General features: G+C 71.9%; 31 protein-coding genes and 2 pseudogenes (2 of these 33 cut by a window edge). 23 read left to right on the top strand and 10 right to left on the bottom strand.

Annotated elements, in window-relative coordinates; genetic code table 11:
• From ACIPK3_RS14055 to ACIPK3_RS14025, 7 genes and pseudogenes are all read left to right on the top strand, one after another.
• Window positions 1–2,124, top strand: partial view of an SDR family NAD(P)-dependent oxidoreductase gene (locus ACIPK3_RS14055; RefSeq protein ID WP_402569358.1) — the end only. 9,606 nt of this gene lie to the left of the window's left edge; the window shows 2,124 of its 11,730 coding nt (coding positions 9,607–11,730); the start codon falls outside the window, past its left edge; it ends in the stop codon at window positions 2,122–2,124.
• Between the two features lie 122 nt (window positions 2,125–2,246).
• The gene (locus ACIPK3_RS14050; protein WP_402569357.1) at window positions 2,247–7,721 is read left to right on the top strand and encodes an SDR family NAD(P)-dependent oxidoreductase; all 5,475 of its coding nucleotides are present in this window, start codon (window positions 2,247–2,249) and stop codon (window positions 7,719–7,721) included.
• Window positions 7,722–7,802: 81 nt separating this feature from the next.
• Window positions 7,803–10,778 (top strand): annotated as a pseudogene (locus ACIPK3_RS14045) (type I polyketide synthase); the annotation flags it as partial.
• Between the two features lie 155 nt (window positions 10,779–10,933).
• Window positions 10,934–11,791, top strand: a complete 858-nt coding sequence (locus ACIPK3_RS14040; RefSeq protein WP_402569356.1) for a hypothetical protein — start codon at window positions 10,934–10,936, stop codon at window positions 11,789–11,791.
• 1 nt (window position 11,792) lies between these two features.
• On the top strand, window positions 11,793–13,082 hold the full coding sequence (locus ACIPK3_RS14035; protein ID WP_402569355.1) for an ABC transporter ATP-binding protein: 1,290 nt from the start codon (window positions 11,793–11,795) through the stop codon (window positions 13,080–13,082).
• On the top strand, window positions 13,079–13,816 hold the full coding sequence (locus tag ACIPK3_RS14030; protein ID WP_402569354.1) for an ABC transporter permease: 738 nt from the start codon (window positions 13,079–13,081) through the stop codon (window positions 13,814–13,816). The genes ACIPK3_RS14035 and ACIPK3_RS14030 overlap by 4 nt, the downstream gene beginning before the upstream one ends.
• Window positions 13,817–13,985: 169 nt before the next feature.
• A complete protein-coding gene (locus tag ACIPK3_RS14025; protein WP_402569353.1) occupies window positions 13,986–14,885 on the top strand; it encodes a proline iminopeptidase-family hydrolase in 900 nt (299 codons plus the stop codon).
• Between the two features lie 96 nt (window positions 14,886–14,981).
• Here ACIPK3_RS14025 and ACIPK3_RS14020 read toward each other — a convergent pair whose 3' ends face one another.
• The 6 genes from ACIPK3_RS14020 to ACIPK3_RS13995 are packed head-to-tail and all read right to left on the bottom strand — an operon-like array spanning window position 14,982 to window position 33,027.
• The gene (locus ACIPK3_RS14020) at window positions 14,982–17,123 is read right to left on the bottom strand and encodes a condensation domain-containing protein (RefSeq protein WP_402569351.1); all 2,142 of its coding nucleotides are present in this window, start codon (window positions 17,121–17,123) and stop codon (window positions 14,982–14,984) included.
• Between the two features lie 40 nt (window positions 17,124–17,163).
• Window positions 17,164–27,732 (bottom strand): SDR family NAD(P)-dependent oxidoreductase, encoded by a 10,569-nt coding sequence (locus ACIPK3_RS14015; protein WP_402569349.1) that lies wholly within the window; start codon window positions 27,730–27,732, stop codon window positions 17,164–17,166.
• Between the two features lie 22 nt (window positions 27,733–27,754).
• A complete protein-coding gene (locus ACIPK3_RS14010) occupies window positions 27,755–29,002 on the bottom strand; it encodes a type III PLP-dependent enzyme (RefSeq protein ID WP_402569347.1) in 1,248 nt (415 codons plus the stop codon).
• Complete coding sequence (locus tag ACIPK3_RS14005; RefSeq protein WP_402569345.1) at window positions 28,999–30,510, bottom strand: AMP-binding protein; 1,512 nt, start codon at window positions 30,508–30,510, stop codon at window positions 28,999–29,001. The genes ACIPK3_RS14010 and ACIPK3_RS14005 overlap by 4 nt, the downstream gene beginning before the upstream one ends.
• Window positions 30,511–30,521: 11 nt before the next feature.
• Window positions 30,522–32,126, bottom strand: a complete 1,605-nt coding sequence (locus ACIPK3_RS14000) for an AMP-binding protein (RefSeq protein WP_402569343.1) — start codon at window positions 32,124–32,126, stop codon at window positions 30,522–30,524.
• 1 nt (window position 32,127) lies between these two features.
• Complete coding sequence (locus ACIPK3_RS13995; RefSeq protein WP_402569341.1) at window positions 32,128–33,027, bottom strand: ACP S-malonyltransferase; 900 nt, start codon at window positions 33,025–33,027, stop codon at window positions 32,128–32,130.
• A 233-nt stretch (window positions 33,028–33,260) separates the two neighbouring features.
• On the opposite strand from ACIPK3_RS13995, the gene ACIPK3_RS13990 reads away from it, so the two are divergent.
• Both ACIPK3_RS13990 and ACIPK3_RS13985 read left to right on the top strand, forming a co-directional pair.
• Window positions 33,261–34,868 carry an acyl-CoA carboxylase subunit beta gene (locus ACIPK3_RS13990; protein ID WP_402569339.1) on the top strand — a complete coding sequence of 536 codons (1,608 nt, stop codon included), beginning with the start codon at window positions 33,261–33,263 and terminating at the stop codon, window positions 34,866–34,868.
• Window positions 34,865–35,023: pseudogene (locus ACIPK3_RS13985) on the top strand (acyl-CoA carboxylase subunit epsilon); the annotation flags it as partial. The gene ACIPK3_RS13990 and the pseudogene ACIPK3_RS13985, both read left to right, overlap by 4 nt.
• Window positions 35,024–35,124: 101 nt before the next feature.
• Here ACIPK3_RS13985 and ACIPK3_RS13980 read toward each other — a convergent pair.
• Window positions 35,125–35,694 (bottom strand): hypothetical protein, encoded by a 570-nt coding sequence (locus tag ACIPK3_RS13980; protein ID WP_402569450.1) that lies wholly within the window; start codon window positions 35,692–35,694, stop codon window positions 35,125–35,127.
• 151 nt (window positions 35,695–35,845) lie between these two features.
• Between ACIPK3_RS13980 and metK the strand changes: the two genes are divergently transcribed.
• From metK to ahcY, 5 genes are read left to right on the top strand one after another with little or no spacing between them, the layout of a single operon-like run.
• Window positions 35,846–37,045 carry a methionine adenosyltransferase gene (gene metK / locus ACIPK3_RS13975; protein WP_402569337.1) on the top strand — a complete coding sequence of 400 codons (1,200 nt, stop codon included), beginning with the start codon at window positions 35,846–35,848 and terminating at the stop codon, window positions 37,043–37,045.
• Between the two features lie 13 nt (window positions 37,046–37,058).
• Window positions 37,059–38,042, top strand: a complete 984-nt coding sequence (locus ACIPK3_RS13970) for a carbohydrate kinase family protein (RefSeq protein ID WP_402569446.1) — start codon at window positions 37,059–37,061, stop codon at window positions 38,040–38,042.
• Complete coding sequence (gene metH / locus ACIPK3_RS13965; RefSeq protein WP_402569335.1) at window positions 38,039–41,563, top strand: methionine synthase; 3,525 nt, start codon at window positions 38,039–38,041, stop codon at window positions 41,561–41,563. The genes ACIPK3_RS13970 and metH overlap by 4 nt, the downstream gene beginning before the upstream one ends.
• The gene (gene metF, locus ACIPK3_RS13960; RefSeq protein WP_402569334.1) at window positions 41,560–42,501 is read left to right on the top strand and encodes a methylenetetrahydrofolate reductase [NAD(P)H]; all 942 of its coding nucleotides are present in this window, start codon (window positions 41,560–41,562) and stop codon (window positions 42,499–42,501) included. The genes metH and metF overlap by 4 nt, the downstream gene beginning before the upstream one ends.
• Complete coding sequence (ahcY, locus tag ACIPK3_RS13955) at window positions 42,482–43,885, top strand: adenosylhomocysteinase (protein WP_402569333.1); 1,404 nt, start codon at window positions 42,482–42,484, stop codon at window positions 43,883–43,885. Before metF ends, ahcY begins: the two co-directional genes overlap by 20 nt.
• A gap of 140 nt (window positions 43,886–44,025) precedes the next feature.
• Here the strand turns inward: ahcY and meaB are convergent, their stop codons facing one another.
• Genes meaB through ACIPK3_RS13940 form a run of 3 tightly spaced genes read right to left on the bottom strand, consistent with a single transcriptional unit; the run spans window position 44,026 to window position 48,995 of the window.
• Window positions 44,026–45,006, bottom strand: a complete 981-nt coding sequence (gene meaB, locus ACIPK3_RS13950) for a methylmalonyl Co-A mutase-associated GTPase MeaB (RefSeq protein ID WP_402569332.1) — start codon at window positions 45,004–45,006, stop codon at window positions 44,026–44,028.
• A 6-nt stretch (window positions 45,007–45,012) separates the two neighbouring features.
• Window positions 45,013–47,187, bottom strand: coding sequence for a methylmalonyl-CoA mutase (gene scpA / locus ACIPK3_RS13945; protein WP_402569330.1), 2,175 nt, complete (start codon window positions 47,185–47,187; stop codon window positions 45,013–45,015).
• Window positions 47,187–48,995: a methylmalonyl-CoA mutase family protein gene (locus ACIPK3_RS13940; protein ID WP_402569329.1), complete on the bottom strand. Its 1,809-nt coding sequence runs from the start codon at window positions 48,993–48,995 to the stop codon at window positions 47,187–47,189. The genes scpA and ACIPK3_RS13940 overlap by 1 nt, the downstream gene beginning before the upstream one ends.
• Window positions 48,996–49,217: 222 nt before the next feature.
• Here ACIPK3_RS13940 and ACIPK3_RS13935 point away from each other — a divergent pair, with 222 nt between their 5' ends.
• The 9 genes from ACIPK3_RS13935 to ACIPK3_RS13895 all read left to right on the top strand — a co-directional run.
• Complete coding sequence (locus ACIPK3_RS13935; protein WP_402569327.1) at window positions 49,218–49,607, top strand: cell division protein SepF; 390 nt, start codon at window positions 49,218–49,220, stop codon at window positions 49,605–49,607.
• Window positions 49,608–49,687: 80 nt separating this feature from the next.
• Window positions 49,688–50,869 carry an AAA family ATPase gene (locus ACIPK3_RS13930; protein ID WP_402569325.1) on the top strand — a complete coding sequence of 394 codons (1,182 nt, stop codon included), beginning with the start codon at window positions 49,688–49,690 and terminating at the stop codon, window positions 50,867–50,869.
• Window positions 50,866–51,201 carry a nucleotide pyrophosphohydrolase gene (locus tag ACIPK3_RS13925; protein WP_402569324.1) on the top strand — a complete coding sequence of 112 codons (336 nt, stop codon included), beginning with the start codon at window positions 50,866–50,868 and terminating at the stop codon, window positions 51,199–51,201. Before ACIPK3_RS13930 ends, ACIPK3_RS13925 begins: the two co-directional genes overlap by 4 nt.
• Window positions 51,202–51,388: 187 nt before the next feature.
• The gene (locus ACIPK3_RS13920; protein ID WP_402569322.1) at window positions 51,389–51,859 is read left to right on the top strand and encodes a DUF6099 family protein; all 471 of its coding nucleotides are present in this window, start codon (window positions 51,389–51,391) and stop codon (window positions 51,857–51,859) included.
• Window positions 51,860–51,941: 82 nt separating this feature from the next.
• Window positions 51,942–52,865 carry an LLM class F420-dependent oxidoreductase gene (locus ACIPK3_RS13915; RefSeq protein WP_402569320.1) on the top strand — a complete coding sequence of 308 codons (924 nt, stop codon included), beginning with the start codon at window positions 51,942–51,944 and terminating at the stop codon, window positions 52,863–52,865.
• Window positions 52,866–53,054: 189 nt separating this feature from the next.
• A complete protein-coding gene (locus ACIPK3_RS13910) occupies window positions 53,055–54,017 on the top strand; it encodes a hypothetical protein (protein ID WP_402569318.1) in 963 nt (320 codons plus the stop codon).
• 2 nt (window positions 54,018–54,019) lie between these two features.
• Complete coding sequence (locus tag ACIPK3_RS13905; protein WP_402569316.1) at window positions 54,020–54,949, top strand: DUF4232 domain-containing protein; 930 nt, start codon at window positions 54,020–54,022, stop codon at window positions 54,947–54,949.
• Between the two features lie 109 nt (window positions 54,950–55,058).
• Complete coding sequence (locus tag ACIPK3_RS13900) at window positions 55,059–56,567, top strand: 3' terminal RNA ribose 2'-O-methyltransferase Hen1 (protein WP_402569314.1); 1,509 nt, start codon at window positions 55,059–55,061, stop codon at window positions 56,565–56,567.
• On the top strand, window positions 56,564–57,671 hold the 5' end (the start) of the coding sequence (locus ACIPK3_RS13895) for a polynucleotide kinase-phosphatase (protein ID WP_402569312.1). Its footprint extends 1,439 nt past the window's final position; 1,108 of the gene's 2,547 nt are visible here — the first part of the coding sequence; the start codon lies at window positions 56,564–56,566; the stop codon falls past the right edge of the window. Before ACIPK3_RS13900 ends, ACIPK3_RS13895 begins: the two co-directional genes overlap by 4 nt.

Below are 57,671 nucleotides of genomic sequence, written 5' to 3'. Positions count from 1 at the left end.
CCGTGGCTGCCGTTCAACTGGCGCGGCGTCACACTGCACAGCGCCGGAGCCTCCGCACTGCGCGTACGGATCGTGGCCGCGGGGGAGGGCGCGGTGTCCGTCACCGTCACCGACACCGCGGGCGCCCCCGTCGCCACCGTCGACACGCTCCAGCTGCGGCAGTTGCCGGCCGACGCGCTGGCCCGCCTCTCCCGCGCGAGCGGAAACCCCTTCCGCGACACCCTCTTCCGCGTCGAGTGGACGGCGCTCCCCGCCCCCGAGAACGCGGCCGAGACCACGCCCGAAGTCACGGACGGCTGGGCGGTGTTCGGTGACGACCCGCTCTTCCCCGGCCTGCCGGAGATCTTCAGCACCGAGGAACTCGACGGCGGCGTCACCACCGTCCTGGCCCCCGTGCACTGGCAGTCCACCATCGACGACGCCGTGATGCAGACCCTCGGCGACCTCCAGGTGTGGCTGTCCGACCCGCGCACCGACACCGCGCGCCTGGTCGTCGTCACCCGGGGCGCCGTCTCCACGGCGCCCGGCGAGGACATCGCCGACCTCGCCCAGTCCGCCGTGCACGGCCTGGTGCGCACCGCGCAGACCGAGAGCCCCGACCGGATCGTGCTCGCCGACATCGGCACCGGGGTCCCGTCCCGGGCGCTGCTCGCGGCCGCCCTCGCCACCGGCGAACCCGAGTTCGCGCTCCGCGACGGCGAGATCCGCGTCCCGCGCCTGGCCCGCACCGAACCCGCCGACCAGGCCGAACCGCACACCTGGGCGGCCGACGGCACGGTCCTGATCACCGGCGGCACCGGTGGACTCGGCGCCCTCGTCGCCCGCCACCTGGTCACCGAACACGGAGTACGCGCCCTGGTCCTCACGAGCAGGCGCGGCCCCGACGCACCGGGCGCCGCCGAACTCGTCGCCGAACTGTCGGAGGCGGGCGCCGAAGTCGTCGCCGAGGCCTGCGACATCGCCGACCGCGACGCGCTCGCCGCGCTCCTCGACCGGCACGCCCCGCGCGCCGTCCTGCACGCCGCCGGAGTCCTGGACGACGCCACCCTCGGCCGCCTCACCCCGGAGAAGCTCGAAGCCGTCCTCGCCCCCAAGGCGGTGGCGGCACAGCACCTGCACGAGCTGACCGCGAGCCGCGACCTGGACGCCTTCGTACTGTTCTCCTCGTCGGCCGGCGTCCTCGGCAATGCCGGACAGGCCAACTACGCCGCCGCCAACGCCTACCTGGACGGCCTCGCCGCCCACCGGCGCGCGGACGGCCTGCCCGCCACCGCCCTCTCCTGGGGCCTGTGGGCCGAACCCAGCGGCATGACCGGTCACCTCGACACCGCCGACCTCGGCCGCCTCGCCCGCTCCGGCGTCCGCCCGCTCGACCCCGCGCAGGGCCTCGCGCTCCTGGACGCCGCGCTCGGCGAGTACGGCCACGACCACCCCCACCTCGTACCGATCGGCCTCAACACGGCCTCGCTGCGCGGCGCGACCGACGGCGCCCCGGTGCCGCACCTGTACCGCGGACTCGTCCGCACCCAGTCCAGGCCCACCGCCCAGGGCACCACAACGGCGGCCACGGCCGGAACGGAGGGCGCCGGCGGACCCGGCGAGGCACTGCGCGCCCGCCTCGCCGGGCTGCCCGCCGACGGCCGGGAGACGGCACTGCTCGACCTCGTCCAGTCCTACGCGGCCGCCGTGCTCGGCTTCGCCGGACCCTCGGCGGTCGGTGCCACCCGCTCCTTCAAGGAACTCGGCTTCGACTCGCTGACCGCGGTCGAGTTCCGCAACCGGCTCACCGCCGCCACCGGTATCCGGCTCTCCGCGACGGCCGTCTTCGATCACCCGACACCGCTCGCCCTGGCCCGCCTGCTGCACGCCGAACTGGCCCCCGGGCAGGCCGACCCCGCCGAGCAGGTCCTGGCCGAACTCGACCGCCTGGAAAACCACTTGCCGGACGCGTCGCTCGACGACGAGGCCCATGCGACGGTCACCGCCCGCCTCGAGGACCTGCTCGCCCGCTTCAAGAGCCTGCGGACCGCGCACTCCGACGGCACGGACGACATCGGCGTACGACTCCAGGACGCGTCGTCCGACGAGGTCCTGGCCTTCATCACAGACGAACTCGGCATCTGACGACCGGCGAACGACCGCGAACCACCGGTGATCGACCGGTGATCGACCGACGGGAGTCCTCTGGGGACTCCCGCCGCTGTCGCCGTCGTACGAGGGGAACAGAGGGGAAGTAGGGGAAGACAATGGCTGACGAGAAACAGCTGGTCGACACACTCAAGCGGGTCGCGGCCGACCTGCACGACACCCGTCGGCGGCTGCGCGAGGCCGAGGAGAGGGAACACGAGCCGATCGCGATCGTCGGCATGGCCTGCCGTTTCCCCGGCGGCGTCGGCTCGCCCGAGGACCTGTGGACCATGCTCGACGCGGGCCGCGACGGCATGGCGCCCTTCCCCCGCGACCGCGGCTGGAACCTGGACCAGCTCACCGCGAGCGACGGCCACGACGACAACGGCCGCCGCGCCGGATTCCTCCAGGACGCAGCCGGGTTCGACGCCGCGTTCTTCGGCATCAGCCCCCGCGAGGCGCTCGCCATGGACCCGCAGCAACGGGTGCTCCTGGAAACCGCGTGGGAAGCGCTGGAGCGGGCCGGCATCGACCCGCACACCCTGGCCGGCACCCGCACCGCCGTCTACGCCGGTGTCAGCAGCAACGACTACCTGCGCGGCCTGACCCGCATGCCCGACTCCATCGCGGGCCACATGATGACCGGCGTCGCCGCGAGCGTCCTCTCCGGACGTGTCTCCTACGTGCTCGGCCTCGAAGGCCCCTCCCTCACCATCGACACGGCCTGCTCCTCGTCACTGGTCTCGGTGCACCTGGCGGCCCAGGCACTGCGCGGCCGCGAGTGCGGCCTCGCGCTCGCGGGCGGTGTCACCGTCATGGGATCCGCCGGCACCTTCCTGGAGTTCAGCCGTGCCGACGGCCTCTCCGGCGACGGCCGCTGCAAGGCCTTCGCCGACGCGGCCGACGGCACCGGACTCTCCGAGGGCGTGGGTGTGCTGGTGCTGGAACGGCTGTCCGACGCGCGCCGCAACGGCCACCGGGTGCTCGCGGTGGTGCGCGGCTCGGCCGTCAACCAGGACGGTGCGAGCAACGGCCTCACCGCCCCCAACGGCCCTTCCCAGCAACGGGTCATCAAACAGGCCCTCGCAGCCGCCCGCCTGACGGCCCAACAGGTCGACGTCGTGGAGGCACACGGCACCGGTACCCGTCTCGGCGACCCGATCGAGGCACAGGCGCTCCTCGCCACCTACGGCCAGAACCGCGACGAACCACTGTGGCTGGGGTCCATCAAGTCGAACCTCGGCCACACCCAGGGTGCCGCCGGCATGGCAGGCGTCATCAAGATGGTCCTCGCCCTCCACCACGAACGGCTCCCCAGCACCCTCGGCGTGGACCGGCCCACCTCACACGTGGACTGGACCGCGGGCGCGGTGCGACTGCTGACCGAGCCCCGGCCGTGGGCGGCGGGCGAGCGGGTCCGCCGGGCCGGTGTCTCCTCGTTCGGCATCAGCGGCACCAACGCCCACGTCATCCTGGAGGAGGCCCCCGCCGAGGAAACGGCGGAGACCCCGCCACCGGTCACGCCCCCGGCCGCGCTCGCGGCCGTACCGTGGATGGTCTCCGGGACCGGCGAGGACGCCGTACGCGACCAGGCCCGCCGACTCCTCGACCACACCCGCGCCAGGCCGGAGCTGGATCCCGCGGACATCGGCTTCTCGCTGGTCACTCGGCGGTCGTCGTTCGCATACCGGGCCGGTGTGGTGGCAGAGGACAGGGACGGCCTGCTGGCCGGACTGGAGGCCCTCGCGGAAGGCGCCCCACTGCCGTCGGGCGGTCGTGGCCCGCTGGCGTTCCTGTTCACGGGGCAGGGGAGTCAGCGGGCGGGGATGGGCCGGGAGCTGTACGAGGCGTTCCCTGTTTTCGCGGCTGCGCTGGACGCCGTGTGTGCGGTGCTTGACCGGCACCTCGAACGGCCTCTGAGGGAGGTCATGTTCGGTGGGGTGGGGCTGGATGACACCGGGTTCACGCAGCCCGCGTTGTTCGCGCTGGAAGTCGCCCTGTTCAGGCTTCTCGAAGCCTGGGGCGTGCGGCCCGACGCACTGGCCGGGCACTCCATCGGTGAGCTCGCCGCCGCGCACGTCGCCGGGCTGTGGTCCCTGGAGGACGCGGCCACCCTCGTTGCCGCACGTGGCCGACTGATGCAGCAACTCCCGGCGGGTGGTGCGATGGCCGCCGTGCAGGCGACGGAGGACGAGGTGCTGCCGGTGCTGCCGGACGGTACGGGCATCGCCGCCGTGAACGGGGCGGTGTCGGTGGTGGTTTCCGGTCCGGAGGCGGGTGTGGAGGAGGTGGTACGGCACTTCGCCGAGGCCGGTAGGAAGACGAAGCGGCTCGCGGTCAGTCACGCCTTCCACTCTCCGCTGATGGAGCCGATGCTCGCCGAGTTCGAGCAGATCGCTACACAGCTCACCTACAGCGAGACGAACATCCCGATCGTCTCGACGCTCACCGGCGAAGCGGTCTCCTACGAAGACATCTCCACCCCCTCCTACTGGGTCAGGCACGTCCGTGAGGCGGTCCGGTTCGCCGACGCCGTCGCCACGCTCGACGAGCAGGGCATCGGCACGTTCCTGGAGCTCGGCCCCGACGCCGTGCTGACCGCGATGGCCGCGGACCCCCGCGCGATCCCCACCCTGCGCCGCGACCGCACCGAACCCCAGGCCCTGACCGAGGCACTCACCCGCCTGCCCTCCGTCGACTGGACGGCCTACTTCGGGCCCGGCCGCACCCCCGTCGACCTCCCCACCTACGCATTCCAGCACCGTCCCTACTGGTTCCGCAGCAACTCGGTCGCCTCGGGGGAGCCCGGCGACTTCGGGCTCGCGGCCGGTGGGCATCCGCTCCTGGGGGCCGTGGTCGAAGTCCCGGAAACCGATGGGGTGTTGTTCACCGGTCGGCTGTCACTGGCCACGCATCCGTGGTTGGCCGAGCACGCCGTCAACGGCACGGTCATCGTGCCCGGATCCGCGCTGGTCGAGATGGCCGTGCGGGCCGGGGACCAGGTCGGCCGGGGAACCGTCCGCGATCTGATCCTGCACGCACCGCTGGTGCTGCCCAGGACCGGTGCCGTCGCCCTGCGGGTGCGGGTCGGCGAGGGCGACGCCCCCGTGCTCACCGTCCACTCCCGCCCGGAGGGGGACGAAGGGGAGTGGACGTCGCACGCCGAGGGCGTTCTCACGGCGGACGTGCCAGACGTGACAGACGCGGCCGACCCGGCCGCCGACCTCACTGTCTGGCCGCCCGCGACCGCCCGGCCCCTCGACACCGCGCACCTCTACACCGGCCTCGCCGCTGTGGGCCTCGAATACGGCCCCCTCTTCCAGAGCCTCACGGCTGCCTGGCGCGACGGGGGCGCGGTCTGCGCGGAGATCTCGCTGCCCGAGGACGCCGAAACCGACGGCTACGGCATCCACCCCGCCCTCCTCGACGCCGCCCTGCATGCGATCGCGGCGGGAGAACTGCTGCCGGCCCCCGAACCCGGTTCCGCCTGGCTGCCGTTCTCCTGGTCGGACGTCACCCTGCACGCGAGCGGGGCCCGTACCCTGCGTGTCCGTGTCGCGGCGACCGCATCCGGCGCCGTCACCCTCCAGGCCGCCGACCCGGACGGGCGACCGGTGCTGTCCGTCGGCACGCTGGCACTGCGGCCGGTTCCCGTGACGAACGACGGTACGGCGGGTGCGGGCCACGCGGAGTACGGCGTCGAGTGGACCGTCGTCGACATGCCGGCCGACGGTGTCGGTACGGCGGACGCGCTGCCGTTGCCGCTGCCCGAGCCCGGCAGCGTGGGAGCCCTGCCGGTGGCGGGCTGGTCCGCGCTGACCGTTCCGGCCGGGACCTCGCCCACACGGGCCGCGACCGTCGTACTCGAAGCGCTTCAGGAGTGGCTGGAGCGCGCCGAGCCCGACGAGCGGCTGCTCGTCGTCACCCGAGGCGCCACCGACACCGCACCCGGAGAGGACGTCACCGACCTGGGCCAGGCGGCCGTCACCGGCCTCATCAGGGCGGCCCGTACGGAGTACCCGGGACGCCTTCTCCTGATCGACACAGACACAGACACAGACACGAACACGGGCGCGGGCACGGGCACCGGCTCCGGTTCCGACTCCGCCTTCGGTTCCGGTTCCGGTTCCGAGTCCGGATCGGAGCCGCTCCCCGCCTCCGTGCTCGCCTCCGACGAGGACGAACTCGCCCTACGTGCGGGTACCTTGCTCGCGCCCCGCCTGGTGCGCCGTACGACCGAGGCCGGGCCGGGACCGGTCTGGCCCACCAGCGGCACCGTCCTGATCACCGGCGGCACCGGCGGTCTGGGCGCACTCGTCGCCCGGCACCTGGTCGCCGAGCACGGGGTACGTAGCCTGGTGCTGGTCGGCCGGCGCGGCCCGGACGCCCCCGGCGCCGGTGAACTATCCGCCGAGCTGCGGGAGTCGGGTGCCGAAGTCACCCTCGCCGCCTGTGACGTCGCCGACCGGGACGCGGTCGCCGCGCTGCTCGCCGCGCACCCCGGCATCACCGCCGTCGTCCACACGGCGGGAGTGGTCGACGACGCGACGCTCGGCCGGCTCACCCCGGCCCAGTTGCACCGGGTCCTCGCCCCCAAGGCCGAGGCAGCCCGCCACCTCCACGAACTCACCGCAGACCTGGAGGCGTTCGTGCTCTTCTCGTCCGCCGCCGGAGTGCTGGGCGGCGGCGGACAGGCCAATTACGCCGCCGCCAACTCCTACCTGGACGCGCTCGCCGCGCACCGGCGCGCCCACGGGCAGCCCGCCGTGTCCCTGGCCTGGGGCCTGTGGGACCCGGCCACCGGAGGAATGGGCGCCGACCTCACCCCGCTCGACCTGGAGCGCATGGCCCGTACCGGCGTGCGCCCGCTCGGCGCGGCACAGGGTCTCGCCCTGCTGGACGCGGCCGTGGCGGCGGCGGACGCGCTCACCGTGGCCGTACGCCTGGACGTGCCGGTGCTCGCCCAGTCCCTCAGCGGCGGCGTACCCGGGCTGCTGCGCTCCCTCGTCCGCGTCCCCGCCCGTCGGACCGCGGCGGGCGCCGCGGGCGGCGCGACGGGCGGCGGCTCCGGACTGCGCGAACGGCTCGCCGCCATCGGCGACCGGGAGGAGCGGGCCGGGCTGCTGCTCGACCTGGTCCGCCGCCATGTACGCACCGTCCTGGGATTCGCCGGGAAGCAGACCGTGGAGGCCGAAAAGCCGTTCAAGGACTTCGGCTTCGACTCGCTCACCGCCGTCGAGTTCCGCAATGCCCTCGCCGCCGAAACCGGCGTACGGCTGCCCGCCACGCTTGTCTTCGACCACCCCACCCCGCACGAACTCGCCGCACACCTGCTCAGGGAGCTGGCGCCCGCCGACGACGACCCGGCCACCGCCCTGCTGCGCGGCCTCGACCACCTGGAACCCCTCATCGGCAACCAGGAGTTGGACCAGCTCACCCGGTCCCGGATCACCGTGCGGCTGCAAGCACTGCTGGCTCGCTGGCAGGACACGGACCCGGACCGGCGGCCGGAGACCCACATGGCCGCCGACGACCTGGCAGCGGCAACAGACGACGAACTCTTCGCCCTCCTCGACGGCGAGACCGGGAGCTGAACGACCATGACGGCAACCACCGCACCCGCCGGCGCCTCCGGCGACCGTGAGCAGAAGCTGCGGGACTACCTCAAGAAGGCCACCGCCGATCTGATGCAGGCCCGCCGCCGCGTCGAGGAACTGGAGTCCCGCACCCGCGAGCCCATCGCGATCGTCGGCATGGCCTGCCGCTACCCCGGCGGCATCGCCTCCCCCGACGACCTGTGGCAGCTCGTCGCGCGTGGCGGCGACGGCATGCGCGGCTTCCCCGACGACCGGGGCTGGGACACCGGCAACCTCTACGACCCCGACCCGAACGCCCTCGGCAAGAGCTATGCCAAGGAAGGTGGATTCCTCGACGCGGCAGGCGAGTTCGACGCCGCCTTCTTCGGGATCAGCCCCCGCGAGGCCCTGGCCATGGACCCGCAGCAGCGGCTGCTCCTGGAAACCTCGTGGGAGGCGTTCGAGCACGCGGGCATCGACCCGACCGCCGCCCGCGGATCGCGCACCGGCGTGTACGCGGGGGTGATGTACCACGACTACGGCTCGGACCGCGCCGCCCTCCCCGACGGCGTGGAGGGATTCCTCGGCACCGGCACCGCGGGCAGCGTCCTGTCCGGACGTGTCTCCTACGCGCTCGGCCTGACCGGCCCCGCCGTCACCGTCGACACGGCCTGCTCCTCCTCCCTGGTCACCCTCCATCTGGCCGCACAGGCGCTGCGGGCGGGGGAGTGCTCGCTCGCCCTCGCGGGCGGAGTCACGGTCATGGCCACCCCGGACACCTTCATCGACTTCAGCAGGCAACGCGGGCTCGCGCCCGACGGCCGCTGCAAGCCGTTCGCCGAGGCCGCCGACGGCACCGGCTGGTCGGAGGGCGTGGGTGTGCTGGTGCTGGAGCGGCTGTCCGACGCCCGGCGCAACGGCCACCGGGTGCTCGCCGTGGTGCGGGGCTCGGCGATCAACCAGGACGGCGCCAGCAACGGCCTCACCGCGCCCAGCGGACCCTCACAGCAGCAGGTCGTTCTCGACGCCCTCGCCTCCGCGGGCCTCTCCACCGACGACGTCGACGCCGTCGAGGCGCACGGCACCGGCACCGTTCTCGGCGACCCGATCGAGGCACAGGCCCTCCTCGCCACCTACGGCCAGAGCCGTGCGGAGCCCCTGTGGCTGGGCTCCGTCAAATCGAATCTGGGCCATACCCAGGCGGCGGCGGGTGCGGCCGGCGTCATCAAAATGGTGCAGGCTCTGCGCGCCGGCGTGCTGCCGCGCTCCCTGCACATCGACGCCCCTACCCCGCACGTCGACTGGTCGGCCGGCTCGGTGGAACTTCTCACCGAGAACCGCCCCTGGCCCGCGGCGGACCGCCCACGCCGGGCGGCCGTCTCCGCGTTCGGCATCAGCGGTACCAACGTCCACGTCATCATCGAGGAGGCTCCCGCCGAAGACCCGGAACAGACCGTCATCCCTGCCACGCCCCTGCCGGTGGTGCCCTGGACCGTCTCCGGCAGGTCGGCTGCCGCGGTGAGGGCCCAGGCGGCACGGCTGCGTGAACTCGTCCTCTTCCAGCCGGAACTCGATCCGGCGGACGTGGGCTTCTCGCTCGTCACCCGGCGCACCTCCTTCGCGCACCGGGCGGGTGTGGTGTCCGGGGACCGGGACGGTCTGCTGGCGGGTCTGGAGGCGATCGCGGGCGGGAGTGTCGCTCCGGCAGTGGCCGGGGGCCCGCTGGCGTTCCTGTTCACGGGGCAGGGGAGTCAGCGGGCGGGGATGGGCCGGGAGCTGTACGAGGCGTTCCCTGTTTTCGCGGCTGTGCTGGACGACGTGTGTGCGGTGCTTGACCGGCACCTCGAACGGCCTCTGAGGGAGGTCATATTCGGTGGGGTGGGGTTGGACGAGACCGGGTTCACGCAGCCTGCGTTGTTCGCGCTGGAAGTCGCCTTGTTCAGGCTGCTCGAAGCCTGGGGCGTGCGCCCGGACGCACTGGCCGGGCACTCCATCGGTGAGCTCGCCGCCGCGCACGTCGCCGGGCTGTGGTCCCTGGAGGACGCGGCCACCCTCGTTGCCGCGCGTGGCCGGCTGATGCAGCAGCTTCCGGCGGGCGGTGCGATGGCCGCCGTGCAGGCGACGGAGGACGAGGTCCTGCCGGTGCTGCCGGAGGGTACGGGCATCGCCGCCGTGAACGGCCCCTCCGCCGTGGTCGTCTCCGGCCCCGAACCCGGCGTCGACGAGGTCGTACGGCACTTCGCCGAGGCCGGTCGCAAGACGAAGCGACTCACGGTCAGTCACGCCTTCCACTCCCCACTGATGGAGCCGATGCTCGCCGAGTTCGAGCAGATCGCCACCGAACTCACCTACAGCGAGACGAACATCCCGATCGTCTCCACCCTGACCGGCAGCGCGGTGTCGTACGACGACCTCTCCGACCCGTCATATTGGGTCCGGCACGTCCGTGAGGCGGTCCGTTTCGCCGACGCCGTTGCCACGCTCGACGAGCAGGGCATCGGCACGTTCCTGGAGCTCGGCCCCGACGCCGTGCTGACCGCGATGGCCGCCGACCCCCGCGCGATTCCCACCCTGCGCCGCGACCGCACCGAACCCCAGGCCCTGACCGAGGCACTCACCCGCCTGCCCTCCGTCGACTGGACGGCCTACTTCGGGCTCGGCCGCACGCCCGTCGACCTCCCCACCTACGCATTCCAGCACCAGCACTACTGGCTGGCCTCCGCGGGCCGCGCCGGTGGCGGCTCGGACGTGGTGGAAGTGGCCGTGACCGTGCCGGAGCCCGAACCGGACCACCACGAGACGCGGTTGGCGGCGCTGCGGGCTGCCGACGACGCCGGACGCGCGGTGCTGCTCGGCGAGTTGGTGCGCGAGGTCACCGCCGGGGTGCTCGGTCACTCCGGCGCCGACGACGCCATCGAGCCGGACACCGACTTCCTCGACCTCGGATTCACCTCGCTGCTCGCCGTGGAATTCCGTGACCGGCTCACCGCCGCGCTCGGCCTGAAACTTCCCGCCGCGGTGATCTACGAATACGGGACCCCTGAAGAACTCGTCGAGTACTTGACGGAAGAACTTGAGGACGTGCTGGCCGAGTCCGCCCCGTAGGGGGCTTTAGGGGTAGCCATAGGGGCTCTCACCCGGCAAGGCCGCTTTTACCATCGAGACCGCCCGGCAAAACCGGCGGGATGCCAAGCCGGGAACGCGACAGACCAGTCAGGAAGGGGCAGCCGGTGGACAGCAACGATGTGTGGTTGAAAATCGACGGGAGCAGCCGGGAGGATCTCGTACTCGCCGTCGACTTCACCGCCACCGGCCGCCCCGACGCCCGCTTCGCGGATCTCTTCTCGCTCAGCGCGGCCGGCCGCCACAATGTGTGGGAGACGATGCCGCAGGCCATCGCCACCGACGTGGGGCCCGGAGGCCGGGAGTATCTGGACCGCTGGTTCGACTCCGTGCGCGAGTCCGGTCGGCCGGTGGGCGCGGTCCTCGGCTTCTGCGCCGGCTCGGTGTACGCGGCCGCGCTCGCCGAGCGCCTCACCCAGTGGCAGGAAAGCGCCCCACAGCTCATTCTGTTCGACCCGGAACTCGCCAACCCGCTCGGGCTGTACTGGCAGTTCCACATGTCCCTGAGCCTCTTCGAGTCCATTGTGGGACCCGAACCCATCTCGGCCGCCAACACCGAGGGGCACCACGTACTGGAGAACACCGACGACATCCGGGTCCTCGGCACCGAACTCGTCAGGCTTTTCCGAAACGTGAGCGAACCCGCTTTCGACGAGTTGGATCTGGACGCGGAGAGCCGTGCCGAATTCACCGAGTCCTTCACCGCTTTCGTGGCCTATGTCGTCGCGGCGGGTGATCTCGGCTCCATGGAGAACTGGCACAAGGCAGTCGCCTTCAGCTCGGCGAGCCCGCTCAGCGGACTCAACCGCCTCCGCTCGACCGACCCGGAGACAGCGGCCCGCGTCGTGGCCAGGGAGATCCGGTTCAACAGCGAGCACATGAACCTGCTGCGCGACGAGGCCGCCGCGAAGGCCCTGGACGCGCTGCTGTCCCCGCAGGACCTCTCCCGACAGATCCGGATGTGAGATGACGACGACCCCAGAGACCAGGACCGCACGGGACGAGGGAGGTACCACCGTCACGGCCGCGTCCCCCACCCCCACCACGCCCCCCACCCCCGCCGCCGACACCGGGACGAAGCCGGCCGCCCGCAAGAAGGCCGCGCCGCGCAAGAAGGCGGCCGCCGCCAAGCGGACCACGGCCGCGAAGAAAACCATCGCTGCGAAGACCACGGTCGCGAAGACCACGACCGCGAACCCGGCAGCCGAGACCGAGCCGGAAGCCAAGGCGAAAACCACCCCCGAAGCCACCACCAACACCAAGGCCGAGCCGGACGCCGAGGCCGAGCCGAAGCCGGCGTCAGTCACCGGTGCCCGCCACGACTCCGACGCCGAGCCCGCCCTGCGCATCACCGGACTGCGCAAGGACTACGGCGACGTCAAGGCCGTACGAGGCATCGACCTGACCATCGCGCCCGGCGAGGTGGTCGCCCTGCTCGGCCCCAACGGCGCCGGCAAGTCCACCACCGTCGACATGATCCTCGGCCTGTCCAAGCCGACCGCGGGCAGCATCACCGTGTTCGGCAAGGTCCCGTACCTCGCCGTACGGGAGGGGCTGGCGAGTGCCGTCCTCCAGGAGGGCTCCCTCATCGACGACCTGAGCGTCCGCGAGACCCTCGGCATGATCTCCTCGCTGTACAAGGACCCGCTGCCCATGGACGAGGTCCTGCGCCGCGCCAACATCGAGGACATCGTCGACCGGCGGGGCACCAAGCTGTCCGGCGGCCAGCGTCAGCGCGCCCGGTTCGCCTGCGCCCTGGTCGGCAACCCGCAGCTGCTCATCCTGGACGAGCCGACCTCCGCGATGGACGTGGGCAGCCGGCGCAAGTTCTGGGAGTCGATGCGGAAGTTCACCGACACCGGCCGTACGGTCGTCTTCGCGACCCACTACCTGGACGAGGCGGAGGAGTTCGCCGACCGCGTCGTCCTGATGCGCACCGGACAGATCGCGGCCGACGGCACCGTCGCCGAGATCCGCGCCCTGACCGCGGGTCGTATGCTGCGCGCCGCCGTACCGGGCGCGACCGCCGCCGTGCTGAGGAAGCTGCCCGGTGTCACCTCGGCCACCATCCGGCTCGGCCAGGCCGAGCTGCACTGCGACGACTCCGACGCCGCCGTGCGCGCGCTCGTCGCCCAGTACCCCGAAGCCCATGACATCGAGATCAGTGCCACCGGCCTGGAGGAGGCGTTCCTGTCGCTGACCTCCGACGACGCCTCCCAGGACGACACGCGGAACACGGAGGACGAGGCCGCATGACCGGCTACCTGGCCATCGAGATCAAGCGGATGATGCGCGGGCCGCGGTTCATCGTGTTCGCGTTCGTCGTGCCCGTCGTGATGTACCTGCTCGAGTGCATGCTCTACAAGAACCAGACCATCCCGCACTCGAACGGCATCACCTACAGCGCCTGGCTGATGTGCAGCCTGGCCGCCTACAGCGCGTTCACCTCGTCCATGCACACCACCGCCCGGGTCGCGCACGAGCGGCAGATCGGCTGGCACCGGCAACTGCGCCTCACTCCGCTGCTGCCGCGCACCTACCTGCTGACCAAGGTGTTCGTGGCGATGGTCGTGGCGCTGCCCGGCCCGGCGTTCGTGGCCCTCTTCGGCTGGCTCGTCCAGGACGTGCACATGTCGGCGGCCGGCTGGCTCCAGATCACCCTCGGCATCTGGATCGCCTCGCTGCCGTGCGCTGTCCTCGGCCTGGTGATCGGCCTGTACGTGGCGCCCGAGCAGCAGCAGATGTACCTCCAGGGCCTGATCATCCTCTTCGGTTTCCTCGGCGGTCTGCTCCTGCCGACCACCGGATTCCCGGACTGGCTGGTCGACATCATCAAGATCATGCCCAGCTACTGGCTCGCCGACATCGGCCACGGCGCCCTGCTGCACGACACCCGTGCGGTGGTCGGCGCGGCCGTGCTCGCCGCGTGGACCCTGGTGTTCTCCGGCGCGGTGGTCCTGAGCTACCGGCGCGAGGCGGCCCGGGCCTGAGCGGCCCCGGACGTACGAATGCCTGACAGTGGGCGCCGGCCGAGATGGCCGGCGCCCACTCACATGTCCAGCCCCGAACGCCGAACAGTCCAGCCCCGAACGCCGAACATTCCCAGCCCGCACGTCGAACACGTCCGGCCCCTCACCGGACCGAGAGAGGGACTCCCAAATGTTCCTGGCCCCCAGCCGCAAGGGCGTCGTTCCCTTCCGCGGCCACCACACCTGGTACCGCGTCACCGGAGACCTGCACAGCGGGCGTACGCCCCTGGTCGTCGCGCACGGCGGTCCAGGCTCCGTCCACGACTACCTGCTGAGCCTGACCGCACTCGCCTCCGACGGCCGCCCGGTCATCCACTACGACCAGCTCGGCAACGGCCAGTCCACCCGACTGCCCGACAAGGGCGCCGACTTCTGGACCGTGGACCTGTTCCTCGCCGAACTGGACACGCTCCTGGCCCACTTGGACATCGCGGACGACTACCTTCTCTTCGGCCAGTCCTGGGGCGGCATGCTCGGCGCGGAACACGCGGTGCGCCGCCCGCCCGGCCTGAAGGGCCTCGTCATCGCCAACTCGCCCGCCTCCATGCCCCTGTGGCGCGCCGAGTGCGAGCGCCTCAAGGACCAGCTGCCCCCCGACGTCCGCGACACCCTCCGCCGCCACGAGGCCACCGGCGACTACGCCCACCCCGACTACCAGCGCGCCGTCCTCGCCTTCTACGAACGCCACCTGTGCCGCGCCCGCCCGCTGCCCCCCGAGGTCGCCGACACGCTCCTCGCCCTCCAGAGCGACCCCACCGTCTACGGCACCATGAACGGCCCCGCCGACTTCCACGTCATCGGCACCCTCAAGGACTGGACCGTCGTCGACCGACTCCCCGCGATCGACGTCCCCACGCTGGTCATCACCGGCGCCCACGACGAGGCCACCGAACCCACCATCCGCCCCTTCCTCGACCACATTCCCCGCTCCCGCTGGGAACTGTTCGAGCACTCCAGCCACATGCCCCACGTGGAGGAACCGGAACGCTTCGAACAGGTCATGCGGCAGTGGCTGGCGGAGGTGGGCTGAGCGCGCACGAGCGACGAAGGCTCTGCGGAGGAACGGCCGAAGGGGGACCGGGCAGCGCCCGGTCCCCCTTCGCGTTCGTGCCGTGCGGCCGGCTGTCTACGCCGACCTGTCCGCGATGAACCCCGCCAGCCCGCGCGGGGTCGGATGCGCGAAGAGATCCGCGAGACGGATGCGCACCTTCACATCCGTCGTCCGCTTGATGCGCTGGAGCAGCTGTACGCCGAGCAGCGAGTGACCGCCGTGCGAGAAGAAGCCGGAGCCCGCCTTCAGATCCTCGCGCTTGAGGAACTCCCGCCACAGGACGATGAGCTGATCGGTGAGTTCGTCGGTGTCGACGGCGGTCGCCGTGGCCGGAGGCTGATCGCGACCGGTCAGAGCCTCCGCGCGCAGACGCAACCCCTCCAGGTCCGGCCGGCCGCCCACCGAGGGCAACGCGTCCACCACGACCACCCGGTCCGGCTCCGCGGCGGCCGGCAGTGACACCCGAATCTGCTTCAGGAGCCGCTCGGCCAGGCCCTCGGCGGGACCGCCGCCCGTGGGAGCCACGAACGACACCACACGACCCGCCACCGCCACGCTCGCCGCTTCGGCCACCTCGGCGTGCGCCAGCAGCACCGCGTCCACCTCGTCCAGCCCGAAAGCGAACCCCCGCACGGTCACCCGCCGGTCCAGTCGGCCCAGCAGCTCGAGCCGCCCGTCCGGCAGCCAGCGGGCCAGCTCCCCGGTGCGCCGGACCGTGCCGTCGGCCTCCGCGAGGCACAGCTCACCGCGCACCCGCACCGGCAGCTCACTACCGTCGGGCGCCGCGACCAGGGCGCGTACGGCCGACCACTCGCCCGGCGTGTACGAGGAGAACTGCGCGACGGCGGGGGAGTACGGCAGCGCCGCAGGCAGCCCGTTCCGGTGGCCGCCCGCCACCACCGCCCGGTCCGCGTCGCTCCAGACCGACAACTCACCCACAGGGCCGGATAGTTCCTCACCAAGGCGGACCAGGAGCGCGTCGTAACGGGCGAGCAGCAGGCCCACTTCGGCCGCTGAGAACACCTGGGTGCGGAACACGGCACGGATCCGCAGCTCGTCCTCGCCCTCCGCCTCGCCCTCGGGCATGAAGAAGAACTCCAGGTCGAACTTGCTGAAGCCGTTCTCCACGTCCCGCATCCGCGCCGGGAGTCCGCAGACGGCGAAGTCCCCGGACGTGCCGCCGGGCACGTAGTTGAACAGATGCGTGCACAGCGAGTTGCGCCAGCTTCCGCCGCCGTCCGCGTCCCGCACCTCGTCCAGCACCAGCTCGGCCGGCACCCCGCTGTGTCCGATCCCTTCCAGGAACACCGAACGCACCCGGTTCACCAGCCGCTTGAACGGCTTCGCCGGATCGATCCGCACACGCAGAGGCAACACGTTCACGTGATAGCCGATCGCCGACTCGTGCCCGTCCGGTCGCACACTCACCGGCGACCCGACGACCAGATCCCGGCCCGCGCCGTGCCGCGAAAGCAGCAGACAGTACGCGGACAGCAGGATGACCGCCTCCGGCGCACGCAGTTCACGGCACAGCCGCCGCACCACGCTCCGCGCCGGACGGGACAGCGTGTACCAGGTGCTCTCACCCGCCAGATCCGGGGTGTCGGAGGGAGGGTTCCCGAACCACAGGCCCGCCTCGTCGCCACCACGGAAGCCACGCAGCTGCTCGCGCCAGAACTCGACGCTCTCCGCTGCCGGTTCGGGCTCAACCGCCGCCGCCACCGGGGTCGTGTCGTACCCCTCCGGATCCTGGAGGGCATGCAGCAGCTCGCCCAGGAAGGACACGGTCGACATCGCGTCGAACACGAGATGGTGCAGCGCGACACTCACCGTGCATGCGGTCCCGCCGTCGCCGTCGGCATCCCGCGTGAACACCGCCCCGCGCACCAGCAGCGAACCGTCGAGCGCGAACGGCGCCCCGACGAACCGCTCCACGGCGGCCTGTACGTCGCCGTCGTCCGCCTCCTCCAGCACGGTACCGGGCACCGGGACCGCCACGGCGTCGGGCGCGAGCACACTCCTGATCAGCTCGGAGTCCGTCGCCCGGAAGACGGTCCGCAGGATCTCCTGCCGCCGCACCACGAGCGTCAGCGCCCGTGCCAGCGCGGCGGGCTCGACGACCCCGTCGACATCGAACGTGACGGACAGATTGTTGACCCCGGCCCCTGGCACGAGCCGCTCCAGCAGCCACAGGTCGGTCTCCTTGCGGGTGGCCATGATCGTGCTCCTCATCGCAGTAACAGCCCAACGGGCTGGGTCAGTCGATATCGATGCCCTCGAACTCGCCGTCGAGAATGTCGAAGATCTGGTCGGCGTCGGCGTCCGCCAGCGAGGCGGCGGCCGGCTCCCCGGCACCCTTCGGGGCGTGCAGCTCGGACCAGCGGGAGGCGAGGGTGCGCAGGGTCTGGGCCACCCGCGCGTGATCACCCGAGTCGAGTCCCTCGGGACCCACGACTCCCAGCAACCTCGCTTCCAGGGTGGCGATCTCGCTCTCCACCGTGCGCAGCGCCGCAGGCCCGGTCTCGTCCGGCACGAGCTGCTCGCGCACGTACTCGGCGAGCGCCTGCGAGGTCGGGTAGTCGAACGTGAGCGTCGCGGGCAACCGCAGCCCGGTCAGCGGCGCGAGCTGGTTGCGCAGCTCGACCGCCGCCAGCGAGTCGAACCCGAGGCCGCCGAAGCCGCGCTGCGGATCGACCGCTTCCTCCGACGCGTGCCCGAGCACCGCCGCCACCCGGGCCCGCACCAACTGGAGTACGTGCGGCGTCCGTTCGCCGGCCGGCAGTCGCAGCAGTCGCTGCTTGAGTCCCTCCGCGTCCGGCACTTCCGCCGCCACACCGCGACGCCGGGCACCCGGGCCCCGGACGAGTTCCCGCAGCATCGCGGGCAGCCCTCCGTCCCGGGCCCGCCGCTCCAGGGCGGCCGTGTCGAACGGTACCGGCAGCAGATGCGCCCGCCCGCTCTCGAGCGCCGCGTCCAGCAGCGCGAGCCCCGCTTCCCGGCCCAGCGCCCGCGGCCCGGTCCGAGCGACCCGCTCCACGTCGGCCTCGGTGAGCCCGGCGCCCATGCCGCCGACCTCGGGTGCCCACAGGCCCCAGGCGAGCGATACGCCCGGCAGCCCGTCGGCCCGCCGCCGAGCCGCAAGAGCGTCCAGATAGGCGTTGGCGGCGGCGTAGTTGGCCTGCCCGGTACCGTCGAAAGTGGCCGCGGTGGAGGAGTAGAGAACAAAGGCGCCCAGCTCCCGGCCGGCCGTCAGCTCGTGCAGATGCCGGGCCGCGTCCACCTTGGGCGCCCACACGGTCGCCAGGCTGTCCACGGTGAGACGCTCGACGGTCGCGTCGTCGAGGACGCCCGCGGTGTGGACGATCGCGGTGATGTCCGAGTGGGTGTCGAGCAGCCGGGCGACGGCTGTCCGGTCGGAGACGTCGCAGGCGACGACTTCGACGTGGGCGCCCAGTTCGCCGAGTTCGGTGGTGAGTTGGGTGGCGCCGGGGGCGTCGGTGCCGCGTCGGCTGGTGAGCAGGAGGCTGTGTACGCCGTGGGTGGTGACGAGGTGGCGTGCGGTGAGCGCGCCGAGTCCTCCGGTGCCGCCGGTGATGAGGGTGGTACCGGTGGTGGGCCAGGGGGTGGTGGCACTGGGGGTTGACGTCTCCCGGGTCAGGCGGGGTGCCCGGAACTCCCTGTCGTCGTAGCTGAGTTCGGGTTCGTTGGCCGGGATGTGGGCGGGGATGCCGTCGGAGGCGTCGGTGGAGGTGTCGGTGGAGGTGTTGAGGAGGACGATCCGGTCGGGGTGCTCGGCCTGGGCGGCCCGGATCAGGCCGCGGATGGCGGACTGGTCGGGGTCGGTGTCCGCCTGCCGGGTGTGGACGAGCAGCAGTCCGTCGCCGTCGAGGTGGGTCTGGAGCTGCGGGAGCAGCTCGGCGGCCGTCGCCGCCCGCAGGACCGTGTACGCGGCCGTGGACTCGGTCGCCGGTGCGGAGACCGGGCTCCAGTCGATCCGGTACAGGTCACGCACCGCCGACGTACTCGCATCCACCGCCAGCGGGCGCAGGGCCAGGCCGGTGACCGTGGCGACGGGCGCGCCCGTGAGGTCGGCGAGATCAAGCCGGTAGCCAGACCCCTCACCCGTGACACTCACCCGCAGGGCCTTCGCCCCCGAGGCGTGAACCGCCACGTCGTTCCAGGAGAAGGGAAGCTCGGCCTTCTCGGCGGCACCCGCGTAGGTGAGGGTGTGCAGTGCCGCGTCCAGCAGCGCGGGATGCAGGGCGAACGCCCCGGGATCCGCGCTCTCGGGCAGGGCAACCTCGGCGTGCACGGTGCCGTCGGCGGAGCGCCAGGCCGCCGTGAGCCCTTGGAATAGGGGGCCGTACTCCAGTCCCATCCCGGCCAGGTCGCCGTAGAGGCCGGTGACGTCGACGGGTTCCGCACCGGCCGGCGGCCAGGCGGCGAGCGCGGCGGCGGGCTCGACGGCGTCCGCCGAGAGGGCGCCTTCGGCGTGCAGGGTCCAGCTCTCCTCGTCGCCCTCGGGGCGTGAGTGAACGGTGACGGCGGGCTCGTCGCCCTCGCCGACGCGTACCCGGAGAGCGACCGTGCCGGTCTCGGGCATGACGAGGGGAGCATGCAGGGCCAGATCGCGAACCGTTCCCCGGCCGACCTGGTCTCCGGCCCGCATCGCGATCTCCACGAGCGCGGCACCCGGGACGATGACGGTCCCGTTCACGGCGTGCTCGGCCAGCCAGGGGTGCGTGGCCTGGGACAGTCGACCGGTGAACAACACTCCATCCGAGTCAGGCAGTTCCACCGCCGCACTCAACAAGGGGTGCTCGGCGTCCGACTGCCCCAGCTCGGAGGGGTTGCCCGCCCGCGTGGGCGTCGCGGCGAGCCAGTACGACTCGTGCTGGAAGGCGTAGGTGGGCAGGTCGACGGGTGTGCGGCCGGGCCCGAAGTAGGCGGCCCAGTCGACGGCCGGGAGTCGGGTGAGCGCCTCGACCAGGGCCCGGGGCTCGTTGCGGTCTCGGCGCAGTCCCGCGACCGGCGTGGCCTCGGTGCCCGTGCCGGCGGCCATCGCGGTGAGCACCGCGTCGGGGCCGAGCTCCAGGAACGTACGCACACCGCGCCCGTCCAGCGTGGCCACGGCGTCGGCGAACCGGACCGCCTCACGGACGTGCCTGACCCAGTAGGTCGGGTCGGAGAGGTCGTCGTACGACACCGCCTTGCCGGTGAGCGTCGAGACGAACGGGAACTTCAGCTCCCGGTAGGTGAGCCGGGCGGCGATCTGCTCGAACTCGGCGAGCATCGGCTCCATCAGCGGAGAGTGGAAGGCGTGACTGACCGCGAGCCGCTTCGTCTTGCGACCGGCCTCGGCGAAGTGCCGTACGACCTCCTCCACACCCGCCTCCGGACCGGAAACCACCACCGACACCGGCCCGTTCACGGCGGCGATGCCCGTACCCTCCGGCAGCACCGGCAGCACCTCGTCCTCCGTCGCCTGCACAGCGGCCATCGCACCACCCGCCGGAAGCGCCTGCATCAGCCGGCCACGCGCGGCAACCAGAGCCGCCGCATCCTCCAACGACCACAGCCCGGCGACGTGCGCGGCAGCCAGCTCACCGATGGAGTGCCCGGCCAGTGCGTCCGGGCGCACACCCCAGGCTTCGAGCAGCCTGAACAGGGCGACTTCCAGCGCGAACAGAGCAGGCTGCGTGAACCCCGTCTCGTCCAACCCCACCCCACCGAACATGACCTCCTTCAGAGGCCGTTCGAGGTGCCGGTCAAGCACCGCGCATATGTCGTCCAGCGCGGCGGCGAAAACGGGGAACGCCTCGTACAGTTCCCGGCCCATCCCCGCCCGCTGGCTGCCCTGCCCCGTGAACAGGAACGCCAACTGGCCCCCGGCCACCGCCGGAGCCACACTCCCGCCCGCGATCGCCTCCAGACCCGCCAGCAGACCGTCCCGGTCCCCGGACACCACACCCGCCCGGTACGCGAACGACGACCGCCCAGTGACCAGGGAGTGACCCACATCGGCGAGGTCGAGTTCGGGGCGGGACGCGGTCAGCCCGAGCAGCCGTGCCGCCTGCCCACGCACCGCCTCCACGGTCTTGCCGGACACCACCCACGGCACCACCGGCAGCCCGGCGACCTCGACCGCCTCGGCCGGTTCGCCGGCCGGGGCCTCCTCGACGATCACATGCGCGTTCGTCCCGCTGATACCGAACGACGAGACACCCGCCCGCCGCACACGCTCCCCAACCGCCCACGCCCGGGCCTCGGTGAGCAGTTCCACCGCACCCGCAGACCAGTCCACATGCGACGACGGCGCATCCACATGCAGAGTGCGTGGCAATTCCTCGTGCCGCATCGCCAAGACCATCTTGATGATCCCGGCCACGCCCGCCGCCGCCTGCGTATGCCCCAGGTTCGACTTCACCGACCCCAGCCACAACGGCTCCTGCCGGTCCTGCCCATACGTGGCCAGCAACGCCTGCGCCTCGATCGGGTCGCCCAGACGGGTACCGGTACCGTGCGCCTCCACCACATCGACATCGGCCGGAGTCAGTCGCGCCGACGACAACGCCTGCTTGATGACGCGCTGCTGCGAGGGCCCGTTCGGTGCCGTGAGCTGGCTGCTCGCACCGTCCTGGTTGACGGCCGAACCACGCACCACCGCCAGCACCCGGTGCCCGTTCCTGCGCGCGTCCGACAAACGCTCCAGGACCAGGACACCCACGCCCTCGCCCCACCCCGTACCATCCGCACCCTCCGCGAACGGCTTGCACCGACCGTCCGCCGCAAGACCCCGCTGACGACTGAAGTCCACGAACGTGTCCGGCGTCGACATCACCGTCACACCACCCGCAAGGGCCAGCGAACACTCACCACCCCGCAACGCCTGCGCCGCCAGATGCACCGCCACCAACGACGACGAACACGCCGTGTCCACCGTCACCGCCGGACCCTCAAGACCCAACGCATACGACACCCGACCGGACACCACGCTGCCGAGTCCGCCGTTGCCGAGGTATCCGGCGAGTTCCTCCGGGACGTCGTGCAGACGCGGGGCGAAGTCGTGGTACATGACGCCGGCGAAGACGCCGGTGGCGCTGCCCCGCAGCGACGCCGGATCGATGCCCGCCCGCTCGAACGCCTCCCACGACGTCTCGAGCAGCACCCGCTGCTGCGGATCCGTCGCCAGCGCCTCACGCGGGCTGATCCCGAAGAAGTCCGCGTCGAAGTCCGCCGCACCCTCCAGGAAGGCACCCTGGTCGACATAGGTCCTGCCGACGGCCTCCGGGTCCGGGTCGTAGGCTTCCTGCCAGAGCGGGCCGCGGTCGGTCGGGAACGCGGACACCGCGTCGCCGCCCGCGGAGAGCAGCGTCCACAGGTCCTCGGGTGAAGTCACCCCGCCGGGGTAGCGGCACGCCATGCCCACGATCACGACCGGATCGTCGTCTCCGCCGACCGGCGTACGGTCCGCCGCTGCCGCGGCGGCTCCCGGGGCCTCCGCCCCGCCGCCGAGTTGTTCGTCCAGGTAGCGAGCCACGGCCACCGTGTTCGGGTAGTCGAACGTCAAGGTCGCCGGCAGCCGCAGTCCGGTCGCCGCGCCAAGTTTGTTGCGCAGGTCGACCGCCGCCAGGGAGTCGAAGCCCAGGGTGCCGAAGCCGCGCTCCGGGTCGACGGCCGCCGGGCCGTCGTGGCCGAGTGCCGCGGCGACGTGCGTGCGGACGAGCGTGAGCAGTCGGCGCTCGCGGTCGGCCGCCCCGAGTCGCGCCAGGTCGTCGGTGAGGGAGCCGCCGCCCGTCGCCGTGTCCGTGCCCGCGGCCCGGCGGGCCGGAGTGCGGACCAGGCCGCGCAGTACAGAGGGCAGTTCCTCGGTGCGGGCACGCCGGGTCAGGGCCTGCTGGTCCAGGCGCAGCGCGAGGACATGGGCCGACGACTCCGGGAGGGCGGTCGCCGCGTCCAGCATGGCCAGTCCGGTCGCCGCACCGTGTGCGGGTGTTCCGGCCCGTGCCGCGCGGGACAGGTCGGCGGGCGCGAGTCCGGCCGCCATGCCCCCGGCCTCCGGGTCCCACAGGCCCCAGGCCAGGGAGAGCCCCGGCCGGCCGTGCGCCCGCCGCTGCGCCGCGAGGGCGTCCAGGTAGGCGTTGGCGGCTGCGTAGTTGGCCTGGCCGAGGGCGTCGAAGGTGGCGGCCGCCGACGAGTAGAGGACGAAGGCGTCGAGGTCGTGGTCCGCGGTCAGTTCGTGCAGGTACTGTGCCGCCCGTGCCTTGGGCGCCCATACCGATTCCAGGCGTTCCGGCGTGAGGCTGTCGAAGGTGGCGTCGTCGAGCACACCAGCCGCGTGGACGACGGCCGTGATGCCGGGGTGCCCGTCGAGCAGCCGGGCCACCGCCTCCCGGTCGGAGACGTCGCACGCCTCCACCGTCACGTCCTCGGCGCCCAACTCGCGCAGATCGGATACGAGTTCGTCGGCACCCGGTGTGTCGAGACCGCGGCGCCCCACGAGGAGCACACTGCGCACCCCGTGCATGGCGACGAGGTGGCGTGCGGTGAGCGCGCCCAGGCCGCCGGTGCCACCGGTGATCAGGACCGTGCCCGAGGTGGTCCACCGGACGCCGTCCGACGGAACCGTCACCCGGGCCAGGCGCGGTGCGCTGAAGGTGGTTCCCGAGCAGGCCAGTTCGGGTTCACCGGCAGGTATGTGGGCGGGGACGGCCTCGGCGGTGTCGAGGATGACGATCCGACCGGGGTGTTCCGTCTGGGCGGCCCGGACCAGCCCGCGAATGGCGGCCTGTTCGGGATCGGTGGTGGCCTCGTGGGTGTGTACGAGGGCGATGCCGTCACCGCTGAGGTGGGCCTGGAGCCGTGGCAGCAGTTCCGGCGCCGTGGCGGCCCGCAGCACGGTGTACGCGCCGGTCGGCTCGGTCGCCCGCGCGGTGACCGGCGCCCACTCGACCCGGTGCAGCGGCACCGCTCGCCCGGAGCCGCCGCCCGCCGCGGCGGGCCGCAGCACGAGCCGGCCGACCGTCGCGACCGTGGCACCGGCCGGGTCCGTCAGACGCAGGCGGACTCCGGAGGTGGCCGGGGACACGTGCACGCGCAGAACGGTCGCGCCGGTGGCCTGTACCGCCACATCGGTCCAGGCGAAGGGGAGTTCGGCGCCGTCGGCGTCCTCGTCCAGCCCGATGACGTGCAGGGCGGCGTCCAGGAGCGCCGGGTGGACGGCGTAGCCCTCCGGGTCCACGCCGTCGGGCAGGGCGACCTCGGCGTACAGCTCGTCGCCCCGCCGCCAGGCGGCCCGCAGGCCCTGGAAGGCGGGCCCGTAGCCGTATCCCCGGGTGGTCATGCGGGTGTAGGCGTCGCTCACGTCGAGCGGTACGGCGCCCTGCGGTGGCCAGACGGCGTCACTGTCGGCCGGAGCCGTCGCGGTCGGAGCCAGCAGGCCCTGGGCGTGCTGGCTCCATTCCGTGTCGGCCGTGCGGGAGTGCACGGTGAGCGGGCGCCGGCCGTCCGGGCCGGGCTCCGCCACCGCGAGCTGGATCTCCACGCCCGTCTCGGCGTCCTCCAGGGTCAGCGGAGCCTGGAGCGTGAGTTCCTCGACGGCCTCGCAGCCCGCCAGCCCGGCCGCGTGCACGGCGAGTTCGACGAACGCGGTGCCGGGGAGCAGGACCGTGCCGCCCACCGCGTGGTCGGCCAGCCACGGGTGGGTGCGCGTGGAGAGCCGTCCGGTGAGCACCAGCCGCTCGGCACCCGCCTCCGTCAACGCGGCTCCCAGCAGAGGGTGTTCAGGGTCCGTGACGCCGAGCGCGGCGGGATCCGCCGGTGCGTCGTGCGGGGCGTCGAGCCAGTGGCGCCTGCGCTGGAAGGCATAGGTGGGGAGGTCGGCCGCGGCCTGCTCCGTGCCCAGGAACGCGCGCCGGTCGACCGGTACCCCGCGCAGGTGCAGCGCGGTGACCGCGGTGACCAGCGAGCCCGGCTCGTCGTGTCCGCGCCGCAGCGCGGCCAGCAGTCGGCCCCCGGTCACCGAGTCGGCGCCCATGGCGGTGAGTACCGCGTCCGGGCCGATCTCCAGGAACGTGCTGACTCCGTGCTCCTCCAGCGCGCGGACGGCGTCGGCGAACCGCACGGCCGCGCGGACGTGCCGTACCCAGTACTCGGGGTCGGCCAGCTCGTCGTACGACACCTCGCGTCCGGTCAGCGTTGACACGATGGGCAGAGTCGGCCGCATCGGGTTCAGGACCTGCGCGAACTGACGGAACTCCGCCAGCATGGGCTCCATCAGCGGGGAGTGGAAGGCGTGGCTGACGGTGAGCCGCTTCGTCCTGCGACCGGCCGCATCGAAGTGCCGCACGACCTCCTCCACACCTGCCTCGAGTCCGGAAACCACCACCGCCATCGGCCCGTTGACGGCGGCGATGCCCGTGCCCTGGGGCAGTACCGGCAGGACCTCGTCCTCGGTCGCCTGTACGGCGGCCATCGCACCGCCCGCCGGAAGCCCCTGCATCAGACGGCCACGCGCGGACACGATGAGCGCCGCGTCCTCCAGCGACCACAGCCCGGCCACGTGGGCGGCCGCCAGCTCGCCGATGGAGTGCCCGGCCAGCGTGTCCGGGCGTACCCCCCAGGCTTCGAGCAGCCGGAACAGCGCGACTTCCAGCGCGAACAGAGCGGGCTGCGTGTAGTGCGTCTCGTCCAGTTCGGTGCCGGCCCCGCCGTACAGGTCCGCCTCGCCGAACATGACGTCCAGCAGCGGGCGTTCCAGGTACTGGTCCAGCGCCGCGCACACCTCGTCCAGGGCGCGCGCGAACTCCGGGTACGCCGCGTACAGTTCGCGTCCCATGCCGATGCGCTGACTGCCCTGGCCGGTGAAAAGGAACGCCAGCAGGCCGCCGGTCGGGCCGTCGCGCAACGGTGCTTCGCCGCGGGCGACGGCCGTCAGGCCGGACAGCAGGCCTTCGCGGCCGTCCGCCACGACGGCGGCGCGGTGCGGGAGTGCCGGACGGCCCGCGAGCGCCAGGGCCACGGAACCGGCGCTGAGGGCCGGGTGTTCGCGCAGGTGCGCGGCGAGCCGTGCGGCCTGGTCGCGCAGTGCCTCCTCGGTCCCGCCGGAAAGGATCCACGGCAGGACGGGCCGGGCCGGCGCCCCGTCCGGTGCGGCCGGTTCCTCGGCGGGCGCCTCCTCCACGATCACATGCGCGTTCGTGCCGCTGATCCCGAACGACGACACGCCCGCGCGCCGCACCCGTTCCCCGGTCGGCCAGGGACGGGCCTCGGTCAGCAGCCGCACCGCGCCCGCCGACCAGTCCACGTGCGAGGACGGTGCGTCCACATGCAGCGTGCGCGGCAGCAGCTCGTGCCGCAGCGCCTGCACCATCTTGATGACCCCGGCGACCCCGGCGGCCGCCTGGGTGTGGCCCAGGTTCGACTTGACCGAGCCCAGCCACAGCGGCTCCTGGCGGTCCTGGCCGTACGTCGCCAGCAGCGCGCCCGCCTCGATGGGGTCGCCGAGCCGGGTGCCGGTACCGTGCGCCTCGACCGCGTCGACGTCGGCGCCGGTCAGGCTCGCCGAGGCGAGGGCACGCCGGATCAGGCGGCGCTGTGCCGAGCCGTTGGGGGCGGTGAGGCCGTTGCTCGCACCGTCCTGGTTGACGGCCGAGCCGCGCAGTACCGCGAGCACCCGGTGACCGGCCCGCCGTGCGTCGGAGAGCCGCTCCAGGACCAGGAAGCCGACGCCCTCCGCCCAGCCGGTGCCGTCGGCCGCGTCCGCGAAGGGCTTGCAGCGGCCGTCCGGGGCGAGCCCCCGCTGCCTGCTGAACGCGGTGAACGTGCCCGGACTCGACATCACGGCCACGCCGCCCGCGAGCGCCAGCGAGCACTCGCCCGAGCGCAGCGCGCCTGCCGCGAGGTGGATGGCGACCAGGGACGCCGAGCAGGCCGTGTCGACCGTCAGGGTCGGGCCCTGAAGGCCCAGGGTGTAGGCGATGCGGCCGGAGATGACGCTGGTGGCGCCACCGGTCAGCAGGTGGCCTTCGTAGCCCTCGGGTGCCTGGTGCAGGCGCGGTCCGTACTCCTGGGGCTCGGCGCCGACGAACACGCCGGCGTCGCTGCCGCGCAGTACGGCCGGGTCGATGCCCGCGTGCTCCAGCGCCTCCCACGACGTCTCCAGGGCGAGCCGCTGCTGCGGCTCCATCGCGGCGGCCTCGCGCGGGCTGATCCCGAAGAAGTCGGCGTCGAACTCGGCCGCCCCGTAGAGGAACCCGCCCTCGCGGGCGTAGGTCTTACCGGGTGCGTCCGGGTCCGGGTCGTACAGTCCGGCCACGTCCCAGCCGCGGTCCTCGGGCAGCGGGCCGATGGCGTCGCCGCCTGCCGCGACCAGGTCCCACAGTCCGGCGGGGGAGGTGATGCCGCCGGGGTAGCGGCAGGCCATGCCGACGATCGCGACGGGCTCGCCCGGGTCCCGCTCCTCGTCGTGTCCGTCCGGGGTTACGGCCTCCGCCGACGTGTCGCCGAGCAGTTCGCGCAGCAGCTGCCCGGCCAGCGCCCGTGGGGTGGGATGGTCGAAGGCGATGGACACCGGCAGGTCGAGGCCGGTCGCGGTGGACAGCCGCCGTTGCAGATCGACGATGGCCAGCGAGTCGAGTCCCAACTGCCGGAACGGCAGGGACGTATCGAGTTCCGCGCCGGTGTCCCGGCCCGCCTCGCGCAGCGCCGCCCCGGCCTCCTCTACGACGAGCCCGAGCAGCCGCCGCTCCTGGGCGGCCCGGGACGTACCGGTCAACTCGGCTGCCGTCGACAGCTGTTCCGAAGGGGCGTGGGCGGGCTCGGTCATGGTCCCTGAACTCCAGTGTGGGTTATGCGACTTCGGTACGGGTCGTGACGAGGCGGGTGGCCGAGACCACCTCGCCACCGCTGAGCAGCAGCTCGGTCGGAGCCGGGCGGCCCAGGAACAGCAGCAGGCTGGCGGTGGGGCCGTAGGCGCCGGTGTTGGGCACGGCCAGCACGTCACCCGGCTCCGGCGGAGGCATCCGCACCGCGCGGGACAGCAGGTCGCCGGGTGTGCACAGCGGGCCCGCCAGGGTGACGGGCACCGGTTCGCCGGTGCGGTGGAAGGCCGGGTCCACGGAGAGCGGGAGCAGCCGGCCGAGACCGGCCATGCCGCCGAAGGTGTTGATGCCCGCGTCCAGGATCGCGAAGACCCGGCCCCGGCTCTCCTTGACGTTGGTGACGGTGGTCAGCAGCCGCCCGCTGTCGCCGACCAGATGGCGGCCCGACTCGAAGGCGACCTCCACCGTGCCCTCGCGCCAGCGCGGCAGCCGGGTGTCCAGGACCTTCTCCAGGGCGGCGCGCAGATTCGGGTAGCCGGGCCGTTCGTCCGGCACCGAGTAGGGCGCCGCGAAGCCTCCGCCTGCGTCCAGCATGCGCAGGGGCAGGCCGAGTTCGGCCTCCAACCGGGCCGCCTGCTCGATCGTCGCCGTGAACTCGGCGATCAGGCTCTCCTCGTCCTTGGAGTTGGACAGCGGGAAGAAGTGCGCGCCCGCCACCTCCGTCCCGGGGACGTCGAGCAGGTCGGGCAGCAGGTCGGGGAGGGTCTCGGCGTCGATGCCGAACTGTGAGGGTGTCCCGGTCATCCGGATGCTCGTGGTCGCCGCGGCCGCCGCGCTGTTGACGCGCAGCAGCACCTGGGCCGTCACTCCCTGCCGTACCGCCTGCGCGCCCAGCCTGCGCAGGTCGCCCGCCGACTCCACGGAGAAGGTGCGCACCCCCTCGGCGAGCGCGACGGCCAGTTCACCGGCCGTCTTGCCGGGACCCGAGTAGAGGACCGACTCCGCCGGGTGGCCGGCCGCCAGGGCGGAGGCCAGCTCGCCGGTGGAGCACACCTCGGCACGGCAGCCGCCGGACCCCTCGCGCAGCGCCCGCACCAGGCCGGGGTGCGGGTTGGCCTTGAGCGAGTAGTAGAGGGTGACCCCGTCGGGCAGGGCGGCCCGCAGTCCGGCGCGGGCGCGGGCGACCCGGTCGAGGTCGTACACGTACAGCGGTGAGCCGTAGCGGGCCACCAACTCCCGGTCCAGCGCGGCCTGTTCGGCTGCTGCGGTGGTCACTTGGCGGCCGCCTCGGCGTCGAGCAGCGCGGCCAGCTGCTGCTTGGCGTTCTTGCCGTTCGAGGTCAGCGGGAAGCTGTCCAGCACCTTGCACAGCGCGGGCACCTTCACCGCCTCCAGGCGGGTGGCCAGCTCGCGGAGCACCGCCTGCGGGGTCAACTCGTCCGACTCCACGAAGATCATCAGGTCGCGGTCGGCGGTCGGCTTCAGGGCGGCCGCGTTGCGCACACCGGGGATGTCCATCGCGGCGCCCTCGATCTCGATCGTGGACACCCGCATGCCCTTGCGCTTGAACATGTCGTCGCGGCGTCCCTCGAAGTACAGGTAGCCGTCCGCGTCCACGCGCCCGTAGTCACCGGTGAACAGCCGGGTTCCGCCGGTCGCCGGGTCGGGCCGGTAGGTGCGCGCGGTGATCTCCGGCAGGTTCCAGTAGCCGGCCATGACATGCGGCCCGGTCACCGTGATCTCGCCGCTCTCACCGGCCGGCACCTCGTTGCCGTCGGGGTCCAGGATCGCCACCCGCGTCCCCGGGATCGGCAGCCCGGAGGAACCGGGGCGGTCACGGTCCTGGTCCGGCGGCATGATGGTGATCCGCTTGCACTCCGAGATGCCGTACATGCGCACCACCCGGGCGTCCGGGAAGCACTTCCACAGCCCGTCGATGATCCGCTGCTCCAGCGCCGCCCCGGTGCTGGTGAACATGCGCAGCCGGGTCGGCCGCGGGTCGCGCTGCGCGAGCCGGATCAGCGGGCCGCCCAGCGACGGCACCAGCGGCAGCACCGTGGCGCCGCTCTCCCGGACGAGGATGTGCAGCTTGGAGTCCGCCTCGGAGTCCGCGAGGACCAGCGTCGCGCCGGACACCGCGCACAACAGCACCTGGAACAGGCCGTAGTCGAAGGACAGCGGCACCCGGACGAACACGGTGTCGTCGGCGCGGTAGCCGAGCACCTCGTTGATGGACCGCGCGGCGAACAGCATCTGCGCGTGCGGGCAGATGATGCCCTTGGGGGTCGCGGTCGAGCCCGAGGTGTAGATGAGCACGGCCGGTGTGTCGGACGGCTGCCCGCCCCCGGCGGACCCGGCGGCGGGTGTCAGCTCGGACCACAGGGCGCCGACCTCGTGCACCGGCCGGTCGGTCAGGCCCGACGCCCACGCGCCGGCACCGTCCGCGACGACCACCACGCGCGGCTCGCAGTCGGCGATCACCGCGCGCAGATGGAACTCCTTCATCTCCGCGCTGATCGGCACCAGCGCCGCACCAAGCCGGGAGGCCGCGTACAGCAGTGCCGTCGTCTCGCGCACGTTCGGCAGGCGTACGACGATCCGGTCGCCCGCGGTCACACCGGCCCGGCGCAGCCAGTCGGCGGCGGCCCGGCTCTGCGCGGCGAGCTGTTCCCAGGTCCAGGAGTCCCGGGCGTCACGCACGGCGACGTCCTGCGGGCGGCCGGCGGCCTGGGCGTCGACGAGCTGGTGCAGCAGCTCGGCGGCCTTGGTGAGGTTCTCGTCCACGGGGTCTCTCCTTAGTGGTCCGTGGCAGGGGCGGCGTCGGGTCGGCGCGGGGTGCGGCCGCGGTCCAGGAGCGTCAGCGCGCGCGCCCTCAGGGCGGAGCGGTCGATCTTGCGGTTGGCGTTCATCGGGAACTCGTCCAGGTGTGTCAGCAGCCGCGGCACCATCGCCCTGGGCAGGTTCGCGGTCAGTTCCTTGGCGAGCAGGGCGCTTTGCGCGGTGCGGCCGGTGTAGAAGGCGGCCAGTTCGTGACTGCCGCCCATCGGCACGGCGACGGTGACGGCGTCCTCCACTCCGTCGAGGGCGCGCACGGCGTGGCTGACCTCGGACAGCTCCACCCGCCAGCCCTGCACCTGCACCTGGTCGTCGGCGCGGCCCAGATAGCTGATCTCGCCGTCCGCCCAGCGGCGCACCCGGTCTCCGGTGCGGTACCAGCGGCGCCCGTCGTGGTCGAGGAAGCGGCCTTCGTTCTCGGCAGGGTCGAGATAGCCGTCGAACATCTGCGGCCCGGTGACGCACAGTTCGCCCTCGTCGCCGCCGGTCGTTCCGTCGGGGGAGAGCAGGACGTGGTCCAGGGAGCCGTACACCGGGCCGATGGGGACGACGCCGTTGACGTACCGCTCCACGGGGGTGGCGGTCGTGAGGCGGTGCGCGGTGACGGTGATGGTCAGCTCGGTGGGGCCGTACAGGTTCTCCACGGTGCTGTGCGGCGCGGCCGCCTGCCATTCCTCGGCGTCGTGCCGGTGCAGCGGCTCGCCCGCGAACAGCGACCGGCGCAGTCCGTCGAGCGCGCCCACCGCCAGCGCGCCGGAGCGGCGGGCGAGGGCGATCGCCGCCGGGGTCGAGAACCACACGGTGACCCGCTCCTCGGCGAGGAACTCCGGCAGCGCCCGGTAGGCCCGCATCGGCAGCGGCACGACCCGGGCACCCGCGCCCCACGCGCTGAACAGGTCGAACATCGCGCAGTCGAAGGTGAGATCGAAGGTCTGGGTGAAGACGTCGTCGGGGCCGAAGCCGTAACGGGCCTGCAGCGTACGGAAGTAGCTGTCGGTCGCCCGGTGTGTGGTGGGCACGCCCTTGGGGCGGCCCGTCGAGCCGGAGGTGAACAGGATGTACGCGGTGTCCTCCGGGCGCACGGTCCGTGGCGCCGCCAACGGCTTTCCCGGCAGCGGTTCTTCGGCAGCCGCGACCAGCGGCACACCCGGCAGCCCGATCCGGTCGTACGCCGCCGCGCCCCGCGCGTCCGCGATCACCGCGTCGGCCCCGGAGGCCTCCAGGACGGCACGGTTGCGGGCCGCCGGGAAGTCGGGGTGCAGCGGTACGGCCCGCGCCCCCAGATACAGGGCGGCCAGCAGCCCGGTGTACGCCTCGCCGCTCTTGCTGCCGAGCACCGCGACGGTACGGGGCACACCGCCGCACACCTCCACCAGCGCCCCCGCGAGGGCCAGCGCCCGCCGGTGGGCCTCGGTGTAGGTGGTGCCGCGCCCGTCGACGCGGAAGCACTCCCGGTCGGGCGAGAGAGCGAGCCCGCGCAGGAACAGACCGTGCAGACTGCCCGCGTAGGCGTCCTCGGCGACGGCCGGCCGGAGCTCGTGGCCGGGGGAGACCTGGGTCGTCATGTCAGACCCCCGCCGCAGCCGTGGCGCGCGGTGCCCGCTCCGGGGAGACCGGGACGACCTCGAAGCGCGAGGTGGCCGCCGACACCCGCCCGAACAGGGCGTCGGGACCGGCGATCACCAGACGCTCGACGCCCCGTCCGTGCATCGCGTCCAGCGTCGCCGGCCAGTCCACGGGGCGGACGAAGTGGTCGAGCAGCATCTGCCGCAACCCGGCCGCACTGGTCAGCTCGGTGCCGTCCTGGTCCGCGATCAGCGGTATCTCCGGGTCGCGCAGTGGCAGCGCGTCGATGACCTCGCGGGCCGCGCGCTCACGCAGCCCGGTGAACAGCGAGGAGTGCATGGGCGGCCGCATCACGTACAGCGGAAGCGCGCCGATCGACCGCAACCGCCGCTGGAACTCCTCCAGTTCGGCCTCGTGCACGGACACCATCCGGAACCCGTCGTCGAGCAGACACGCCGTCTCGTACCAGGCACCCCGGGCGTCCATCTCCGCGAACAGCTCGTCCAGCGGTCCGGCCGGGGCGCGCACGAACGACTGGGTGACCACGTCACGGTGCTCCTGCGCGAAGTACTCCTCGGTGCAGCGCGCCAGTCCCGCCGTCATCCGCACGGTGTCCGCGAAGCCGAGCGCCCCGCTGAAACCGACCGCGGGCTTCTCACCGAAGCTGGGACCCGCGCACACCACCGGCTCGACGCCGAGATCCTCCCGGGCCCGCCCGGCGAGCGCCGTGCACACCACCATGAACGCGACCTGAGCCGCCGGGGCGTACTCGTCCTCGCTCTGCCGGAACGCCTCGAAAAGAGAATGGCCGAGGACGTCGTCCGCGACCGAAACCAGCTTTTTGGCATGGGCATCGAGCAGCAGGAAGCGCCCCAGTTCCCGGAAACGCGTCGGCCCCATTCCCGGGAATACCATCGCCGTAGTCATCGCAGCACCCGTCTTGTCGCGAACTGGCCTCGTTCGGACAGTTCTAGACGCCGGGCAAGTCCCCACCAACCCCTAACCGACCCCGCCCACCACCCTTAGTAGGGGGCCGGGCGGAGACCATAGGGGGTGATCGCTGTGGCCTCTCGGCGGACCGCGCGGTTTGAATTGACGGTCCGAATACCCTGAGCCACATGGATGGGTGACCCATGACCGTGACCGAGGACACCACCTCACTCGCCCCCATGACCCAGCCGCCACCGCGCCCCGACCCGCGCTCCCGGGTGGCCCTGCTCGATCTGGTGAAGCAGACCGTGCGCGAGGGCCCCGGCCCGCGCGCCACCGAGCAGCAGTGGGCCAAGGGCAAGCTGACCGTCCACGAGCGCCTCGAACTCCTCTTCGACAAGGGGAGTTTCCAGGAGGTCGAGCCGCTGCGCCGGCACCGGGCCACCGGCTTCGGCCTGGAGAACAAACGGCCCTACACGGACGGCGTGGTCACCGGCTGGGGCACGGTGGAGGGCCGTACGGTCTTCGCCTACGCCCACGACTTCCGGATCTTCGGCGGCTCCCTCGGTGAGGCGCACGCCTCGAAGATCCACAAGGTGATGGACCTCGCGCTCGCCGCGGGCGCGCCCCTGGTCGCCCTCAGCGACGGTGCCGGCGCCCGGATCCAGGAAGGGGTCACCGCGCTCGCCGGCTACGGCGGCATCTTCCGCCGCAACGTGGCCGCCTCCGGCGTCATCCCGCAGATCAGCGTGATGCTCGGCCCCTGCGCGGGCGGCGCCGCCTACAGCCCCGCCCTCACCGACTACGTGTTCATGGTCCGCGGCACCTCACAGATGTACATCACCGGCCCGGACGTCGTACAGGCCGTCACCGGCGAGCGGATCAGCCACGACCAGCTCGGCGGTGCCGACGTCCACGCGACCGTGTCCGGCGCCGCGCACTTCGCCTACGAGGACGAGGCCGAGTGTCTCGCCGAGGTGCGCTACCTGCTGTCCATGCTGCCGCAGAACAACCGCGAACTACCGCCCGCCGTACGCCCCGACGACTCCCCGACCCGCCGTGGCGAGGCCCTCCTCGACCTGGTGCCGGGCGACCCCGGACGCTCCTACGACATGCGACCCGTCATCGAGGAGATCGTCGACGACGGAGAGGTCTTCGAGATCCACGCGGGCTGGGCCACCAACATCATCTGCGCCATGGCCCGGCTCGACGGCCATGTGGTCGGCATCGTGGCGAACCAGCCGTCGTCCTACGCGGGCGTCCTGGACATCAACGCCAGTGAGAAGGCCGCCAGGTTCGTGCAGTCCTGCGACGCCTTCAGCATCCCCCTCGTCACCCTGGTCGACGTCCCGGGCTTCCTTCCGGGCCGCGAGCAGGAGCACGGCGGGGTCATCCGGCACGGCGCGAAACTCCTCTACTCCTACTGCAACGCCAGCGTTCCCCGCATCTCGGTGATCCTCCGCAAGGCCTACGGCGGCGCCTACATCGTCATGGACAGCCAGTCCATCGGCGCCGACCTCACCTTCGCCTGGCCCACCAACGAGATCGCCGTGATGGGCGCGGAGGGCGCCGCGAACGTCGTCTTCCGCCGTGAGATCGCCGCCGCCCCCGATCCCGAGGCGGCCCGCGCCCAGCGCATCCAGCAGTACCAGGAAGAGCTCATGCACCCGTACTACGCCGCCGAACGCGGCCTCGTGGACGACGTCATCGACCCGGCCGACACCCGGGCCGTCCTCATCCGCTCCCTGGCGATGCTGCGCGCCAAGAACGCCACGCTGCCGTCCCGCAAGCACGGGAACCAGCCGGTATGAGCACCGCCGACGAGCAGCACCCCATCCGCGTCGTACGCGGCGAGCCCGACCCGGAACAGCTCGCCGCCGTCACGGTCGTCCTCCTGGCCCGCCTCCGCGAGGCCGGACCGGACGACTCCCCGCACTCCCCGGCCGCCGGCTGGACGCAGCCCGCCCACCGTCTGCCGGGCGCCTGTGCCGCGCGTACCTCGCACAGCAGTGAGCGCCGCTGCACCGGACCTCGGGCAACGGCGCTCAACGAGCACGGGGAACCACGTCAGTGCACGGCGGCCTGCCGGGCCTTCTGCGCGGCGATGGACGGGTACCGCATGGTGAACAGGACCGGGACGACGAAGGTGACGACCTTGATGACGATCGCGGCGGTGGTGGCGTGCGGGTCGGCCTTGATCAGCAGAGCCAGCGCGCCGGCGGCAAAGAGGAAGGACACCCCCCACACGGTGGTGATCGTCGCGTTGGTACGGAAGAACGCCTTGGTCTTCCACACGTGCTCCGGCGCGATCTTCCGCGCCAGCCCCAGCGTGAACGGCCGCCCGATGAGCAGCGAACCGAACGCGGTGACGGCGAGCCAGGCGTCCACAAGGGCCGGGCCGTAGGGGATGAGGCCGGAATCGGGCTGCTTGTACGAGAGCCAGGTGATGCCCGCGAAGAACACGAGGGCACTCACCTCGATCACCATCTCGTCCAAGTGCTTGCCCGACCGTCGTCCCTGGAAGATCACAAACGCGGCGATCCCCAGTCCCCACTCCGCGCCACTGCGCCACTCGTCACTCGTCGCGATCGCCGCATAGGCGATCCAGGGTAGGAAGCTGATGAGGTAGCGGGTCATGGAAAGCTCCTTTCTACCCATCATTCAGTCACCGCCCCCTTGCGGGGCGCTAAAGCGTGACGCGGCGGAGAACAACCGAACACTTTAGCGGTCCCCAAGCATTGCGGAAGACGCTCTTTCGACAACAATTCCCGGGCTGCTGGAGGAAAGTGTGTCCCGTCGACTGTTCACCTCGGAGTCGGTGACCGAGGGTCATCCCGACAAAATCGCCGACCAAATCAGTGACACCATTCTCGACGCACTTCTCACCCAGGATCCGACAGCCCGAGTCGCCGTGGAAACCCTCATCACGACCGGACAGGTACATATCGCGGGCGAAGTCACCACCACCGCCTACGCCGACATTCCCACCCTCGTGCGCGAGACCATTCTCGGCATCGGCTACGACTCCTCCGCGAAGGGCTTCGACGGCGCCTCCTGCGGCGTCTCCGTCTCCATCGGCGCCCAGTCGCCCGACATCGCCCAGGGTGTGAACGACGCCTACGAGACCCGGGTGGAGGGCGCCGCCGAGTCGGACGAGCTCGACCGCCAGGGCGCCGGCGACCAGGGTCTGATGTTCGGCTACGCCTGCGACGAGACGCCCGAGCTGATGCCGCTGCCCATCGCCCTCGCGCACCGCCTCGCCCGCCGCCTCGCCGAGGTCCGCAAGCAGGGCCCGCTGCCGTATCTGCGCCCCGACGGCAAGACCCAGGTGACCATCGAGTACGAGGGCGACCGCCCGGTGCGCCTGGACACGGTCGTCGTCTCCTCCCAGCACGCCCCCGACATCAGCCTCGACGCGCTGCTCGTCCCCGACCTGCGCGAGCACGTCATCGCCCCGGCCCTGGCAGACCTCGAACTGGACACGGACGGGCACCGGCTCCTGGTGAACCCGACCGGCCGCTTCGAGATCGGCGGCCCCATGGGCGACGCCGGACTGACCGGACGGAAGATCATCGTCGACACCTACGGCGGCATGGCCCGGCACGGCGGCGGCGCGTTCTCCGGGAAGGACCCCTCCAAGGTGGACCGCAGCGGCGCCTACGCGATGCGCTGGGTCGCCAAGAACGTCGTGGCCGCCGGCCTCGCCCGTCGCTGCGAGGCGCAGGTCGCCTACGCCATCGGCAAGGCGGCCCCGGTCGGCCTGTTCATCGAGACGTTCGGCACCGAGACCGTGCCCGTCGAGCGCATCCAGCAGGCCGTCACCGACGTGTTCGACCTGCGCCCGGCCGCGATCGTCCGGGACCTGGACCTGCTGCGCCCGCGCTATGCGCAGACCGCCGCCTACGGCCACTTCGGGCGCACCGGCGTGGACTTCACCTGGGAGGCCACCGACCGGGCGGACAAACTCCGCCATGCCGCGACCGGTTGAGCGGGGCCGGCTCATGCGGATCGCCGTCACCGGTTCCATCGCCACCGACCATCTGATGACGTTCCCCGGCCGCTTCACCGACCACCTGGTCCCCGGTGAGCTGGCGAACGTCTCACTGTCCTTCCTCGCCGACGCCCTGGAGGTCAGACGCGGCGGCGCGGCCGCCAACATCGCCTACGGACTCGGCCAGTTGGGGCTCGCCCCGATCCTGGTCGGCGCCGTGGGGCCGGACTTCGCCGACTACCAGGTCCATCTCAAGGAACACGGCGTCGACACGGACTCCGTGCATGTGTCGCACACCGCGCAGACCGCGCGGTTCGTGTGCACCACCGACCTGGCACAGAACCAGATCGCCACCTTCTACGCGGGCGCCATGGCCGAGGCACGCACCCTGAGCCTCGCCCCGGTCGCCGACCGGACCGGCGGCCTCGACCTCGTACTGGTCTCGCCGAACGACCCCGAGGCGATGGTGCGGCACACCGAGGAGTGCCGCGAGCTCGGTGTGCCGTTCGCCGCCGACCCCTCCCAGCAGCTCGCCCGCCTCGAACCGGCCGCGGTCCGTGACCTCGTGGCCGGGGCGCAGCGCCTGTTCACCAACGCCTACGAGGCGGCCCTGGTCCAGGAGCGCACCGGCTGGACCCACCGGCAGATCCTCGACCGGGTCGGCTCCTGGGTCACCACGCTCGGCGCGGACGGCGTCCGCATCGAACGCGCGGGCGAGCCCGCCGTCACGATTCCGGCCGCGCCGGTGCGCGAAGAGGCCGACCCCACCGGCGTCGGCGACGCGTTCCGCGCGGGCTTCCTCGCCGCGCTCGCCCACGGCCTGCCCGAACCCGCGGCCGCCCGGCTCGGTTGCGTCCTGGCCGGCCTCGCCCTGGAGGCACCGGGCCCCCAGGAGTACGTCCTCGACCGTACGGCGGTGACGGCACGGCTGACCGAGGGCTACGGCGAGCCGGCCGCCGCCGTACTCGCCCCGTTCCTGGAGGCCGCCCTGTGAGCACCCCACGCACGGCCACCGCACAGCAGCTGCGGGAGGCCCTCGCCACCCGGGTCGTCGTCGCCGACGGCGCCATGGGCACCATGCTCCAGGAGCGGGACCCCACCCTGGACGACTTCCAGGGCCACGAGGGCTGCAACGAGATCCTCAACGTCTCCCGCCCCGACCTCGTCCGCTCGGTGCACGACGCGTACTTCGCGGCGGGCGTCGACTGCGTCGAGACCAACACGTTCGGCGCCAACCTCGCCAACCTCGGTGAGTACGGCATCGAGTCCCGCATCCGCGAACTCGCCGAAGCGGGCGCCAGGCTCGCACGGGAGGTCGCCGACGGCCACAGCACCGCCGAACGGCCCCGCTGGGTCCTCGGCTCGGTCGGCCCCGGCACCAAACTGCCCACCCTCGGGCACGCCCCGTACGCACGGCTGCGCGACGCCTACCAGGAGCAGACCGAGGGTCTGATCGCGGGCGGCGCGCACGCCGTGCTCGTGGAGACCACCCAGGACCTGCTCCAGACCAAGGCCGCCCTGATCGGAGCCCGGCGCGCCCTGCGCGGGACCGGGGCCGACCTGCCGCTGTTCGTGCAGATCACCGTCGAGACCACCGGCACCATGCTGCTCGGCTCCGAGACCGGCGCCGCCCTCACCGCCCTCGAACCCCTCGGCATCGACCTGATCGGCCTCAACTGCGCGACCGGGCCCGCCGAGATGAACGAGCACCTGCGCCACCTGTCCCGGCACGCCCGCACCGGCATCTCCGCGATGCCCAACGCGGGCCTGCCGGTACTCACCGCCGACGGCGCGCACTACCCCCTCGGCCCGGTGGAACTCGCGGCCGCCCACCGCCAGTTCGTCATCGAGCACGGGCTCAGCCTGGTCGGCGGCTGCTGCGGTACGACGCCCGAGCACCTGAGGCAGGTCGCGGACGCCGTACGCGATCTCGAACCCACCCGTCGCGACCCGCGCCCCGAGCCCGCCGCCGCCTCCCTCTACACCTCCGTGCCGTTCCGGCAGGACACCTCCTACCTGGCCATAGGTGAACGCACCAACGCCAACGGCTCCAAGGCGTTCCGCGAGGCGCTGGTCCGCGAGGACTGGGACACCTGCGTCGAGATCGCCCGCGACCAGATCCGGGACGGCGCCCATCTGCTCGACCTGTGCGTCGACTACGTGGGCCGCGACGGCGTCGCCGACATGAAGGAACTCGCCGGCCGTCTGGCCACCGCCTCCACCCTGCCCGTCGTGCTCGACTCCACCGAACCCGCCGTACTGGAGGCCGGGCTGGAGCGCATCGGCGGCCGCGCGGTGGTCAACTCCGTCAACTACGAGGACGGCGACGGCCCCGACTCCCGGTTCGCCCGGATCATGCCGCTGGTCGCCGAGCACGGCGCCGCCGTCGTCGCCCTCACCATCGACGAGGAGGGCCAGGCCCGCACCGCCGAGTGGAAACTGCGGATCGCCGAACGGCTGATCGCCGACCTCACCGGAGAGTGGGGGATGGCCGAGGGCGACATCCTGGTGGACTGCCTCACCTTCCCCATCGCCACCGGCCAGGAGGAGACCCGCCGCGACGGCATCGAGACCATCGAGGCGATACGGGAACTGAAGCGCCGTCACCCGGACGTGCAGACCACCCTCGGCCTGTCCAACATCAGCTTCGGCCTCAACCCGGCCGCCCGCACCGTCCTCAACTCGGTTTTCCTGCACGAGTGCGTGGCCGCCGGACTCGACTCCGCCATCGTGCACGCCTCCAAGATCCTGCCCATCTCCCGTATCCCACAGGACCAGCTGGAGTGCGCCCTCGACCTGGTGTACGACCGTCGCCGGGCGGACTACGACCCGCTCCAGCGCTACCTGGAGCTCTTCGACGGCGTCGACACCCGCTCCGTCAAGGCTTCCCGAGCCGCCGAACTGGCCGCGCTGCCGCTGCCCGACCGGTTGCGCCGCCGCATCGTGGACGGCGAGCGCCAAGGGCTGACCGACGACCTGGACGAGGCGCTGACCGGCCACTCCGCCCTGGAGATCGTCAACGACATCCTCCTCGACGGCATGAAGACCGTCGGTGAACTGTTCGGCTCCGGGCAGATGCAGTTGCCGTTCGTACTCCAGTCCGCCGAGGTGATGAAGGCCGCCGTCGGCCATCTCGAACCGCACATGGAGCGCACCGGAACCGGGGGCAAGGGCACCCTGGTACTGGCCACGGTGAAGGGCGATGTCCACGACATCGGCAAGAACCTCGTGGACATCATCCTCACCAACAACGGCTACAACGTCGTCAACCTCGGCATCAAGCAGCCGGTCTCCGCCATAGTCGAGGCCGCCGAGAAGCACCGCGCCGACGCCATCGGCATGTCCGGCCTCCTGGTGAAATCCACGATGATCATGAAGGAGAACCTCCAGGAGCTCAATGACCGAGGTCTCGCCACCACCTACCCGGTCATCCTGGGTGGCGCCGCGCTCACCCGCGCCTACGTCGAACAGGACCTGCACGAGCTCTACGACGGAGAGGTCCGCTACGCCCGGGACGCCTTCGAGGGACTGCGCCTCATGGACGCCATGACCGCGGTGAAACGTGGCGAACCGGGAGCGGCCCTGCCCGAACTGCGGCGCCGCCGGGTACGCGCCACCACACCCGCCCGCCCGGCCGACGCCCCGCCCGTCCTGCCCGCCCGCTCCGACGTCGCCACCGACAACCCGGTCCCCACCCCGCCCTTCTGGGGCACCCGTGTCACCAAGGGCATCCCGCTCGCCGACTACGCCTCCTGGCTGGACGAACGCGCCACCTTCATGGGCCAGTGGGGCCTCAAGTCGGCCCGCGGCGGCACCGGACCGTCGTACGAGGAACTCGTCGAGACGGAGGGACGGCCGAGGCTGCGCGCCTGGCTGGACCGGCTGCACACGGAGAACATCCTCGAAGCCGCCGTCGTGCACGGCTACTTCCGCTGCGTCTCCAAGGGCGACGACCTGATCGTCCTGGACGAGAACGGCACCGAGCTCACCCGCTTCACCTTCCCGCGCCAGCGACGCGACCGGTATCTGTGCCTCGCCGACTTCTTCCGCGCCCAGGACGCGGACCCGGGGGAGACCGACGTCATCTCCTTCACGACGGTCACCATGGGCAACCGCGTCTCCGAGGTCGCGAACGAGCTGTTCGCCGCCAACGCCTACCGCGACTACCTCGAACTCCACGGCCTGTCCGTGCAGTTGACCGAGGCGCTGGCCGAGTTCTGGCACGCCCGGGTCCGTGCCGAACTGGGCGTCGCCGACCAGGACCCCACCGACCTCGCCGGGATGCTCCGCACCGACTACCAGGGCTGCCGCTACTCCCTTGGCTACCCGGCCTGCCCCGACCTGGAGGACCGCGCCAAGATCGCGGCCCTGCTCCGCCCGGAGCGCATCGGCGTCACCCTCTCCGCCGAGTTCCAGCTCCACCCGGAACAGTCCACGGACGCCCTGATCCTGCACCACCCCGAGGCCGTCTACTTCAAGACGACCGGTGGCCCGGCCGAGGAGACCGACCGATGACCACAGCCGCCACGGCCGCCACCACCCGCACCCCCGCCTCCCTGAGGGACCTGCTCGCCGCGGGCGTCACCACCTTCTCCTTCGAGTTCTTCCCGCCGAAGACCGAGGCAGGCGAGCGCACCCTGTGGGAGGCGATCCGCCGGATCGAGTCCGCCGCCCCCACCTTCGTGTCGGTCACCTACGGCGCGGGCGGCTCCTCCCGGGACCGCACGGTCGCCGTCACCCGCCGCATCGCCGCCGAGACGACCCTGCGCCCCGTCGCCCACCTCACCGCCGTCGGCCACTCGGTCGCGGAACTGCGGCACATCATCGGTCAGTACGCCGACGCGGGCATCCGGGACGTCCTGGCGCTGCGCGGAGACCCGCCGGGCGATCCGCGCGGCCCGTGGACCGCACACCCCGACGGACTGCACCACGCCTACCAGCTGGTCGAACTCGTCCGTGCAGCAGGGGACTTCAGCATCGGCGTCGCCGCGTTCCCCGAACGGCACCCGCGCTCGCCCGACTGGGACAGCGACATCGAGCACTTCGTCGCCAAGTGCCGGGCAGGCGCCGACTACGCCATCACACAGATGTTCTTCGACGCCGAGGACTACCTACGGCTGCGCGACCGGGTGACGGCCGCCGGCTGCGACACGCCGATCATCCCGGAGATCATGCCCGCCGTGCACGCCCGCCAGATCCGGCGCTTCGCCGAACTGAGCGACGCCCGCTTCCCGGCGGACCTCGCCGAAGCCCTGGAGACGGCCCGCGACGACCCCGCCACCGCGCACCGCATCGGCGTCGACCACGCGACCGCGCTGGGCGCACGGCTCCTCGCCGAAGGGGCGCCCGGACTGCACTACATCACCCTCAACCGCTCCACAGCCACCCTCGACATCCACCGCAACCTGACCCACCTCATGGAGAGGCCCGCGCATGCCCGCCAAGACCACTGACTTCAAGGTCGCCGACCTCTCCCTGGCCGAGTTCGGCCGCAAGGAGATCACCCTCGCCGAGCACGAGATGCCCGGCCTGATGGCGATCCGCAAGGAGTACGCCGAGGCGCAGCCGCTGGCCGGCGCCCGGATCACCGGTTCCCTGCACATGACCGTGCAGACCGCTGTGCTCATCGAGACCCTGGTCGCCCTGGGCGCCCGGGTCCGTTGGGCCTCCTGCAACATCTATTCCACGCAGGACCACGCGGCGGCGGCGATCGCCGCCGCCGGGATTGCGGTGTTCGCCTGGAAGGGCGAGACGCTGGAGGAGTACTGGTGGTGCACCGAGCAGGCGCTGACCTGGCCGGACAGCCCCACCGGTGGCCCGAACATGATCCTCGACGACGGTGGTGACGCCACCCTCCTCGTCCACCAGGGCGTCGAACACCAGAAGACCGGCAACCTCCCCGAGGCCGCCAACGAGGAACTCGCCGCCGTCCGCGCCCTGCTGGAAACCGCCACCCTGGACTGGTCGGCCATCGCCGCCGACATCCGTGGCGTGACGGAGGAGACCACGACGGGTGTCCACCGCCTGTACGAGATGCAGCGCGACGGTGTGCTCCTCTTCCCGGCGATCAACGTCAACGACGCGGTGACCAAGTCGAAGTTCGACAACAAGTACGGCTGCCGCCACTCGCTGATCGACGGCATCAACCGCGCCACCGACACCCTGGTCGGCGGCAAGACCGCAGTTGTGTGCGGGTACGGCGACGTGGGCAAGGGCTGCGCGGAGTCGCTGCGCGGCCAGGGCGCCCGTGTGATCATCACCGAGATCGACCCGATCTGCGCCCTCCAGGCGGCGATGGACGGCTACCAGGTCACCACGCTGGACGAGGTCGTCGGGACGGCCGACATCTTCATCACCACGACCGGCAACAAGGACATCATCCTCGCCTCGGACATGGCGAAGATGAAGCACCAGGCGATCGTCGGCAACATCGGTCACTTCGACAACGAGATCGACATGGCCGGCCTCGCGAAGATCCCCGGCATCGTCAAGGACGAGGTCAAGCCGCAGGTCCACACCTGGACCTTCACGGACGGCAGGAAGGTCATCGTCCTGTCCGAGGGGCGCCTGCTGAACCTGGGCAACGCGACGGGCCACCCCTCGTTCGTGATGTCCAACTCCTTCGCGGACCAGACCCTGGCCCAGATCGAGCTGTTCGCCAAGCAGTCCGAGTACCCGATCGGCGTCCACACGCTGCCGAAGCACCTGGACGAGAAGGTCGCCCGCCTCCACCTCGACGCCCTCGGCGTCAAGCTGACGACGTTGCGCCCGGAGCAGGCCACGTACATCGGCGTGCAGGTCGAGGGCCCCTACAAGCCCGACCACTACCGCTACTGACCGCGGAGGTCCCCATGCCGCCCGACAAGCAGGAAGAACCCCAGGCCCCGGTGCTGTATTTGGCCGGGGTGGACGAGGACCCGGCCGAGTCGCACATCGTGCGCGGCATCGACTGACGGACCGGTTCCCGTCCTCTACGTCTACGTCCCGAACGCCCGCAGGATGCGTTCCGCCGCGAGCGTCGCCGTCAAGGAGCCCTCCCTGACCTGCTGCTCCAGGCGGGGCGCTGCCTCCCGTACCGCGGGATCGGCGTGCAGGCGCCCCAGCAGTTCGTCGCGGACCATCGACCAGGTCCAGCCGACCTGCTGGTCACGCCGCTTGGCGGCGAGGCGGCCGGTCGAGTCGAGGAGCGTGCGGTGCTGTTCCAGACGTTCCCAGACGACGTCCAGACCGATGGACTCGCGGGCACTGCAACTGAGCACCGGGGGAGTCCAGAAGGCGTCCTTGCCGTGCATCAGCCGTAGCGCGCCCGCGAGTTCACGGGCGGCCGCACGGGCATCACGCTCGTGCGGGCCGTCCGCCTTGTTCACCGAGATCACGTCGGCCAGTTCCAGGACACCCTTCTTGATGCCCTGCAACTGGTCACCGGTGCGGGCCAGGGTGAGCAGCAGGAAGGAGTCGACCATGTCGGCGACCGCCGTCTCGGACTGGCCGACGCCTACCGTCTCCACGAGGATCACGTCGTAACCGGCCGCCTCCATCACGACCATCGACTCACGCGTCGCCTTGGCCACCCCGCCGAGCGTGCCCGCGCTGGGGGAGGGGCGGACGAACGCCGCCGGATCCACGGCGAGGCGCTCCATCCGGGTCTTGTCACCCAGGATGGAGCCCCCGGTACGGGTGGACGAGGGGTCCACGGCGAGCACCGCCACCCGGTGGCCCTGCGAGGTCAGCAGCGTGCCGAACGCGTCGATGAACGTCGACTTGCCCACGCCCGGCACCCCGCTGATGCCGATCCGTCGCGCCCGCCCGCTGTGCGGAAGCAGCTCGGTGAGCAACTCCTGTGCCAGCGCCCGGTGCTGCGGCCGGGTGGACTCGACGAGCGTGATGGCGCGAGCCACGACCGCCCGCTTCCCGTCGAGCACACCCTTCACATACGTGTCGAGATCGATCGCCGCCATGAGGCCCTACAGATCGTGGCCGAGGTCGGCCGACAGCCGCTTGACCAGATCGTGGGCCGCGTCCGGGATCACCGTCCCGGGCGGGAACACGGCCGTGGCGCCCATCTCCAGCAGCGTCGGCACGTCCTGCGGCGGGATCACCCCGCCGACCACGATCATGATGTCCGCCCGGCCCTCGTCGGCGAGCTTCTCGCGCAGCGCCGGTACGAGGGTGAGGTGACCGGCGGCCAGCGAGGACACGCCGACCACGTGGACGTCCGCCTCGACCGCCTGCCGGGCGACCTCCTCCGGCGTCTGGAACAGCGGGCCGACGTCGACGTCGAAACCGAGGTCGGCGAAGGCGGTCGCGATCACCTTCTGCCCGCGGTCGTGGCCGTCCTGGCCCATCTTGGCGACCAGGATGCGCGGCCGCCGCCCCTCGGCGTCCTCGAAGGCGTCCACCAGAGCCCGGGTGCGGTCCACGGACGGGGACTCGCCTGCTTCGTTGCGGTACACCCCGGAGATGGTACGGATCTGACTCGCGTGCCGCCCGTACACCTTCTCCAGGGCGTCGGAGATCTCGCCGACGGTCGCCTTGGCGCGGGCCGCGCGCACGGCCAGCTCCAGCAGGTTCCCGTCGCCGTCCGCCGCCCGGGTCAGCGCGTCCAGCGCGTCCCGGCAGGCCATCTCGTCCCGCTCCGCGCGCAGCCGCCGCAGCTTCTCGATCTGCTGGGTGCGCACCGAGGAGTTGTCGACCTTCAGGACGTCGATCTGCTCGTCGCTGTCCACCCGGTACTTGTTGACGCCGATCACCGGCTGCCGCCCGGAGTCGATGCGGGCCTGCGTCCGCGCGGCCGCCTCCTCCACGCGCAGCTTCGGGATGCCGGCGTCGATGGCCTGCGCCATACCGCCGGCCTGCTCGACCTCCTGGATGTGCGCCCAGGCCTTGCGGGCGAGGTCGTACGTCAGCTTCTCCACGTAGGCGCTGCCGCCCCACGGGTCGATGGTCCGGGTGGTGCCGGACTCCTGCTGGATGAGCAGCTGAGTGTTGCGGGCGATGCGCGCCGAGAAGTCGGTGGGCAGCGCGAGCGCCTCGTCCAGGGCGTTGGTGTGCAGCGACTGGGTGTGCCCCTGGGTCGCCGCCATCGCCTCCACACAGGTGCGCGTGACGTTGTTGAACACGTCCTGCGCGGTCAGCGACCAGCCCGAGGTCTGCGAATGGGTGCGCAGCGAGAGCGACTTGGAGTTCTTCGGGTCGAACTGGCTGACCAGCTTGGCCCACAGCAGCCGGGCCGCCCGCATCTTGGCGATCTCCATGAAGAAGTTCATGCCGATCGCCCAGAAGAAGGACAGCCGCGGCGCGAACGCGTCCACGTCCAGGCCCGCCTCACGCCCCGCGCGGATGTACTCGACTCCGTCCGCGAGGGTGTACGCCAGCTCCAGATCGGCCGTCGCACCCGCCTCCTGGATGTGATAGCCGGAGATGGAGATCGAGTTGTAGCGCGGCATCCGCTGCGAGGTGTACGCGAAGATGTCGGAGATGATCCGCATCGACGGCTTCGGCGGATAGATGTACGTGTTGCGGACCATGAACTCCTTGAGGATGTCGTTCTGGATGGTCCCGGCCAGCTTCTCGGGCGGTACGCCCTGTTCCTCGGCAGCCACGATGTAGAGCGCCAGCACCGGCAGCACGGCGCCGTTCATCGTCATCGACACGGTCATCCTGTCCAGCGGAATCCCGTCGAACAGCTGCCGCATGTCGTAGATCGAGTCGATCGCCACGCCCGCCATGCCGACGTCACCGGTCACGCGCGGATGGTCGCTGTCGTAACCGCGGTGCGTGGGCAGGTCGAAGGCGACCGACAGGCCCTTCTGGCCGGCCGCCAGGTTGCGCCGGTAGAACGCGTTGGACTCCTCGGCGGTGGAGAAGCCCGCGTACTGGCGGATCGTCCAGGGCTGGTTGACGTACATCGTCGGGTAGGGGCCGCGCAGATACGGCGCGATGCCCGGGAAGGTACCCAGGAAGTCCAGGCCCTCCAGGTCACGGCCGGTGTAGAGCGGCTTGACGCCGATGCCCTCCGGGGTCTCCCAGAGCGGCTCCTCGGCGCCGGTGGCGCGCCCGACGGCCGTACGCCACTGTTCGGCATCGCCGTCGGCGACCGGGGTCCCCAGCTCGATGCCGGAGAAGTCGGGGATTCCCATCAGGACACTCCCATACGGTCAAGGGTCGCGGACAGCACGGCCACGGCGTCGCAGCCCGCGAAGACGTACGAGTCGACGCCCGGGTACTCGGCGGGGCGGCCCGCGAGGACCACGTGCCGGGCACCGGACGCCTTGAGCGACTGCGCCAGTTGCCCGGCCTGTTCCTCGTACAGCGCGTCGCTGGAACACAGCACGGCCTCGGTCGCGCCGCTCTCCTCGTAACTTCCCTCGGTGACCGGTTCGATGCCGCCCGCCTGGAAGAGGTTCGCGGCGAACGTCGCACGCGCGGTGTACGCGGCGGCCGGACCGATGGTGGCCACGAAGACCCGGGGGCGGGCGCCGGTGGCCGCGAGGTGCGCGTCCGAGCGGGCGCGCAGCTCCTCGTACGCCTCGTCGCGGCGCACCCGCGGCAGCCCGCCGGACGGCCCCTCGGGCGCGGGCGCGCGCTCCACGGCCTTCTCCGCGAGATGCGGGAACTCGCTGACCCCGGTGATGGGTTCACGCCGCTTGGCGAGCTTCTTGGAGCGCTCCGCCCAGGTCGTGGCCAGGTCCGTACGGATCCGGCCGGAGCGCAGCACGGCCGCCTGGCCGCCGTCCCGCTCGATCGACCGGAAGAACTCCCAGCCCGCGCGGGCCAGTTCGTCGGTGAGCGCCTCCACGTACCAGGAGCCGCCCGCCGGGTCGATCACCCGGGCCAGATGGGACTCCTCCACCAGGATCGTGGACGTGTTGCGGGCGATACGGCGGGCGAACGCGTCCGGCAGGCCGAGCGCGTGGTCGAACGGCAGCACGGTGACCGAGTCGGCGCCGCCGACCCCGGCCGCGAGCGTCGCCACCGTCGTGCGGAGCATGTTCACCCACGGGTCGCGCCGGGACATCATCACCGGCGAGGTGACCGCGTGCTGCGTCTGCGCACCGGCGCCCGGCGCCCCGCACACCTCGGCGACCCGCGCCCACAGCCGGCGCGCCGCGCGCAGCTTGGCGATGGTCAGGAACTGGTCGGCGGTGGCCGCGAAGCGGAACTCCACCTGTCCGCAGGCCTGTTCGATCGTGAGACCGGCCTCGGTCAGCTCACGCAGATAGGCCACACCGGTGGCCAGCGAGGCGCCGAGCTCCTGCGCGGCCGAGCCGCCGGCCTCGTGGTACGGCAGCGCGTCCACGGTCAGCGCGCGCAGCCCCGGATACGTCCCGGCGCATCGCGCGGCGAGTGCGGCGAACGGAGCGAACCCAAGGGCGCTGCCGGTACGGGCCTCGTGCCCGAGCGGGTCTGCGCCGAGGTTGCCGCGCACCGCCGTGGCGTCGACGCCGCGCTCCTCGTAGAGGGCGAGCAGCCGTGCCGCGGCCGCCTCGGTCTCCTCCCCGGCGTCCAGCACCACCGGCGCCAGGTCCAGGTACACGCCGTCGAGGGCGCGCGGGAGGTCGGCGACGGGGATCCCGCCCGAGCCCACGACCAGCCAGAGCGAGGTGACGCCGTTCTCCAGGTCGGCCAGTACGGACCCGTCCTCGATCGCCGCGTGCCGCTGCCGGACGTCCCAGCCGCCCGCGGTGCCGCCCTCCGGGCGGCCACCGCGCACGAACGGCGCGAAGCCGGGCAGGCCGGGATCGGGCGCGGTGTCGCGCGCCGTGTAGAGGGGGCGGGTGCGCAGCCCGTCCTCCAGCGTCGTGGACAGAGCGTCCTCAGCTGCCGCGCCCGAGACTTCCTTGCCCGACTTGCGCAGCACACCCTCGACAAGGCGTTGCCACTCTTCGTGTGTCGCGTCAGGGAACTCGGCGGCCAGTGAGAGCCCGTCGTCAGGCAGGACCGTCATGGCTCGGATGCTAGGCCAGTACGCTTGCGGGGCAGCAGCGGGGGGCCTGTGACGTTGCCCTCCTCAAGACTGTGACCTGCACCTCTCCGGTATGGTACGACCCTTTTGGGCGAACCTGCGACACGCCGGTCGCGCCTCGTGTCGGTGTTGGGCCGAACGGGTGACTTGGCGTAAGAATTGGCTGGTGCAGGGTTCGAGTGCGAGTCAGTTCAGGGGGATCCGGTGAGGCGCTACGACGTCACCGACGAGCAGTGGGAAGGGCTCGCCCAGGTCGTGCCGCTGAGAGGGCGTGACGCCTGGCCGTCCCAGGTCGGTCACCGCTCCCTCCCGGAGGCGGTGACCGAGACACGGCGCCGGTTCGTCGTCCTGCGCGTCAACGTGTTCGCCGACGCCCGGGACGTCGCCGAGACCCTCATGGCGGGCGCACCGGTCCTGCTCGACCTGTCCAGCGCGGAGACCGAGGTCGCCAAGCGCGTCCTGGACTTCAGCACCGGCGTGGTCTTCGGCCTCGCCAGCGGGATGCACCGGGTGGACCGGAACGTGTTCCTGCTGACCCCGCCCGGCACCGAGGTCAGCGGGCTCATGGACGGGGTCGGGCTCTCCGGGACGTGAGGATCCCTCGGTACCTCGATAGAAGGAAGCGAACTGCGCCGTAACGGTTCGCCCGGGTCGCGGAGTCCTACGGTCCGGATATGACCACCCCCTCCGCCCTCACTTCCTCCGGCGCGCTCCGGACCCCGGAACCGCCCTCGTCGGCGTGGCCGGGCCGGCCCCGGGTCACCGAGCTGCGGCTGTCCGCGTTCGCGGGACACCGGGCCGCCCGGTTCATGCTCGGGGCGTTCACCCTGTTCGCCGGGCCCAGCGGATCCGGCAAGTCGACGGCGCTCGGGGCGTACGAGGCACTCGCCCGGCTCGGCTCCGGGGCGACGCTCGCCGGGGTGTTCCCGGACCCGGCGGCCTGCGTGCCCGAGCGGGCCCGGCCCGATGCCCAGCACCGGCGCGGTTTCCGCATCGGCTGTACGACGGACGGTCCCGAAGGCCCGGTCCGGCTCGATGTCGCGGTCCAGGCGGAGCCGGAGCTGCGCATCGTGGGCGAGCGGCTGACGGCGGGCGGACTGGTGCTGCTGGAGACGGCCCTGCGCGACCCGGGGCGCCGCACCGTGCAGGCGGCCTGGCACACCGCCGGATCGGCGCCGGTGACCAGGGCGCCGCTCCCCGACGACCGCCTCGGCACTCCGCTGCTGCCGCTGCGCGTGGCAGGCAAGACGGACGGTCAGCGCCGGGTGCTGGCCGCTGCCGAGCAGACGGTGGTGGCCCTGCGTTCCGCCTTCGCCTGCGATCCGCGCCCCGACCGGATGCGCGCGGCCGTCCCGCTCGGCCCCGGCCTGCTCCGGCCGGACTGCGGCAATCTCGCCGAGGTCCTGTGGCGCACCCGCGCGGAGTGCGGCCGTCGGCACGCGCAGCTCGTCACAGCCGTGCGCGCCGGATGCGCGGGTCCCGTGGCCGACCTGACGGCCGAGGCGTGGGGCGACGGGACGGTCCGGGCGCTGCTCGACCGGGGCGAGGGGATCCGCACCGGCCTCGGCCGGCTGGGCGACGGCGAACTGCGTTACCTGGCGCTGGCGCTGGTGCTGCTCACGGGCCCCGGAGTCCTCGCCGTCGACGCGCCCCACGAGGTCCCCGACGCCCTGCGGACGCTCACGGTCCTCGCCGACGGCTTCGACCGCGCGCTGGACGGACGGCAGCGCACGGAACTGGTCCGGCTCGCCGGGCGGATGTGCGGACTCGGGCACATCCGCCTGCTCGGTGCGGTGAGTGACGGGTCGTGGGCCGCGGGGGCCGACGGGGTCACAGTGGTACACCTGGAGCCGTGACCGAACACCTGGACGTGGCGAAACTGCAGCGACGGCTGGCCGACTTCGCGGCCGCCCGGAACTGGGAGCGCTACCACACCCCCAAGAACCTCGCGTCCGCGCTGAGCGTGGAGGTCGCCGAACTGGTCGAGATCTTCCAGTGGTTGACGCCGGAGGAGTCGGCCCACGTCATGGCCGACCCCGAGACCGCCCACCGTGTGACGGACGAGGTCGCCGATGTGCTCGCCTACCTCCTCCAGCTGTGCGAGGTGCTCGACGTCGACCCGCTGGCCGCCCTGTCCGCCAAGATCGACCGTAACGAGCGGCGGTTCCCGGCACCGGGGAACACATGAGGAGTTGTGGATTCCGAAATCACTCTTCGGAGTCAAGACACCGTCCGAATCCCAATTGTTGTCCGCAGATTTCCGTCTTCCACTGGCTTTCCGTCTCAAACACCCTCACTCTGGGTAGTGAACCAGGGAGTTCGAGAGTTCGGGCGGAGAGCGTGCCACGAGCACGTCGGGCGGACGGGGACGGCCCATGGATGCGAAGCGGCTGATCGGGACCAGCAGAAGCGCCCTCGCGGACAGCGGCGACGCGCGGGGAATCCTGGAGGAGGTCTGGCAGGCCCAGGCCCTCGCCCAGGCCATAGGCAGCCGGCTGGCGGTCTCCGGGCCACCGGAACTGCGCGGCGAGGCACTCGGCCTGACCGAACTGGCCGGCCGGGGCTGCGGTGTTCTGGACACCCCGGACCTCGACCCGGGCGATCTCCGCGCCGCCCAGCTCACCGAGCTGGACGACGCCCGCGAGACCCTGCTCTGCCTCGGCGGCCTCCTGGGCGAGGTCGGCATGGCCCTGGTCGGCATGGCCAGCTCCGCCGACGACCAGTCGACGTACTGGCAGTGCATGGAGGCGATCGACGCCGCCGACGAGTCCCGCGACCGGGTGCGGGAGATGCTGCGCAAGCTCGCCGCCCGGGAGGCGGCGTTACCGGAGAGCGAGGTGGGTTGAGCGACGTGGGGTAGGGGAGGAGGCGCAGACGCGCGGGAGCGCCGGGGGGCACGACCCACCCCGTGGCGTGCAGGATGGACGCATGGATCTTCGAATCTTCACCGAGCCCCAGCAAGGGGCGACCTACGACACCTTGCTCACCGTGGCGAAGGCCACCGAAGACCTCGGGTTCGACGCCTTCTTCCGCTCGGACCACTATCTCCACATGGGCGACGTGAGCGGTCTGCCCGGCCCCACCGACGCCTGGATCACCCTCGCCGGACTGGCCCGCGAGACCAAGCGCATCCGCCTCGGCACGCTCATGACCGCCGCCACCTTCCGGCTGCCGGGCGTGCTCGCCATCCAGGTCGCCCAGGTCGACCAGATGTCCGGCGGCCGGGTCGAACTCGGCCTGGGCGCAGGCTGGTTCGAGCAGGAGCACAAGGCGTACGGCATCCCGTTCCCGAAGGAGAAGTTCGACCGGCTTGAGGAGCAACTGGCGATCGTCACCGGGCTGTGGGCGACGGAGACCGGCAAGACCTTCGACTTCCACGGCGAGCACTACGACCTCACCGCGTCGCCCGCCCTCCCCAAGCCCACCCAGCCCAGGGTCCCGGTCCTGATCGGTGGTCACGGCGCCACCCGCACGCCCCGGCTGGCCGCGCAGTACGCGGACGAGTTCAACATGCCGTTCTCCTCGGCCGAGGACAGCGAGCGGCAGTTCGGGCGGGTCCGCGCAGCCGCCGAGGCGCACGGCCGTGACCCCGGTGAACTGGTCCTCTCCAACGCCCTCGTCGTCTGTGTCGGCGCCGACGACCAGGAAGTCGCCCGCCGGGCCGCCGTCATCGGCCGTGAGGTCGACGAACTCAAGGCCAACGGCCTGGCCGGCTCCCCGGCCGAGGTCGTCGACAAGATCGGCAGGTATGCCGAGGCCGGCTCCCAGCGAATCTATCTCCAGGTCCTGGACCTGTCCGACCTCGACCACCTGGAGCTGATCTCCGGTCAGGTGCAGTCGCAGCTGTCGTAGCACCCGGCGCACCGGGCGCGCCCGCCCATGCGAGAGTCCCTTCGGCCTCATCGGATCGAGGCCGAAGGGACGCCCCGGAGATCACGGAAGCGACACAATGTGCTACAGCTGTGGGGTTGTGGTGGCGGAACTGTGGGCTCCATCACGGCGCACATGATCCGCGACTGATCGTATGACCGGGTGCGTAAAATGCTCCCTCTCACTGTCACCGGCCTGCTGGCCCTGTCGGCCTGCCAGCTCGTCGGCCAGGACGACGCCGCCTCCGACAAGGCCGGCCGTCTGAACACCCTGACGGCGTCCCCGCTCCACGCCTACATGGTGGACTCCTCGTCGGACGAGGTGAAAATCGTCAATTCGGCGGAGTGGATCCTCGCGAAGAAGTGCATGCTCCGGCTCGGCTTCGAGGGCTTCGTGGCGTTCAACCCGAAGACCGTCGAGTCGACATACTCGGTGCGGCAGGGGGACGTTTCGAGCCGTGACACGACCGACGACGACAAGCCGTACGGAGTCGACGATCCCGACCTGGCCGCCGAGCACGGCTACCGCGGCGACGGCAAGAGCGCGGAGCAGTCCTCCCAGCCGCAGGAGTGGCCGACCGATCAGTACCTGGCTCTCACCGGCGAGTTCGACAAGGGCGAGAGCCATCGTGCCCATGGGCACCCCATTCCCGAGCACGGTTGCCTGGGAGAGGCCGGGCGGCAGCTCGTCGGCCCCGAGCCCAAGGCGACGAAGGTCAACGGGGTGACGGTCCCCGGCTTCGCACTCCCTTATCAACTCTGGTACGAGTCCCGCAAGGAGGGGGAGAAGGACCCGGCCTGGAAGAAGGCCGATCACGCCTGGTCGGAATGCATGAAGGACGAGGGCTTCCGGTACGACAGCCCCTTCGACGCCATGGTGGACAGCGCCTGGATCGTGCCGGACCGGCCGTCCGCCAAGGAGAAGAAGGCAGCGGCCGCCGATGCCCGGTGCAAGCTCGACACCGACTACATCGACACCGTCCACAAGGTCCAGACCCGCGTCCAGAAGTCGCTCATCAGCAAGAACAAGAAGGGTCTGGACGCCCTGCGCGCGATGCAGACGCGGGCCGTGAAGAACGCGCAGGCGATCGTGGCTAAGGACGCGAAAGACGCTAAGGACGCGAAGGAGTCGTGACGATGGCGGCCCACACCCCGCGCCCCCTCCGCACCACCTGCGCCGCGGTGACCGCCGTCGCCGCGGCCGCCGTCCTCGTCCTCACCGGCTGCGGCAGGGAGACGACCGGTGCGCCGGGGGCCGCGGGCACCGGGCCGGGGTGCCCGTCGGCCGGCCCCCGGGACGGCACGCCCAAGGACGGTGTGCGCATCACGAGCCTGTCGGGTACGGCGTCCGGCCACGGCAAGGGCTGCGGGACCGGCGTCTCCTCCGTCGCCTTCTCGGTCACCAACGCGTCCAGCACCCCGATGACCTACACGGTCACCCTCGGCTTCCGCTCCGCCTCCGGCGGAGCCGTCTCCACCGTCACGAAGACCGTCACCGCGGTCCCGCCGGGGCGGACGGTCACGGCGACCGCCGCCCCCGGGGAACTGCCCCCGACCGCACCGCGCATGACGGACGTCTCGATCGAGAAGGTGCGCGGCATCCCCACCGCCGAAACCCCCTCGTCGGGCGGCTCCTGCCCGCCCTCCGGGGTGCACCTTTACGCCGACCAGGGCGACGCCGCCATGGGACTGCGCGTGGTGAGTCTGCACCTGGAGAACTGCGGCACGCACGCCTACCGTCTGAACGGCCGCCCCACGCTCCAGATCCTCGACGCCGGGCACGACCCCGTCCCCGGCGTGCGCATCGTGCGCGGCGAGGACATCGCCACCGCCACCGGCGCCGACGGCACCCCCCGCCCCCTCACCCTCAACCCGGGCGAGCGCGCCTACGCCGTCCTCACCTGGCGCAACACCACCGAGGCCGGAAACCCCGTCAACGCGCCTTATACGCGAGTGTGGGCCAAGCCCGGCGCCCGCCCGGTCGTGGTGACACCGGAACTCGACCTCGGCACCACGGGCAGGCTCGGCGTGGGCCCGTGGAAGAGGGCAACGGACACCGGCCGGTAGGGGAGAGCCGGGAAGAACGAGGGAGAAGAGGGCAGAACAGGGGAGAACAGGGAACCGTCACGGCAAAACCGCTGGTCGGATCCGTGCCGCACAGGAGAGACTCGGACGCGTGTTCCTGACGATATCCACGAGCGGCACCGCCGCCCAGCCCGCCACCGACCTCGGTTTTCTGCTGCACAAGCACCCCGGCAGAGCGCAGAGGTTCTCCACCTCCTACGGCACCGCGCACGTCTTCTACCCACAGGCGGACGCCGACCACTGCACGGCCGCGCTGCTCCTGGAGGTCGATACGGTCGCGCTGGTCCGCCGTGGCAAGGGCAAGGGCCGTGGCGGAGCACCGGACGCGGCACTCGCCCAGTATGTCAACGACCGCCCCTACGCGGCCTCCTCGCTGCTCGCGGTCGCCCTCAGCACCGTGTTCTCCAGCGCCCTGCGCGGTGTGTGCACCGCCCGCCCGGAGCGGGCCGCCGCACCCCTGCCGCTGCGCGTCGAGGTGCCCGCGCTGCCCGCCCGTGGCGGCCCGGATCTCGTACGGGGACTGTTCGAACCGCTCGGCTGGACCGTCACCGCCGAGCCGGTCGCACTCGACACCGAGTTCCCGCAGTGGGGCGACTCGCGGTACGTCCGTCTCGTCCTGGAGTCGGAGCGGCTGACCCTCGCCGAGGCGCTGCGCCACCTGTATGTGCTGCTGCCCGTCCTGGACGACGCGAAGCACTACTGGGTCTCCTCCGACGAGGTCGACAAGCTGCTGCGCGCCGGTGAGGGCTGGCTGTCCACGCACCCCGAGCAGAAGCTCATCACCAGCCGCTACCTTTCCCGCCGCTGGTCCCTGACCCGGCAGGCGATGGAGCAGCTGGAAATGGTGCGCCTGGCCGAGACCGACGACAGCGAGGTCGAGTCGATCGACAACGCGGTCGAGGAGGAGGCGGAGACCGAGGAGCGGCCGACACCGCTCGCCGCGCAACGCCGGGAGGCGATCCTCGCCGCGCTGCGCGAGTCGGGCGCCGCCCGCGTGCTCGACCTCGGCTGCGGTCAGGGCGAGCTGGTGCGGGAGCTGCTGAAGGACGTGCGGTTCACCGAGATCGTCGGCGTCGACGTGTCCGTGCGCGCGCTCACCATCGCCTGCCGGCGGCTCAAGCTGGACCGCATGGGGGAGCGGCAGGCGGCCCGCGTCGAGCTCGTCCAGGGCTCTCTCGCCTACACCGACAACCGGCTCAAGGGATATGACGCCGCCGTGCTCAGCGAGGTGATCGAACACCTCGACCTGCCCCGGCTGCCCGCCCTGGAGTACTCCGTGTTCGGGCACGCCCGCCCGCGCACGGTCCTCGTGACCACCCCGAACGTCGAGTACAACGTCCGCTGGGAGACCCTGCCCGCCGGACACGTACGGCACGGCGACCACCGCTTCGAGTGGACCCGCGAGGAGTTCCGCGCCTGGGCGGCGGCCGTCGCCGAACGGCACGGCTACGAGGTCGGATTCCGGCCCGTCGGCCCGGACGACCCCGAGGTCGGCCCACCCACCCAGATGGCCGTCTTCCACCGAGACGACCACCCCGAGAAGCACACCGAGCACACCGAGCACGTCGGCAACACGGAAAAGGAGGCGAAGGCGGCATGACCGAGAACCAGACCCCCACGGGACGGACCCTCCCCGTCACCGACCTGTCCCTCGTCGTCCTCGTCGGCGCCTCCGGCTCCGGCAAGTCCACCTTCGCCCGCAGGCACTTCAAGCCCACCGAGGTGATCTCCTCCGACTTCTGCCGCGGTCTGGTCTCCGACGACGAGAACGACCAGGGCGCGACCAAGGACGCCTTCGACGTCCTGCACTACGTCGCGGGCAAGCGACTGGCCGCCGGCCGCCGCACCGTCGTGGACGCCACCAGCGTGCAGCAGGACAGCCGACGTCAGCTGATCGACCTGGCGAAGAAGCACGACGTGCTGCCCATCGCCATCGTGCTCGACGTGCCCGAGGAGGTGTGCGCCGAGCGCAACGCGGCCCGCACCGACCGCGCCGACATGCCCCGCCGGGTGATCCAGCGGCACATCCGCGAACTCCGCCGCTCGCTGAGGCAACTGGAGCGCGAGGGCTTCCGCAAGGTGCACGTGCTGCGCGGAGTGGCGGAGGTCGAGGGCGCCACCGTCGTCACCGAGAAGCGGTTCAACGACCTGACCCACCTCACCGGACCCTTCGACATCATCGGCGACATCCACGGCTGCGCGTCCGAACTGGAGTCGCTGCTGGGCAAGCTGGGCTATGCCGACGGCGTGCACCCCGAGGGCCGTACGGCCGTGTTCGTCGGCGACCTGGTGGACCGCGGCCCCGACTCCCCGGGCGTGCTGCGCCGGGTGATGTCCATGGTCGGGTCGGGCAACGCGCTGTGCGTGCCCGGCAACCACGAGAACAAGTACGGCCGTCACCTCAAGGGCCGCAAGGTCCAGCACACCCACGGGCTCGCCGAGACCATCGCGCAGATGGATGAGGAGAGCGAGGAGTTCAGGGCCGAGGTGCGCCGCTTCCTGGACGGGCTGGTCAGTCACTACGTCCTCGACGGCGGCAAGCTGGTCGTCTGCCACGCGGGCCTGCCCGAGAAGTACCACGGCCGCACCTCCGGGCGGGTGCGCTCGCACGCCCTGTACGGCGAGACCACCGGTGAGACCGACGAGTTCGGGCTGCCGGTGCGCTACCCGTGGGCCGAGGACTACCGGGGCCAGGCCGCCGTCG

The sequence above is a fragment of the Streptomyces sp. NPDC086787 genome, from assembly GCF_044745865.1.
In the GTDB taxonomy this organism is placed as follows: Bacteria; Actinomycetota; Actinomycetes; order Streptomycetales; family Streptomycetaceae; genus Streptomyces.
This window is presented reverse-complemented; position numbering and strand designations above follow the sequence as displayed.

Excerpts from the sequence above, each read along its gene's own strand:
- ACIPK3_RS13990 (WP_402569339.1), top strand. The coding sequence starts at position 33,261 with ATGACCGTGACCGAGGACACCACCTCACTCGCCCCCATGACCCAGCCG.
- ACIPK3_RS13995 (WP_402569341.1), bottom strand. The coding sequence starts at position 33,027 with ATGGGGCCGACGCGTTTCCGGGAACTGGGGCGCTTCCTGCTGCTCGAT.
- ACIPK3_RS13970 (WP_402569446.1), top strand. The coding sequence starts at position 37,059 with ATGCGGATCGCCGTCACCGGTTCCATCGCCACCGACCATCTGATGACG.
- ACIPK3_RS14000 (WP_402569343.1), bottom strand. The coding sequence starts at position 32,126 with ATGACGACCCAGGTCTCCCCCGGCCACGAGCTCCGGCCGGCCGTCGCC.
- ahcY (WP_402569333.1), top strand. The coding sequence starts at position 42,482 with ATGCCCGCCAAGACCACTGACTTCAAGGTCGCCGACCTCTCCCTGGCC.
- ACIPK3_RS14015 (WP_402569349.1), bottom strand. The coding sequence starts at position 27,732 with ATGACCGAGCCCGCCCACGCCCCTTCGGAACAGCTGTCGACGGCAGCC.
- ACIPK3_RS14035 (WP_402569355.1), top strand. The coding sequence starts at position 11,793 with ATGACGACGACCCCAGAGACCAGGACCGCACGGGACGAGGGAGGTACC.
- ACIPK3_RS14050 (WP_402569357.1), top strand. The coding sequence starts at position 2,247 with ATGGCTGACGAGAAACAGCTGGTCGACACACTCAAGCGGGTCGCGGCC.
- meaB (WP_402569332.1), bottom strand. The coding sequence starts at position 45,006 with ATGGCGGCGATCGATCTCGACACGTATGTGAAGGGTGTGCTCGACGGG.
- ACIPK3_RS13980 (WP_402569450.1), bottom strand. The coding sequence starts at position 35,694 with ATGACCCGCTACCTCATCAGCTTCCTACCCTGGATCGCCTATGCGGCG.
- ACIPK3_RS14020 (WP_402569351.1), bottom strand. The coding sequence starts at position 17,123 with ATGGCCACCCGCAAGGAGACCGACCTGTGGCTGCTGGAGCGGCTCGTG.
- ACIPK3_RS13905 (WP_402569316.1), top strand. The coding sequence starts at position 54,020 with ATGGCGGCCCACACCCCGCGCCCCCTCCGCACCACCTGCGCCGCGGTG.
- metF (WP_402569334.1), top strand. The coding sequence starts at position 41,560 with ATGACCACAGCCGCCACGGCCGCCACCACCCGCACCCCCGCCTCCCTG.
- ACIPK3_RS14030 (WP_402569354.1), top strand. The coding sequence starts at position 13,079 with ATGACCGGCTACCTGGCCATCGAGATCAAGCGGATGATGCGCGGGCCG.
- ACIPK3_RS13940 (WP_402569329.1), bottom strand. The coding sequence starts at position 48,995 with ATGACGGTCCTGCCTGACGACGGGCTCTCACTGGCCGCCGAGTTCCCT.
- ACIPK3_RS14025 (WP_402569353.1), top strand. The coding sequence starts at position 13,986 with ATGTTCCTGGCCCCCAGCCGCAAGGGCGTCGTTCCCTTCCGCGGCCAC.
- ACIPK3_RS13930 (WP_402569325.1), top strand. The coding sequence starts at position 49,688 with ATGACCACCCCCTCCGCCCTCACTTCCTCCGGCGCGCTCCGGACCCCG.
- scpA (WP_402569330.1), bottom strand. The coding sequence starts at position 47,187 with ATGGGAATCCCCGACTTCTCCGGCATCGAGCTGGGGACCCCGGTCGCC.
- ACIPK3_RS13910 (WP_402569318.1), top strand. The coding sequence starts at position 53,055 with ATGCTCCCTCTCACTGTCACCGGCCTGCTGGCCCTGTCGGCCTGCCAG.
- ACIPK3_RS13915 (WP_402569320.1), top strand. The coding sequence starts at position 51,942 with ATGGATCTTCGAATCTTCACCGAGCCCCAGCAAGGGGCGACCTACGAC.
- ACIPK3_RS13920 (WP_402569322.1), top strand. The coding sequence starts at position 51,389 with ATGGATGCGAAGCGGCTGATCGGGACCAGCAGAAGCGCCCTCGCGGAC.